The 40425-nt window shown below is 62.7% G+C and carries 42 protein-coding genes, 1 tRNA gene and 1 pseudogene; 25 read left to right on the plus strand and 19 right to left on the minus strand.

Translation table 11 applies throughout. From position 1 onward, the window contains the following. A partial coding sequence (locus tag WCE35_RS01115; protein ID WP_424591501.1) for a carbohydrate porin occupies nt 1–668 on the plus strand: 668 nt, incomplete at its 5' end. Between the two features lie 68 nt (nt 669–736). Here WCE35_RS01115 and WCE35_RS01120 read toward each other — a convergent pair. Continuing rightward, nucleotides 737–2521, minus strand: a complete 1785-nt coding sequence (locus tag WCE35_RS01120; protein ID WP_424591502.1) for an acyl-CoA dehydrogenase — start codon at nt 2519–2521, stop codon at nt 737–739. Nucleotides 2522–2775: 254 nt separating this feature from the next. Between WCE35_RS01120 and WCE35_RS01125 the strand changes: the two genes are divergently transcribed. Both WCE35_RS01125 and WCE35_RS01130 read left to right on the plus strand, forming a co-directional pair. Next, a tRNA-Gln gene (locus WCE35_RS01125) sits at nt 2776–2850 on the plus strand. Between the two features lie 218 nt (nt 2851–3068). Beyond that, entirely contained in the window at nt 3069–4523 is a 1455-nt protein-coding gene (locus WCE35_RS01130) for an acetamidase/formamidase family protein (protein ID WP_424591503.1), read from the plus strand. Between the two features lie 456 nt (nt 4524–4979). Here WCE35_RS01130 and WCE35_RS01135 read toward each other — a convergent pair whose 3' ends face one another. After that, nucleotides 4980–5258: a hypothetical protein gene (locus WCE35_RS01135; protein ID WP_424591504.1), complete on the minus strand. Its 279-nt coding sequence runs from the start codon at nt 5256–5258 to the stop codon at nt 4980–4982. 65 nt (nt 5259–5323) lie between these two features. Between WCE35_RS01135 and WCE35_RS01140 the strand changes: the two genes are divergently transcribed. The 7 genes from WCE35_RS01140 to WCE35_RS01170 all read left to right on the plus strand — a co-directional run bounded on the left by WCE35_RS01140 (nt 5324) and on the right by WCE35_RS01170 (nt 11639). Beyond that, on the plus strand, nt 5324–6538 hold the full coding sequence (locus WCE35_RS01140) for a thiamine pyrophosphate-dependent dehydrogenase E1 component subunit alpha (RefSeq protein ID WP_424591505.1): 1215 nt from the start codon (nt 5324–5326) through the stop codon (nt 6536–6538). Between the two features lie 67 nt (nt 6539–6605). Beyond that, complete coding sequence (locus WCE35_RS01145) at nt 6606–7577, plus strand: alpha-ketoacid dehydrogenase subunit beta (RefSeq protein WP_424591506.1); 972 nt, start codon at nt 6606–6608, stop codon at nt 7575–7577. A 73-nt stretch (nt 7578–7650) separates the two neighbouring features. Continuing rightward, the gene (locus WCE35_RS01150; protein WP_424591507.1) at nt 7651–7953 is read left to right on the plus strand and encodes a YgiT-type zinc finger protein; all 303 of its coding nucleotides are present in this window, start codon (nt 7651–7653) and stop codon (nt 7951–7953) included. Further along, nucleotides 7953–8513 carry a hypothetical protein gene (locus tag WCE35_RS01155; protein ID WP_424591508.1) on the plus strand — a complete coding sequence of 187 codons (561 nt, stop codon included), beginning with the start codon at nt 7953–7955 and terminating at the stop codon, nt 8511–8513. Before WCE35_RS01150 ends, WCE35_RS01155 begins: the two co-directional genes overlap by 1 nt. 59 nt (nt 8514–8572) lie before the next feature. Then, a complete protein-coding gene (locus tag WCE35_RS01160; protein ID WP_424591509.1) occupies nt 8573–9175 on the plus strand; it encodes a hypothetical protein in 603 nt (200 codons plus the stop codon). Between the two features lie 43 nt (nt 9176–9218). Beyond that, entirely contained in the window at nt 9219–10679 is a 1461-nt protein-coding gene (locus tag WCE35_RS01165) for an MBOAT family O-acyltransferase (RefSeq protein ID WP_424591510.1), read from the plus strand. Between the two features lie 15 nt (nt 10680–10694). Beyond that, nucleotides 10695–11639 (plus strand): hypothetical protein, encoded by a 945-nt coding sequence (locus WCE35_RS01170; RefSeq protein ID WP_424591511.1) that lies wholly within the window; start codon nt 10695–10697, stop codon nt 11637–11639. A 124-nt stretch (nt 11640–11763) separates the two neighbouring features. Here WCE35_RS01170 and WCE35_RS01175 read toward each other — a convergent pair whose 3' ends face one another. After that, nucleotides 11764–12414 carry a BON domain-containing protein gene (locus tag WCE35_RS01175; RefSeq protein ID WP_424591512.1) on the minus strand — a complete coding sequence of 217 codons (651 nt, stop codon included), beginning with the start codon at nt 12412–12414 and terminating at the stop codon, nt 11764–11766. A 228-nt stretch (nt 12415–12642) separates the two neighbouring features. Between WCE35_RS01175 and ftsH the strand changes: the two genes are divergently transcribed. The 3 genes from ftsH (at nt 12643) to WCE35_RS01190 (ending at nt 17186) form a co-directional block, all read left to right on the plus strand. Beyond that, nucleotides 12643–14508: an ATP-dependent zinc metalloprotease FtsH gene (gene ftsH, locus WCE35_RS01180; protein WP_424591513.1), complete on the plus strand. Its 1866-nt coding sequence runs from the start codon at nt 12643–12645 to the stop codon at nt 14506–14508. Between the two features lie 107 nt (nt 14509–14615). After that, a complete protein-coding gene (locus tag WCE35_RS01185; RefSeq protein ID WP_424591514.1) occupies nt 14616–16661 on the plus strand; it encodes a protein-L-isoaspartate(D-aspartate) O-methyltransferase in 2046 nt (681 codons plus the stop codon). Between the two features lie 66 nt (nt 16662–16727). Beyond that, entirely contained in the window at nt 16728–17186 is a 459-nt protein-coding gene (locus WCE35_RS01190; RefSeq protein WP_424591515.1) for a host attachment protein, read from the plus strand. 38 nt (nt 17187–17224) lie between these two features. On the opposite strand, the gene WCE35_RS01195 is transcribed toward WCE35_RS01190, so the two are convergent. Genes WCE35_RS01195 through WCE35_RS01205 form a run of 3 tightly spaced genes read right to left on the minus strand, consistent with a single transcriptional unit; the run spans nt 17225 to nt 20153 of the window. Then, on the minus strand, nt 17225–17935 hold the full coding sequence (locus tag WCE35_RS01195) for an ABC transporter ATP-binding protein (protein ID WP_424591516.1): 711 nt from the start codon (nt 17933–17935) through the stop codon (nt 17225–17227). Beyond that, nucleotides 17932–19167, minus strand: coding sequence for an ABC transporter permease (locus WCE35_RS01200; RefSeq protein ID WP_424591517.1), 1236 nt, complete (start codon nt 19165–19167; stop codon nt 17932–17934). Before WCE35_RS01200 ends, WCE35_RS01195 begins: the two co-directional genes overlap by 4 nt. Continuing rightward, nucleotides 19164–20153, minus strand: coding sequence for an efflux RND transporter periplasmic adaptor subunit (locus tag WCE35_RS01205; protein WP_424591518.1), 990 nt, complete (start codon nt 20151–20153; stop codon nt 19164–19166). Before WCE35_RS01205 ends, WCE35_RS01200 begins: the two co-directional genes overlap by 4 nt. A gap of 413 nt (nt 20154–20566) precedes the next feature. On the opposite strand from WCE35_RS01205, the gene WCE35_RS01210 reads away from it, so the two are divergent. Further along, nucleotides 20567–21784 (plus strand): MFS transporter, encoded by a 1218-nt coding sequence (locus WCE35_RS01210; protein WP_424591519.1) that lies wholly within the window; start codon nt 20567–20569, stop codon nt 21782–21784. A 73-nt stretch (nt 21785–21857) separates the two neighbouring features. Beyond that, on the plus strand, nt 21858–22796 hold the full coding sequence (locus tag WCE35_RS01215; RefSeq protein ID WP_424591520.1) for a metallophosphoesterase: 939 nt from the start codon (nt 21858–21860) through the stop codon (nt 22794–22796). 7 nt (nt 22797–22803) lie between these two features. Here WCE35_RS01215 and WCE35_RS01220 read toward each other — a convergent pair whose 3' ends face one another. From WCE35_RS01220 to WCE35_RS01235, 4 genes are all read right to left on the minus strand, one after another. Then, the gene (locus WCE35_RS01220) at nt 22804–23292 is read right to left on the minus strand and encodes a CDP-archaeol synthase (protein WP_424591521.1); all 489 of its coding nucleotides are present in this window, start codon (nt 23290–23292) and stop codon (nt 22804–22806) included. An 88-nt stretch (nt 23293–23380) separates the two neighbouring features. Continuing rightward, nucleotides 23381–23593 (minus strand): NAD(P)-binding protein, encoded by a 213-nt coding sequence (locus WCE35_RS01225; RefSeq protein WP_424591522.1) that lies wholly within the window; start codon nt 23591–23593, stop codon nt 23381–23383. A 15-nt stretch (nt 23594–23608) separates the two neighbouring features. Then, nucleotides 23609–23782, minus strand: a complete 174-nt coding sequence (locus WCE35_RS01230) for a LiaI-LiaF-like domain-containing protein (RefSeq protein WP_424591523.1) — start codon at nt 23780–23782, stop codon at nt 23609–23611. A 122-nt stretch (nt 23783–23904) separates the two neighbouring features. Continuing rightward, entirely contained in the window at nt 23905–24174 is a 270-nt protein-coding gene (locus WCE35_RS01235; RefSeq protein ID WP_424591524.1) for a hypothetical protein, read from the minus strand. 79 nt (nt 24175–24253) lie between these two features. On the opposite strand from WCE35_RS01235, the gene WCE35_RS01240 reads away from it, so the two are divergent. Both WCE35_RS01240 and WCE35_RS01245 read left to right on the plus strand, forming a co-directional pair. Continuing rightward, nucleotides 24254–24460 carry a YgaP family membrane protein gene (locus WCE35_RS01240; protein WP_424591525.1) on the plus strand — a complete coding sequence of 69 codons (207 nt, stop codon included), beginning with the start codon at nt 24254–24256 and terminating at the stop codon, nt 24458–24460. A 65-nt stretch (nt 24461–24525) separates the two neighbouring features. Continuing rightward, entirely contained in the window at nt 24526–25044 is a 519-nt protein-coding gene (locus WCE35_RS01245; RefSeq protein WP_424591526.1) for a Spy/CpxP family protein refolding chaperone, read from the plus strand. 50 nt (nt 25045–25094) lie between these two features. Here WCE35_RS01245 and WCE35_RS01250 read toward each other — a convergent pair whose 3' ends face one another. The 3 genes from WCE35_RS01250 to WCE35_RS01260 are packed head-to-tail and all read right to left on the minus strand — an operon-like array spanning nt 25095 to nt 29250. Next, nucleotides 25095–25757, minus strand: coding sequence for a hypothetical protein (locus WCE35_RS01250; RefSeq protein ID WP_424591527.1), 663 nt, complete (start codon nt 25755–25757; stop codon nt 25095–25097). Nucleotides 25758–25759: 2 nt separating this feature from the next. Continuing rightward, nucleotides 25760–27931: a hydantoinase/oxoprolinase family protein gene (locus WCE35_RS01255; protein ID WP_424591528.1), complete on the minus strand. Its 2172-nt coding sequence runs from the start codon at nt 27929–27931 to the stop codon at nt 25760–25762. A 14-nt stretch (nt 27932–27945) separates the two neighbouring features. Next, complete coding sequence (locus tag WCE35_RS01260; RefSeq protein WP_424591529.1) at nt 27946–29250, minus strand: hypothetical protein; 1305 nt, start codon at nt 29248–29250, stop codon at nt 27946–27948. Nucleotides 29251–29641: 391 nt separating this feature from the next. Between WCE35_RS01260 and WCE35_RS01265 the strand changes: the two genes are divergently transcribed. Continuing rightward, entirely contained in the window at nt 29642–30475 is an 834-nt protein-coding gene (locus WCE35_RS01265) for a phytanoyl-CoA dioxygenase family protein (protein WP_424591530.1), read from the plus strand. 74 nt (nt 30476–30549) lie between these two features. Here WCE35_RS01265 and WCE35_RS01270 read toward each other — a convergent pair whose 3' ends face one another. From WCE35_RS01270 to WCE35_RS01280, 3 genes are read right to left on the minus strand one after another with little or no spacing between them, the layout of a single operon-like run. Then, on the minus strand, nt 30550–30759 hold the full coding sequence (locus tag WCE35_RS01270; protein WP_424591531.1) for a hypothetical protein: 210 nt from the start codon (nt 30757–30759) through the stop codon (nt 30550–30552). A 19-nt stretch (nt 30760–30778) separates the two neighbouring features. Continuing rightward, nucleotides 30779–31177 carry a hypothetical protein gene (locus WCE35_RS01275; protein ID WP_424591532.1) on the minus strand — a complete coding sequence of 133 codons (399 nt, stop codon included), beginning with the start codon at nt 31175–31177 and terminating at the stop codon, nt 30779–30781. A gap of 44 nt (nt 31178–31221) precedes the next feature. Further along, nucleotides 31222–32025 carry a sterol desaturase family protein gene (locus tag WCE35_RS01280; protein ID WP_424591533.1) on the minus strand — a complete coding sequence of 268 codons (804 nt, stop codon included), beginning with the start codon at nt 32023–32025 and terminating at the stop codon, nt 31222–31224. 201 nt (nt 32026–32226) lie between these two features. Here WCE35_RS01280 and WCE35_RS01285 point away from each other — a divergent pair, with 201 nt between their 5' ends. From WCE35_RS01285 to WCE35_RS01315, 7 genes are read left to right on the plus strand one after another with little or no spacing between them, the layout of a single operon-like run. After that, nucleotides 32227–33504: an ABC transporter substrate-binding protein gene (locus WCE35_RS01285; RefSeq protein WP_424591534.1), complete on the plus strand. Its 1278-nt coding sequence runs from the start codon at nt 32227–32229 to the stop codon at nt 33502–33504. 15 nt (nt 33505–33519) lie between these two features. Next, a complete protein-coding gene (locus WCE35_RS01290) occupies nt 33520–34389 on the plus strand; it encodes a branched-chain amino acid ABC transporter permease (RefSeq protein WP_424591535.1) in 870 nt (289 codons plus the stop codon). Between the two features lie 47 nt (nt 34390–34436). Further along, nucleotides 34437–35399, plus strand: coding sequence for a branched-chain amino acid ABC transporter permease (locus tag WCE35_RS01295; RefSeq protein WP_424591542.1), 963 nt, complete (start codon nt 34437–34439; stop codon nt 35397–35399). Between the two features lies 1 nt (nt 35400). Continuing rightward, entirely contained in the window at nt 35401–36201 is an 801-nt protein-coding gene (locus tag WCE35_RS01300; protein ID WP_424591536.1) for an ABC transporter ATP-binding protein, read from the plus strand. Beyond that, nucleotides 36201–36920: an ABC transporter ATP-binding protein gene (locus tag WCE35_RS01305; RefSeq protein WP_424591537.1), complete on the plus strand. Its 720-nt coding sequence runs from the start codon at nt 36201–36203 to the stop codon at nt 36918–36920. The genes WCE35_RS01300 and WCE35_RS01305 overlap by 1 nt, the downstream gene beginning before the upstream one ends. A gap of 39 nt (nt 36921–36959) precedes the next feature. Then, a complete protein-coding gene (locus tag WCE35_RS01310) occupies nt 36960–37268 on the plus strand; it encodes a DUF6166 domain-containing protein (RefSeq protein WP_424591538.1) in 309 nt (102 codons plus the stop codon). Then, complete coding sequence (locus WCE35_RS01315) at nt 37268–38380, plus strand: Zn-dependent alcohol dehydrogenase (RefSeq protein WP_424591539.1); 1113 nt, start codon at nt 37268–37270, stop codon at nt 38378–38380. Before WCE35_RS01310 ends, WCE35_RS01315 begins: the two co-directional genes overlap by 1 nt. Nucleotides 38381–38385: 5 nt before the next feature. Here the strand turns inward: WCE35_RS01315 and WCE35_RS01320 are convergent, their stop codons facing one another. The 3 genes and pseudogenes from WCE35_RS01320 to WCE35_RS01330 all read right to left on the minus strand — a co-directional run. Continuing rightward, the gene (locus tag WCE35_RS01320; protein WP_424591540.1) at nt 38386–39069 is read right to left on the minus strand and encodes a GntR family transcriptional regulator; all 684 of its coding nucleotides are present in this window, start codon (nt 39067–39069) and stop codon (nt 38386–38388) included. A gap of 631 nt (nt 39070–39700) precedes the next feature. Beyond that, complete coding sequence (gene gfa, locus WCE35_RS01325) at nt 39701–40264, minus strand: S-(hydroxymethyl)glutathione synthase (protein ID WP_424591541.1); 564 nt, start codon at nt 40262–40264, stop codon at nt 39701–39703. Nucleotides 40265–40297: 33 nt separating this feature from the next. Then, nucleotides 40298–40425, minus strand: a pseudogene (locus WCE35_RS01330) (S-(hydroxymethyl)glutathione dehydrogenase); the annotation flags it as partial.

Below are 40425 nucleotides of genomic sequence, written 5' to 3' on the forward strand. Positions count from 1 at the left end.
TCGGATACTTTCTGGTGCCCGACCGATCGAACAGCAATCATTTCGACCGCCACGCTCCCGAGCGGGGCGAGTATGCCGCCGAACTGGAGCTGCGCTACTCGCTGTTCTCGCAAGCCGGCAAGCTTCGGTTTTTTGGATGGGTCAATCGCGCCAACATGGGCAGCTATTCGGAAGCGCTTGCGCTGCCAATCACGTCTCCCGACTATCCCGACATCACGCTGACTCGCCGGGTCCGCACCAGCTACGGCATTGTTGTCGGCGCCGAGCAGGCGATCACCGAGGATTTTGGCGTCTTTTCGCGGGCGAGTTGGACTCCGGGCTTGTTCGAAGTCATCGGATGGACCGATGTCAGCAACAGCTTTTCGTTCGGCGGGGTATTGAAAGGAACCTCCTGGGGGCGCCCGAATGACAGGATCGGTATTGCCGGAGTGACCGAAGGCTTGTCGCGTGATGCCCGTTCGTATTTCGAAGCGGGCGGTCTCGGGATATTGATCGGCGACGGCCGTCTCAACTATCGGCGCGAAAATGTTCTTGAGGCCTATTACGCCTACAGCTTCGACAAGTGGACGACGCTGACCTTCGACTACCAGCTCTTCAACAATCCGGCATATAATCATGACCGCGGACCGGTTTCGGTATTCTCGATCAGGGCTCACGCGGAATTTTGAGAGCTATATCGGTCGTTGCCGTTATTGGTGCCGTGAAAGAAGGACGCTATCGCAGCCGCGTCGGCGAGCTACCCCAGCAACACCGCGTCGGCGCCGTTCACCGCTTCGGCGCCGTCGGTCACGGTCTTTTCCAGCGAGCCGGCCTGCACCGTGATGTTTTCGGCAAAAAACCTTGCCAGTGCGACATAGCGCTGCGGATCGCCGCCGGCCTCGCCCTGGCTGCGAGCGGCGAGGGCCTCGGCGGCAAGCATGCAGCCGCCGAGCGTTGAACCGAACAGCCGCAAATAAGGCGTCGCGCCGGCCAGCGCGTCGTTCGGCGCTGTGGCTGTGCGCTCGAGCAGCCAGCGGCTGGCGCGGTCGAGCGACCCAAGCGCATCGCGCAGTTTTGTGCCGGTGGTGCCGAAGGCGGGATCGTTCGAGGTTTCCACCTGCTTGACGATCCCGGAGAGTTCGTCGAGCAACGCGAAAACCGATGCGCCGCCATTGGCGGCGAGCTTGCGCGTCACCAGGTCGATCGACTGGATGCCGTTGGTGCCTTCATAGATCGTGGTGATGCGCGCGTCGCGATAGTGCTGGGCGGCGCCGGTCTCCTCGATGAATCCCATGCCGCCGTGGATCTGCACGCCGAGATAGGCCACCTCATTGCCGATATCGGTGGCGAAGGCCTTTGCGATCGGGGTCAGCAGCGCGCCGCGGGCGGCGGCTTCCGCCCGCACCCTGGGGTCTTTCGCGCGCATGGCGACATCGAGCGCGACGGCCGTGGCGTAGCAGATGGTGCGGGCGGCCGCCGTCAGCGCCCGCATCTGCATCAGCATGCGCTTGACGTCGGGATGCACGATGATGGGATCGAGCCCGTCGCCCTGCTTGCCGACGGCGCGGCCCTGACGGCGCTCCTGCGCAAAGGCCAGCGCCTGCTGATAGGCGCGGTCGGCGATCCCGACGCCTTCGAGGCCGACGCCGAGCCGGGCCTGGTTCATCATCGTGAACATGCATTGCATGCCCCGGTTTTCCTCGCCGATCAAATAACCGATAGCGCCGCCGCGGTCGCCCATTGTCATGGTGCAGGTCGGCGAAGCGTGCATGCCGAGCTTGTGCTCGACGCCGCTCGGATAGATGTCGTTGCGCTGCCCGAGCGAGCCGTCGGCGTTGACGAGGAATTTCGGAATCAGAAACAGCGAAATGCCCCGGGTGCCCGCGGGCGCATCGGGTAATCGGGCCAGCACGAAATGCACGATGTTGTCGGTCATGTCGTGGTCGCCATAGGTGATGAAGATTTTCGTGCCGGTGATGCGATAGCTGCCGTCAGCGGCGCGCTCGGCGCGGGTGCGCAGCGCGCCGACGTCGGAGCCGGCCTGCGGCTCGGTGAGCTGCATGGTGCCGGTCCAGTCGCCGGACACCAGCTTTTCCAGGTAAATCTTCTTCAGCTCATCGCTGCCATGGGCATCGAGCGCCTCGATCGCGCTCAAGGTCAACAACGGGCAGAGGCCGAAGGCGACATTCGCGGCGCTCCAGATCTCGGTGCAGGCGGCGTTGATCGCAAGCGGCAGGCCCTGGCCGCCGAACGCTTCCGGACCCGAAACCGCGTTCCATCCGGCCGCGGTCCAGCGCCGATAGGCATCGGGCCAGCCCGGCGCGGTGGTCACTTTGTCGGCCTCGAGCTTGATGCCGTGCTCGTCGCCGACCCGGTTGAGCGGCGCCAGCACGTCGCCGGCGAATTTGCCGGCTTCCTCCAGCACCGCGGCGGTGATGTCGCCGTCGAAATCGCCATAATGGCCGGCCTTGAGGGCCGCCTGCAGCCCCGCACCATGATTGAGGGCGAGCAGGATGTCGTTGATCGGCGCGCGGTAGGTCATGGGGATCGTCTCGCTTTTCCGGCAATAGCGGCTGCCGTCTTCCCACGAAACCGGGGTTCTCTCAACTCTCCGATGGGCGGTCGCGGGCCGCACCGGGAACGGCGGCCATCGGGGGTGGCGCTGCTGTCCGGCCCGCGCGTCGGTTTGCGGCAGAATAGGCCTTCTGGCCGGTTGAAATAGCGCAACGCCCTCTATAGACCGGCGGGGCCGAAGGAAACGGCGCAGGGCCCAGTCCTCCCGCATTCCCGGCCTGTTGGGGCGTCGCCAAGTGGTAAGGCAGTGGATTTTGATTCCACCATACGGAGGTTCGAATCCTCCCGCCCCAGCCAGGCAATCTCGTGTCCGTTCCGGACACATGGATTACCCCTCTCTCAGGAGGGGCACTTGCAACTGCAGATTTTTATACCAAGAATCCTGCATTCCGGGTTGAGGTTTTCGGCACATTCAAGACGCTTGCCGCGCGCCGTTGATCATTGCTGAACGGCTCGAACAGATGATAGCGTCACCGAGGCAGGGGCATGTTGATCAAACCGCGAGGAGCGATGCGATGTGCGCAGGTGACGACAGGACGTGTCCGGAATTTGAACTGCACCACCGAAAATTCAAGGAAACGCTCGATCGAGAGCGACGGTCGTTCCTGAAGTCGAGCTTCGCCGCGGCCGGCGGCGCAGCGGCGCTCGGCGCCGGCGGTATTTCACTGGTGACGCCGGAGATGGCGGCCGCCGCCGAGAGGCATCAGCCGGCCAGGCGCGCCTATCATCATTTGCCCGCAAACGCCGGCACGGTGCATTGGGGTTATTTCAGCAAGAAACTGAAGCCGCAGGTCGAGATCGATTCAGGTGACTTCATCACCATCGAGGCGTTGACCCACCATGCCAATGACGACGCCGAGCGCATGGTCAAGGGCGACCCCGGTGCCGAGAGCGTATTCCTGTGGAGCAAGGAGAAGAAGGGTGTCGACCGCCGTGGCGCAGGGCCGATGGATGCTTCGCTGTTCGGTCGCGGTGCCGGCGAAGGCCTGGGCGTCCATATCCTGACCGGACCGGTCTACGTCCGCGGCGCCGAGGAGGGTGATGTGATCGAGCTGCGGATCATCGATGTCGCGCCTCGGCCCTGCGCCAATCCAAAATATCCCGGCAAGGCGTTCGGCAGCAACGCGGCGGCATGGTGGGGTTTTCACTACAAGGATCTGCTTACCGAACCGAAACCGCGCGAGGTGATTACCATCTACGAGGTTGACGCCACCGGCGAGCGCAACTGGGCGAAAGCAGTTTACAATTTCCAGTGGACGCCGCAGACGGATCCTTCCGGCGTGGTGCACAAGACCATCGATTACCCCGGCGTGCCGGTCGACCACGCCACCGTCAAGGAAAACCATGGCATCCTGAAGAATGTTCGTATCCCGATCAGGCCGCATTTTGGCGTGATCGGGCTCGCACCCAAAGAGGCTGACATGGTCGATTCGATTCCGCCGACCTACACCGGCGGCAACATCGATAATTGGCGGATCGGCAAAGGCGCGACCATGTATTATCCAGTCGCGGTTGAGGGTGGCCTGCTGTCCGTAGGCGACTCGCATGCCTCGCAAGGCGATTCCGAATTGTGCGGTACAGCGATCGAATGCTCGCTCAATGGCACCTTCCAGGTCATTCTTCACAAGAAGCGCGATCTGGCCGGCACCGCGCTCGAAGCTCTTGATTATCCGATGCTGGAGACTCAAAACGAGTGGCTGGTGCACGGCTTCAGCTTTGCCAATTACCTCAGCGAGCTCGGCGCCAAGGCGCAATCCGATATCTACTCGAAATCGTCGGTCGATCTCGCCTTGCGCGATGCGTTCCGCAAGATGCGCAGGTTCCTGATGACGACCAAGAAGCTGACGGAGGATGAGGCCATCTCCCTGATCACGGTCGGCGTCGACTTCGGCATCACCCAGGTGGTCGACGGCAACTGGGGCGTCCACGCCGTCATCAAGAAGGACATCTTCGCGGGTGGCGAGGCCTGATCCGTTTCTGCCGGTGCCGCTTTGAACGGTCCCGGCTCCATCGTCAACGCGGATGCCGAGCAGCACGGCGCCGGGCTCGACCGGCTGTCGGATGCCGAATTTTCCGCGTTCGAGCGCGTCAACAACGCCTGTCGCTCGAAACTCGGCTTCCGCTACCGCCCTTGGAAATCCGGTTTGAAAGTCATTGGAACAACCGGTCGACCTGACTGCGCAGCGCATCGAACGGTTGCCAGTCCGCGGCCTTAGCCGACGGGCTCGCAGTCGTTTCGGTTTTGACGGGTAATCGCGTTGCAGCCGTCCACCATGAGAAATGCTCCTTCGACTTTGATACCCGCGTATCGGGACTGGCCTCCCTGGTTCTGTTCGCGAGCGCCTGCTGGTCACCATGACAGCCGAGGCATATGGAGTTCGCAGGCGTGAGCCGCGGCGGCCGCTCCTGATGGCATTGCATGCTTTTCAACCCGATCGCGGTGCGTCTTGATCGCATGCGAGTAATCGTCCGCGTGCACGGCCGCCGTCGTCGCGATGGTCGCGATCGGGATTGGCGTTGCCATCCACGCCGTTTTCATTTTTTGAATCGGTGAGCAGGCAGCGATCAGCCCGTGGAGCAGGATCAATTTCGACGCCAGGTCCGTTGATTTGCGATGGAATGTGGTCGACGAACTCCTCGTTCGCAAACGCAGCATGATGTTTTAATGAGGCGCGCGGTTGATCTGCCTCAATGACACGACCCAAAGGTGGGTGCAGCTTTTAATTGGGAGCGCAGCTAACTGCGAGCTTATCGGATCGGGAGAAATGCCATGGCTGATCGCAACGACGCGCATGCGCGTGACGCGCAACGGAAGTCTCCATCTGCTACCCGACGTAATTTCCTCCAGGGGCTCGCCGGCGCCGGCGCCGCGATCTCACTCAGCAGCAGAATCGCCAACGCACAGGGCGCGATCGGTTTCTGGGCCAAGGATCTCACCGACGCGCAACTGACCGGCATGTTCGGTACCATCCTGCGGATCCGCTGGTACGAGCGAACGCTGGTCGACAAGATGCTGACCGATTCCAACTACCGCGGCTACAACCATTTCTATGTCGGCCAGGAGGCGGTCGCGACCGGCGTGTGCGCCGCCTTGAAGAACTCAGGCGGCGTGATGGAGGCCGATCTCGTCTACAGCACGCACCGGCCGTCAGGCCATGCCATCGCCAAGGGCGCCGACATCAGGAAGATGGCGGCGGAGTATGAATTCCGGGCCACCGGCCTCAACAAGGGCTACGCCGGCGAGATGCACATCTCCGACAAGTCGATCGGGTTCATCGGCGCCGACGGCATGATCGGTCCGGGACCGGTGATCGCAACCGGCTCCGCCTTTGCGATCCGTGCCCGCGGCAGCAAGCAGGTCGTCGTCAATTTCGGCGGCGACGGCACTTACGCCACGCCGCACTTCCACAGCGCGATGAACAACGCGGCGCTGCTCAAGCTGCCGTTCATCTACGTCATCGAAAACAACCTTTATCATCAGTATGCGCATTACTCCTGGTCGTGCCCGATGAAGGATATCGCGGAGGCCGCGGTGCCGTACGGCATCCCCGGCGTCGTCGTCGACGGGCAGGACGTTATGCAGGTCTACAATGCCGCCAGGACCGCGGTGGAGCGGGCGAGGGCGGGCGAGGGGCCGACGCTGATCGAGGCCAAGACCTACCGCTACTACAATCACTGGGGTGCGCCCGGCGCCAAGCCCGGCGAACTCGGCGCGTTCGGTTACGACCCGCTCGCGATCTCCTCGTTCCGGCCGGAGCGCGAATTGCGGGCGTGGATGGCACGGGATCCCGTCGACATCTGCCGCACCACCCTGATCGGCTGGAAGGTGCTGGACGCCGCCAAGGCGGCCGCGATGGAGACCAGCATCAAGCAGGAGGTCCTCGACGCCGTGGCGTGGGCCGACAAGCAGCCCTTCTGCAAGCCGGAGGACGGTCTGAAGAACGTCTTTGTCGAAGGCAGTGTGCCCGCCCGCCAGTTCGGCTAGGCGAACGCTTGTCAATTCGTCCAGACGTCGCGACTTCGCACAGCGGATTAGAATTTGGAGAGACACCATGGCACGCAAAAGCTTCATGTACGCGGTCCTCGAGGCGGTTCAGTACGAAATGCGTCAGGACAAGAATATGATCTGGATCTTCGAGTTGACGCCGCCGGTTGCGTCCAATCCGGGCCGGCCGGTGATCAATCTCGAAACCGAATTCGGCCGCCTGCGCGTGGCCAACACCGGCATCGACGAGAACTGGATGGCAGGGTGTGTGCTGGGCGCAGGCCTCGCCGGCTCGAAGGCGCTGACCTACATCCCCTATCAGGGCGCCTGCATGCCGTTCCAGATGATCCAGAACCATGCGGGCAAGCTGCGATCGATGACCGGCGGCGATGCTTCGATGCCGGTCGTGTTCATCATGGAGATGACCGGGCAGACCGCCGGTTTCGCCGGCCAGCATTCCGATTACGAGATCGACACCTATTACGCCCACATTGCGGGCGTGAAGACGGTCATTCCGTCCACGCCGGCGGACGCCAAGGGCATGATGGTCTCGGCGATCCGCGACCCCGATCCCGTCGTGTTTCTCTATGCGGCGGGCTTGCGCGAACTGGTCGAGGAAGTTCCGGACGAGCAGTATCTGACACCGCTCGACAAGGCCGCGGTGCGCACGACCGGCGGTGACATCACCATCGTCAGTTCCGGCGCCGGGATGCCCGACGTGCTCGATGCCGTCGAGAAGCTGCAGAAGGCGGGAATGAAGGTCGACGCCATCGATCTGCGCTGCCTCAAGCCGATCGATACCGAGACCCTGGTCAAGTCGGTGCAGAAGACCAAGCGGCTTTTGACCTTCGATCAGTCCTATTACACCTTGTGCCCGGGCGCCGAAGTCATCGCCCGGGTGGCGGAGAACGTCGACGGCGCGAAGTACAAGCGCATTGCGTTTCCGGATGCGCCGCCGCCGGCGGCTCCTGAAATGTTCAACTGGATGCGGCCGAACGCCGACCACATCGTCGCCGCGGCGAAGAAGTTCGTCAGCTGAGTTGTCATGCGGCCGCAGCGATCGGGGAAGTCGGCGGGCTCAACCGTCGGCTTCGCATCAACAGGGGTCCGTCATGTCCGTTGAGTATTCGAGAGGCGATCAGCCCGGCGCGGTCGCCGTATGCCCAAGCTGCGGCAGCTCCGACATCGGCATGGCCGAGGTGCGTTCGGCGTTTTTCCACGGCGATCGGCTGGTCGTGGTCGATGACATCCCGGCATTGGTCTGCTCCTACTGCAATGAGCAGTTCTACGATGACCGGACGGTGGTGGTTCTCGACCTGCTGCGCGGCGAAGGATTTCCGGCGGAGAGCGCGCGGGGCGAAATAAAGGTGCCTGTGTTTTCGTTCCGCGACCGCCTCCTGACCGAGGCGGAGTGATGCGTGCGTCCGCTCGCCTGCTGCTGGTTGCCTTGAGCCTCCTCGCCTTGGGTGCCTTGCCGGCGAAGGCCCAGGAGGACGAGGCGTTCATGCCGAAGGGCGGCAAGACGCTGTTTCTCGGGTTAAAGGACACGCCGCGCGCCGAGGAGCTTCGCGAGATCGGTGGTTTCAAGCGCAGCGAGGCGGAATGGCGCGGCTTTTTGGTTGAACGGCACAAGCAGCTAGGCGAGCGGGAGGTCAGCGAGCTCGCGGCCTATCTCGCGGTGAATCTTCCGCTACCCGAGGGCGCGGTTCAACAAGCCGAAAGCCAGGGTGGTATCGCCTCGGCTTTGCCGCCTGACGGCCGTGAGCTTGCCTGGACGCAGTGCCAGTTCTGCCATTCGCTCTTTACCAGCTATCTGATGCAGCAGCGCGACGCGCAGGGCTGGCGGAGCGTCTTCCTGTCGCCGTTCCATCGCGGGTTGAAGATGACCGCCCAGCAGCGCGAAACCTTCGCGCGCTATTCAGCCATCAACATGCCGATGAAGGTCGACGACGTCCCGGCCGCGCTCCGTTATTGAACGCGGCTCGAGCCGCCGTCGTCGGGGTGACAGGCAAATGACGGAATGAGAGGCAGGCTATGGGTTGCATTCGGGTATCGCTTGGTGGCGCCCTGATCGTGTGCGGCGCCTTGCTGGTCAATCCGCTGCTGGCGCAAATCAAGGATGTTTTTGCGTTCATTCCGGTCGGAGGCCGGACCCTGTTCGCGCAGGTGGTCGCAAGCCATCCGCCCGCCGACGAATTGCAGGCGATCCTGACCGGCAAGCGCACGCGGGATGAGTGGCTCAGCTACCTCAAAAGCAAAACCAGGCGCATGCCGGCGCTCGAAAAATTCAGCGAGCAAGAGCAGCTCACGCTGGCGGATTACCTGTCGTTCAACATGCCGCTTTCCTCGGGGCAGGGGCCGGCGGATCTGGCCAGGGCTGACCCGGAAAAAGTGTTGCCGCCGGACGGGCGCGACTTCGCCCTGGAGAAATGCCAGGGCTGCCACATCATCACGGTCGTCATCACCCAGATCCGGCCGGTGCCCGCCTGGCTCGGCACCATGAACAAGCCGAGCCACGCCCGGATCAAGCTGTCGCGCGAACAGCGCGAGGCGCTCGCCAGTTATCTCGTGCTCAACGGCGGGATTCCGATCGACGATGTGCCGGAGGAGCTGCGGGCCGGCGGCGCGTCCTATTGACGTCCTATTGAGATGAGAACGAGACGGCATAAGGCCAGGGCAAATGCTGTTCACGTCGCTTGAATTCTTCGCCTTCCTGCCCCTGGTCCTGCTGCTGTTGCAGGCGACGCCTGCCACGCAGCGATGGGCGGTGCTGCTGCTCGCGAGCTACCTGTTCTACGGCATCTGGCAGCCCTTCAATCTGGTCTATCTCGGCGCCGTGACACTGGTGATGTACGGCTGCGGCCGAGGGCTGCAACGGACAGAACGCCCGGCCATCCGGAAAGCGCTGCTGGCCACCGGGCTGGTCACGCTGCTCGGCTCGCTGGTCGCATTCAAGTTCTATGATTTCATCGCGGCCGAGCTGGCGCGCTCGCTTGCGTCGACATTTCCGATTGGCTTGCCGAGGCTCGGCGTCAGCACGCCGGTCGGATATTCGTTCTACGCGTTCTCGGCCGCGAGCTACCTGATCGACGTTTACACCCGGCGGCTTGGCGGAATCCATCATGCCGGTCATGTCGCGCTTTATGCCGGGTATTTTCCAAAGATCTTCGCCGGTCCGATCGAGCGCGCAACGGCATTTCTGCCGCAACTGGTCGCGGGCCTGCGTCTGGAGCCGGGACTTGCCATTCTGGGTCTCCAGCTGATCGGCTGGGGCCTGTTCAAGAAGGTCGTCATCGCGGACAATCTGGCGCCGCTGGTGGACCGCAATTTCGGCATCGTGGCATTCGCCTCGCCGATCGAACTGCTGGTCAGCGTGTATTTCTTCGCGTTCCAGATCTACTGCGATTTCTCCGGCTATACCGACATCGCGGTCGGCGTCTCCATGCTGTTCGGCATCAAGCTGATGGAGAATTTTCGCCGGCCTTATCTGTCGCGCAGCACCGCCGAATTCTGGGGCGAGCGGTGGCACATCTCGCTCGGGCGCTGGTTCCGCGACTACCTCTATATTCCCCTGGGCGGCAGCCGTTCGGGGCATCTTCGCCGGTATCTCAACATCATGCTGGTGTTCGTCGTCAGCGGGCTGTGGCATGCCGGCCTCGGCTATGGCGTGGGCTGGACGTTCCTGATCTGGGGCGCGCTCAACGGCGCCTACCAGTGGATCGGCCTGGCGACGCGGCGGTTGTGGGACCGGCTTGGCGCGGTGATGCCGGCGGTGCGCCAAAGTGCTGCGCTGTCGCTGGCGCGCATCCTGCTGACCTTTCATCTGATCGCGATTTCCTGGATCTTCTTCCGCGCCAGGTCGGTCAACGACGCTCTGACCGTCATCAGCAAGATCGGGACCAACCTGCTCGAACTCCCGTCCCTGATTGTCCAGTATCCTTTCACATCGGAGCACGGTTTCGGCCTCGGCCTGATCGCCGTTCTGCTGGCGGTGGAAACCCTCGACGAACGCCGGCCGATCGCGCAGCGCCTCGCCGCCGCGCCGTTGGTTCTGCGCTGGGGTTCTTACTATCTGGTGATTTTCGGTTTGCTGATTCTTGGTCGATGGCAGGCCAGGGAATTCATCTACATGCAGTTTTGACGTGGGTGAACGATCATGACGCGTCAGGGCCGGGCGGCAATTGCCTTCGTCGGAATTGGTCTGTTGATCTATGCCGGCGTCTATTTCGCCGCCGAGCGGCTGCTGTACCGCAATGGTCACAGCAATCCGTTGTTCAAGATCGCGACATCAGAGGTGAGGGCATTCGATTGGGTGATCGTCGGCGCGTCGCACGCCATGCCGCTCGATTTCGCCGATTTCAACGCCGTCATGCAGGGCGAGGCGGGCCTGAAGATCATCAATCTGGCATCGCCCGGCACCGGGCCGCTCTACCAACGCTTTGTGCTGGAGTCCTTTCTGCGCGATCACACCACGAAGAACCTGCTCTACGTCGCTGATTCCTTTGCGTTCTACGCGCGCAGCTGGAATGAGGATCGCTTCGGCGATGCCAAACTGCTCAGGGCCGCACCGTTCGATCCGGCAAACGCCTGGTTGCTCGCGCAGTATAGCCGCAACGAAGGCGTCGATCCGCGCGCACTCGTCGACTACCTCGCGGGGTTCTCGAAGATCAACAACAGAGATCGCTTTCAGAAGGATATCTGGGAAGGCGAGCTGCAATTCGATCGTGTCTACCGGCCTTCGGCGACGGCGGCCAGGAACCGGATCGCCTATCTGTTCCCGGATTCCAGCCGGGAAGCCGCGCTTGCGCACTATTTGACGGAATTCACGCGGCTCTTCGAACTTGCCGGGCAACGAAACATTCGCGTCGTCGTGATCAAGATGCCGACGCCCGGCCAGTTCCGGGCGCTCGTTCCGAACGAGGCGGCGTTTGATGCAGCGATAACCGCGGCGACCGCGAATCACGGGATCGGCTTCCGCGATCTATCGGCCGAACTGGACGAACCCCGCTTCTATTTCGACACCGACCACCTCAACAGGGTCGGCGTTGCGGAACTGTTCGCACGTCATCTTAAGGCGATCCTGATGGCGCCGGCGAACTGAGGATGCTGGCAGGTGCCGCTCAAACGGGACAATGTCCTCAAAAGCCGGGCGGTCACCACCGGCAATCAGGCCAAAGCCAACGGCTTGCAGCACCCGCGGGAGGGGATGCTGCAAGCCGAAACATTCAGGAAATCGTCAGGCGATCTTCGACTGAGGCGACGCCGGCCGCCGACCAGGCGGCATTTTCAACCGCCCGACGCTCGTCCCAATTGTCGACCTTGCCTTCGAGCACGACCTTGTTGCCATTCTGCACGGTGACACGGATCGCCTTCGCCTCGACCTCGGCGTGACGTTTCAGCGCCGACTCGATCTTGCTCTTCACGTTCGAGGAATCGACCCGCGGCTTGATGACGATCTTGTTGGTGACACCGCGCACGCCCGAAAGCTTGCGGACGTCATCCTCGGCAGCGGTCTTTTGATAATACCAATCCGCGTTGCCGCTCAGCGTGACCCAGCCGTCCTGGACCAGGACATCGATCGTGTTGCCGGGAACCAGGACGTCCCAGTTCAGAATGTCGTTGGCGCGCTTGGCGATCTGGTCGTCCGCCGTCTTGTTCTGGTAGGGATAGCGAACCTCGATGCTCTCGGCGATGGCATGTACGCCTTTGACCCGCCGCGCCGCGGCGATCGCCGCCAGCTTTTCCGCGTAACTATTGACGTGACCGGAGAGGCTGACGACGTTCTTGTCGACGGCTACGCCGATGTGCACGCCATCGAAGCTCGGGTCGAATTCGAGCTCGTCGATGACATCCTGCCGGAGTTGAGAGTCGGTCATTTGATCCTCCTTGGGTGAACTTTGCTTGGAAAATTGTCTACCCGGCAAAAGGACCCGGCATTGATCCGAATCAAACAGCGAAATCCGTTCCGGGCCCATAAATGGCGCTGTTTCGTCGCGTCGAGGGTTGATCGGAATTAATCGATCGAGGTTTTCAGGAACTCCCGATCGTTGCCCGCATTGGTCCGGTCACCTTGCCCAGCAGTTCCGATCTGGCCGGAGATTGAAATGGAATCGGACTCGTCGTCGCGCAGGCAGACCGTCGCAATCGGATATGTTATCGCCGCGGTCATCGGCACGGTGTTGCTGCAATGGATGGTGGCGACCTACAATACCGTCGACACCATTCCCTATAGCGAGTTCGAGCAGCTCGTCGCCCATGGCAGCGTCACCGAGGTCGCCGTCGGTCAGGATGTGATCGAGGGCAAATTGAAGGACAAGCTCGCGAGCGGAAAGTCGGCCTTTGTCACCGCCCGCGTCGATCCGGCGCTGGCTGAAAAGCTGGCGGCAAAGGGCGTCGTGGTGACCGGCGTGCCCTCGGGCGGGCTGTTCCAGACCATCCTCTCCTGGATCGTGCCCGCGTTGATGTTTTATTTGATCTGGATATTTCTGCTGCGCCGGCTGGCGGATCGCCAGGGTTTTGGCGGATTGATGTCGATCGGCAAGTCGCGGGCCAAGGTCTATGTTGAAAAGGACACCAAGGTCAGGTTCGCCGACGTGGCCGGCGTCGAGGAAGCCAAATTCGAACTGCAGGAAGTGGTGTCGTTTCTCAAGGACCCCAAGAGCTACGGCCGGCTCGGGGCTCACGTTCCCAAGGGAATTCTGCTGGTCGGACCGCCAGGCACCGGCAAAACCCTGCTCGCCCGCGCCGTCGCCGGTGAAGCCGGGGTCGCGTTTTTTTCGATATCGGGTTCCGAGTTCGTGGAAATGTTTGTCGGCGTCGGCGCCGCCCGCGTCCGGGATCTGTTTGAGCAGGCGCGCAAGGCGGCGCCCTGCATCGTTTTCATCGATGAGCTGGATGCGCTGGGTCGAAGCCGTTACCCCGGCGCGTTCGGCGGCTATGACGAAAAGGAGCAGACCTTGAACCAGCTGCTCGCCGAGCTGGACGGCTTCGATCCCAGCGTCGGCGTCATTCTGCTGGCTGCCACCAACCGGCCCGAAATTCTCGATCCCGCGCTGCTGCGGGCAGGGCGGTTCGATCGACAGGTGCTGGTCGATCGTCCCGACAAGAGCGGTCGTGTCGCCATCCTCGAGGTGCATGTCAGGAAAATCCGGCTTGGCGGGGATGTCGATCTGGACAAGATCGCGGGCCTCACCACCGGCTTCACCGGCGCCGATCTTGCCAACCTGATCAACGAGGCTGCCATCGCCGCGACCCGGCGCAATGCCGACGAGGTTTCGTTCGACGATTTCACGGTCGCGATCGAGCGGATCGTTGCCGGAATCGAAAAGAAGAGCAGGGTGCTCGGCAAGGCAGAGCGCCGGAGGGTGGCCTATCACGAAATGGGCCATGCCCTTGTCGCCGCGAGCTTGCCGGGCGTCGATCCCGTGCAAAAAGTGTCGATCGTTCCCCGCGGCGTCGGCGCGCTCGGTTTCACCATGCAGCGGCCCACCGAAGACCGGTTTCTGCTCGCGGCAAGCGAACTCAAGAACCGGATCGCGGTATTGATGGGAGGCCGAGCCTCCGAGCGGCTGATCTTCGATGGTGACGTTTCGACCGGCGCCGCCGACGACCTGCAGCGGGCCACGGAGATCGCGGTCGAGATGGTCGCCAAACACGGAATGGACACCAAAGTCGGGCAGCGCACGTATGCGCCGCGGCCTCAGGCCTTCCTGCCGGCGATGCAGGATGCGATCGTTGGTGCCTCGGAGGCGACCAGCCGCGAGATTGACCTGGCGGTGCGCGATCTGATCGAGGCGGGCGACGCCTGTGCACGCGAAATCCTGGAAAAGCGCCGGGGTGATCTCGATGCGGGCGCAGAACTCCTGATCGCAAGGGAGACGCTGACGGCGGATGAATTCGCGCCGTTGCGCCCGGTCGCCGCGCGCGAGAGAAAGCAGCCGGCGGCTGCGGCCCAGCCGTCTCGCCCTTGATGTCGATCAAATCCATCGGCCTGCAATGATCTTAGCTTGCTCATCCACTGGATGATCGGTCGTCAGCGGGGCTGGTGCAATGATCAAGGGATGTGGGAGCCGACGTCATGGGATCTTCGGCATTGAAGGAAATCCGTTCCAGTGAGCTGAAATCATTTTCCGCGCTTCGCGAGGAGATGGTTAGGCGAAATATCGTGGCGCGTGGCGTGCGCGACGACCTCGTTCTTGACGCGATGCGCAAGGTGCCGCGCGAGCTGTTCCTGCCGGAAAACCTTCGTGAATTCGCCTACGAGGACTCGCCGCTCCCGATTGCGGGCGAGCAGACGATTTCCCAGCCCTATATCGTCGCCTTCATGGCCGAAGCGTTGATGCTCAAGGGCGGCGAGAAAGTTCTCGAGATCGGGGCGGGCTCCGGCTATGCCGCCGCGGTGCTGTCGGAGATTGCCGCCAATGTCTACACCGTCGAGCGCCTTGGTCAGCTCGCGGACAAGGCCGCGGCGACGCTGGCCGATCTCGGCTATGACAATGTTCACGTCCTGCACGGCGACGGCACCCGGGGCTGGCCGGAACATGCGCCCTACGATGCCATCGTCGTCGCGGCCGGCGGGCCGCAGGTTCCAGAGTCCCTCAAGGAGCAACTGAGGATCGGCGGCCGGCTGGTGATCCCGGTTGGAACGGATCAGCGCAGCCAGGAACTGATCCGCGTCACCCGAGTCTCCGCCAACGAATATCGCAGCGAGGACATCGCCGACGTTCGCTTCGTTCCGTTGATCGGAGAGGAGGGCTGGGCACCCGCCAAACAAGGCGGGGATCGCAAGCCCGTAAGCCGGGCGCCGCGGCCGGCCTCGCCGGCCGAGGAGGCGCTGGTCCGAAACCTTGCCGATGCCGCGGAATCCTTTTCATCGATAGAGGCCGCCGATCTCAGTCCGCTGATGGAGCGGATCGGATCGGCGCGCATCGTGCTGCTTGGCGAAGCCACCCACGGCACCAGCGAGTTCTACCGGATGCGCGAACGCATCACCCGCGACCTGATCGTCAAGAAGGGCTTTCGCTTTGTCGCGATCGAGGCCGATTGGCCGGATGCGGCGCGCGTCGATCACTATGTACGACATTTCCAGTATCCGCCCTCGGAGTGGACCGCCTTTGCGCGGTTCCCGACCTGGATGTGGCGAAATACCGAGGTGCGCGATTTCGTGAGCTGGCTGCGCAAGCACAACGGCGCTACCGAACGCGACAAGCGCGTCGCGTTCCACGGTCTTGATCTCTATAGCCTCTATGACTCGATCCGATCGGTCCTGAACTATCTCGATGAGGTCGATCCGGAATCGGCAAACGTGGCTCGCGAACGATATGGCTGCCTGACGCCGTGGCAGCGCGATCCCGCGACCTACGGCCATGCGGCGTTGAGCGGATCCTATCCGACCTGCGAAGCCGACGTGGTACGGACGCTGACCGATCTGCTGGCGAAGCGCCGGGCCTATGCCGAGCGCGATGGCGAGCGGTTTCTTGATGCCGAGCAGAATGCCCGGCTCGTGGCCAATGCGGAGCGCTATTACCGGATCATGTATTACGGCTCGCGTGCGTCGTGGAATCTGCGCGACAGCCACATGTTCGAAACCTTGAAGAATTTGCTGGCGTTTCATGGCGCGGACAGCAGGGCTGTGGTGTGGGCGCATAACTCGCATGTGGGCGACGCGGCCGCGACCGACATGGCCGCGCGCGGCGAGCACAATATCGGTCAACTCTGCCGCAAGCAGTTCGGCGACCAGGCGTATCTGGTCGGCTTCGGCACCCATGGCGGAACGGTCGCCGCGGCGTCCGAATGGGATGGCCCGATGGAAATCAAGCAGATCCGGCCGGCGCTTCCCAACAGTTACGAGCAGTTGTGCCACGCGACAGGGTATGCGCGTTTCATGCTGGGCCTGCGCGGCCGCGGCGATTTATGCGGTCCGGCAGCGCTTGGCAAGCAACGTCTCGAGCGGGCGATCGGCGTGATCTACCGGCCCGAAACCGAGATGGCGAGTCATTACTTCCAGGCCAGTCTGCCGCGCCAGTTCGACGAGTATATCTGGTTCGACAATACCAAGGCAGTCACTCCGCTCGATACCGCCGAAGTCAAGGGACTTCCGGACACCTATCCGTTCGGGGTGTGATGCAGGCAAAGCGGCGAGGCGGCAAATGTGCTCGACAAAGCGAACATGGATTTCCCGGAGGCTGATATGAACAATCTGAAGATTCCGCACGCAGCATTGGTGTTTGTCGGCGATGGTCGAAAGGCGTTGTTCCTGCGCAACGACGGCGATGAAAAATTCCCTAACCTCAAGACCGAAAAGGTTTTCGAGGACGAGAATCCGCCTACCCACGAGCAGGGCAGCGAGCGGCCGGGGCGCGTCAGCAAGGCTTCCCAAACCGGTGGCCGAAGCGCGGTCGAGTCGACCGATTGGCACGACATCGAGGAGCATCGCTTCGCGCGAAAGGTCGCGGCCGCCCTGGAACATGTCGTCCGCACCGGAAAGGCCAAGGCCCTCATCGTCGTTGCCCCGCCGAGGACCCTCGCCGAATTGCGAACCGCATTCCACGCCGACGTAAAGGCATGCATTGTTGCCGAGATCAACAAGGATCTGACCAAGCATCCGATCGGGGAGATCGAGAAACATCTCACGGCCGGTCCGCACTGAAGGGTCGCCCACAAGGGGCCACGAACCCGCGTGTCGACTCACACATGCGCGCCGGACGTGACGAGCTTGGTATCGTTCGCCAACCGGCCGTCGACAATGTTGATTCGGCGGTGCATCTGGGCGGCGAGATTGAGATCGTGGGTGACGGCGACGACGGTCTTTTCCCCAAGCGCCACCAGATCCTTGAGGATTCCAAACACCTGTGCCGTGGAGATGGAATCCAGGCTGCCGGTCGGCTCGTCGGCCAGGATCACCGGGGGATCGTTGGCCAGCGCCCGGGCGACGGCCACGCGCTGCCGCTGGCCGCCGGACAATTGATCCGGCATCTTGTGGCGATGGTCGCCAAGCCCGAGCGATGCCAGCAATTCCTCCGCGCGCGCGGTGATGGCGGGTGGCGACAGCTTGCCAAGCGCGCGCATCGGCAGCGCGACATTTTCGGTGATGCTGAATTCCGGAAGCAGAAAATGAAACTGGAACACGAAGCCGAGGCGGGCGAGCCGCACCTCCGCGCGTTCGTCCTCCGCCATCCCGGTCGTGGACCGGCCGTCGATCAACACCTCGCCGCTGCTCGGAAGGTCGAGCAGTCCCAGCAGGTACAATAGCGACGATTTCCCCGAGCCGGAAGGGCCGGTAATGGCGACGAATTCCCGCGGCATGATGGTGAGATCAATATCCTGGACCAGCGTCACCGGCACCACCCCGCCAAGGATCTTGGTCGCATGCCGCGCCTCGATCAGCGGCGCGCTCATGTCGCGCCCCTGATGATGTCGACCGGGTGCAGCCGCGCCGCGGCACGGGCCGGAAAATAGCCGGCCACGAGACTCGAGGCGAGCGCGACGGCGGTGGCCAGCAGATAATGCTTCACCGAGTAGAGCACCGGCAGATGATTGTAGTCGGAGAACGGCGTCTTGAATTCCAGCGATGCCAGCCCCCGGGTCAGCAGATAGCCCAATATCCAGCCAAGCGCGGCGCCGACCAGGCCAACCAGCAGCGCTTCGACGATGAAGATCGCGCGAATGGTTCGATCCTTGAAACCCAGCGATTTCAGGATGGCGATATCGCGGGTCTTTTCATGGGTGATGGTGGAAATGATGTTGTAGGTCCCGAAGCTCGCGACCAGCAGGATGGCGCCGACGATGGTATACATCAATACGTTGCGCAGCGTGATCGCCGACAGCAGGTCCTCCTGGGCCTCCTGCCAGGAGATCGATCGATAGCCGGTCTGCTCGCCGATCCGCTCGCTGATCAGGCGGGCTTCCATCGGGTCGCGGGTGCGTACGCGAATCTCGTTGACGATGCCGGTCTGTTTTTCCAGGATCTGCGCGGTCCTGAGCAGGACATAGCCGGTGGTCTCGTCGGTGGCGCGAAAGCCGGAGTGGAAGGTGCCGACGACGGTGGCGTTCATGCTGGCGCCTTCGGCGGAAGCCAGCGTGACGTTGGAGTTGACTCGCGCGCCGATCTTTTTGGCCAGGCGATCTCCGAGCAGGATCGCGTTCGATGCACGATAGAGCGAGGTCAGCGTTCCTTGCCGCATGTGGGTCGCCAGATTGGAAACGTCGGCCTCGGTGCGGGGGTCGATGCCGACGATCGAAATGGTCAGGTTGCGGCCGGCGAAACGCAGCACGGCCTTCGACTGCACCGATGGCGTCAGTGCGCCGTGCACCCAGCTTTGCAGCGACGCGATGGTGGCCATCGGGTTCTTGATGCCGGGCCGGCGCACCTCCGGGGTCAAGCCGTGGAACTCGGCGGCCCGATAGATGATGTCGGCAGGTTGCCGGGTCGGCTCACGCAATTCGTCGGTGACGGAAATATGCGGCAATGCATCGACCAGAGTCTTGATGAAGTCGTCCTGCGATCCCTCCATCATGGCCGCCATCATGATGGAGAAGCCGACGCCGGTCATGACGCCCGCGATCGCGACCAGCGTTTGACGGGCGCGGCGGCGGACATGCGTCCAGGCGATCGTCAGGATCAGGCTCATGGTGCCGCCGGCTCCATCTGCAACGAACGGACCCGCGAGCCGTTCTTGATGTTGGCCGTCGCGGGAGAGGCGACCAGTTCCCCCTCGCTTGCGCCTTCGACGATCTCCACGAAGCCCGTCCCGCGGATGCCGATCTCGACCTTGCGCAGGCGGGCGCGGTCATTTTCGATCAGCAGCAGGCTGTTGTTGATGACGGCATTGGCGGGGACAAGAATGACGTCCGGCTTTTCCCGGCTGACGATATTCGCCTCGACGCTCATCCCGACCCGCAACGGCGTGTCATCGGGCAGGCCGACCCTGACGCGGAAAGTTTTGGAAACCGGGTCGCCGGCCGGCGTGATCTGTTTTACGGATCCAGCCAATACCTGATTGGCGAACGCGTCGGTCCGCAGCAACGCCTTCTGGCCGACCCGAACCCGAGGGATGTCTTCCTCGTTGACCTCGGCGACAACCCAGAGCGGCTTTTCCAGGCCGATGCGGTAGAGGATCGTGCCGGGATCGACCATGTCGCCGACCTCGCCGTCTTCCTTGAGGACGGTGCCGTCCATCGGCGCCACCAGCCTGTAGTACTCCAGCCGCTGGGTCTGAGCCGCGATCTGCGCCCGGATCCGCGCGAGGTCGGTCTCAGCGCGCTGATAGGCCTGTGAGGTCGCAACCCCGCGCGCCAGCAACTGCGCCTGGCGGTCGAACTCCCTGTGCTGAAATTCTTCTTGCGCGCGCAGATCATTGAGGGCGGCCTGGGCTTCCTTGTCGTCGAGGCGGGCAAGCATATCGCCGGCGCGGACCGGCTTTCCTTCGCACCGGCAACGTTCGATGATGCGGCCGCGGACCAGCGGTGTCGAGCGCGACCAGGTCTCCGGTTCGACCGATCCGGTTGCATAGACGATTTCCGCGGCCGCGCCGCGCGTGACACGAACGACGGTAATGGCCGGTCCGCGCGACAGCCACCATGCGATTGCCGCCAGCGCTGCGGCAAACAAAACCACGATCAGCAGCTTCCACGGGTATCGACGCCGATCGTTCGCTGCGCGCCTGGCCGCGGCTTCCGCGGCTTCAACTGGTGTAACCCGCATATCCATGATGAATTACAGCCGAGGTGGTCGCGGCGGAGTGTCAGGCATTGATGCGTTCACCCGTTGCGGCTTCCATGCCCGAACCTGTGATCGCTGATCCAGGTGGTAACGGAAGTGGGCTGGCATGGTTCCGTCCTCACGTCCTCAAGAGAATGATCGACCGGGCCAAGACCATTTTTCTATGGCAGCTGCGGCATTGCCGGTTGATTCAGGTCAATCGACGCAGCCCGGTCTCACATCTGATGAACGTCTTGGGTTTCCCGCCATTGCCTCAACATGTTGACTTAACGCAACATCGGTGTCTCACGGCTGGATAGATTTTGATAATGAGTTCCGAAGCCGAAGAAGCATCGTCGATGACGTGGCGCGACGTGCCGAAAAGCGTCTGGGCGCTCGGGTTTGTCTCCTTGTTGATGGACGTATCGTCCGAACTCATTCATAGCCTGCTGCCCCTGTTTCTCGTCACCGTGGTCGGCGCTGGTACGGCGGTCGTCGGCCTGATCGAGGGCGTCGCCGAGGCCACCGCGGCGATCGCCAAGGTGTTTTCCGGCGCGCTTTCCGACCGCATCGGCAAGCGCAAGCTTCTGGTCGGCCTCGGTTATGGACTGTCTGCCGTCACCAAACCGGTGTTTCCGCTCGCCGGCACGGCGTGGGAAGTCCTGGCCGCGCGGTTTGTCGATCGCCTGGGCAAGGGCATCCGCGACGCGCCGCGCGACGCGCTGATCGCCGACGTCACGTCTTCCGCGATCCGCGGTGCCGGCTACGGCATCCGGCAGGCGCTCGACACGGCGGGAGCGTTTGCCGGGCCATTGCTGGCGATGGCGCTGATGGCGCTTTATGCCAACGACTTCCGCGCCGTGTTCTGGTGGGCGGCGGTTCCGGCCGCGCTTGCCGTGTTGCTGGTCGTTACCGGCGTCAAGGAGCCGGATGGCGTCAGGGGAACCGCGACGCGCGGCTTGCCGATCCACAAGGAGGAACTCGGGCGGCTGTCCCCGGCATTCTGGATGGCGGTCGCGGTTGGCGTGGTGTTTACCCTGGCGCGCTTCAGCCAGGCCTTTCTGGTGTTGAAGGCACAGGCCGAAGGACTTGCATTGGCCTTGATCCCGTTGGTGTTCGTCTGGATGAACCTGATCTATGCGGTGACGGCGACGCCGGCCGGGATTCTCTCGGACCGGATCGGAAGGGAGAAGTTGCTGTCGTGCGGACTGGGCGCGCTGTTCGTCGCCGATCTCACGCTGGCCCTGGCTCCCGGTCTTGCCGGCGTATTCGTCGGCGTCGGCCTCTGGGGCCTCCATCTCGGCTTTTCGCAGGGGCTGCTGTCGGCGCTGGTGGCCGATACCGCCCCTGAAGATCTGCGCGGCACGGCCTTCGGCCTGTTCAATCTTTTGACCGGCAGCGCGCTGTTGATCGCGAGCGTCCTTGCCGGCTGGCTGTGGCAGGCCTTCGGATCGACGTCGACGTTTCTCGCCGGCGCGGTCTTTTCGGGCTTTGCGGTCGTCATGATATTGGTCGCCATGAAGGCAGCGACGAGACCAGCCGGCTGATATCGTCCCGCCAATGCCACGCCGAGCCGAAAGCCGATCGCGCGCGATCGGCAAATCCCGGGAATGTTTTCCGATGCATGAGGACCTCTTGGCGAAACTGGAGCAACGTCTCGGACGCGTGCATGCCAGGCAGCGGCTGGGGATCGAGGCCGACCACGAGGCGCAGGCGTTCGGCCAGGGCCTGACTTTCTTTCACATCGAGAACTGGTATTCGGTCCATTCAGTGATCCGAAACACGCTCAAGCTCGCCGGTCTCTATCGGCGGGGAAGAAGGAATGCGCAACGCGTTACAGTCAGGCACAATGACGTCTGGTTCAGGGAATTGCCGCCCTTGTTCGATGGCTTCACCCTTCTCCACATCAGCGATATGCATGTTGACATGAATGAGGCGGCCATGGGCCGCCTGGTCGAGCTGGTTGCTGGCCTGCGGTATGACGTGTGTGTTCTGACCGGCGATTTTCGCGGCAAGACGTTCGGACCTTTCGAGGCCACGCTGGATGGGGTTTCGCGGGTCCGCGCGCATCTGCAAGGGCCGGTTTACGGGGTGCTCGGCAACCACGATACCATCCAGATGGTTCCCGGGCTCGAGGCCATGGGAATCCGGATGCTGCTTAACGAAAGCGCGGCGATCACGCGCGAAGGCCAGCGGATTTACATCGCTGGAATCGATGACGCGCATTTCTTCAGGGTGGACAACATCGAAAAGGCCGCGTCGCAGATCCCCGATGGCGAGTTTTCCATATTGTTGTCGCACACGCCCGAAATCTATCGCCAGGCAGCCCATGCCGATTTCAATCTTCTGCTGGGCGGACACACCCATGGCGGCCAGATCTGTTTGCCGGGCTCGATCCCGATCACGCTCGATTCCGTGTTGCCGCGGCGCATGGGGTCCGGCGCCTGGCAATATCACAACATGATCGGCTATACGTCCGTAGGGGCGGGATCGAGCATCGTCGCCGTGCGCTTCAACTGTCCTCCCGAAATAACCCTGCATCACCTTCGGCGCGACTGACGGTCGGTCAATATGGCTCATCCCGCAGATGGGCGCGGTAGAGAATCCGGGATAACACGATCTCGCCGACAAAAAATATCCCGACGCCAAGGGCGATGTCGATGGCCGTCAGCGAGAGTGCGGTACGGCATGCCAGCAGCGGCAGCAGGGATTCCGGCAATTGATCGAGGCCAAGCGCCTGGCTGCTTGACGGGAAATTCAGGCGGCGTTTTGCGAAACTGGAGCAGAGATCACCCGCCATGGCGGTCGCCGCGGCGATCGCGCCGACGCCAAAATCCAGGCCGATCAGCGGCGCGCCCGCGGTCGTGACCAGAATGGAGAGCACAATCCCGCGGATCGTCTTCGATGGTCCGAACAGCGGTCGGCCATCGAAGAATGTGATGCCGGCATCCAGCGGAAGGGCAAAGGACCGTCCAAGAATCTTCTTGGCGATGACCGGCGTGCCGTTGGCCAGCGTCAGCAAAATCAATGCTTGCAGGATTGGAAACATCTGCATCTGAAAGATCAACCAACGCGCTGATTATCAAACATCGGATCCTCGTTGAGACAGTCAGTCGCCGCGACCGCCGCGCTTGCGCAGGTCCTCAATCCAGCGCGCGGGCGGCCCAACCTCCGCCCATGATCGCGCCGGTGAAACCGTCGCCGGTGAAGGCCGAGGCAAGGTACAAGGCGGCCCCGCCGAAACTCTGGTTGCGCTCAAGCACCGGAACCCCGTGGCCAGCGCGGGCAAACAGCGTCGCCGCGGTCAGGCCGCCCAGCCCGGATCCGATAACGATGGCGTCGAAGCTTCGGGACATCGATCGAGCCCGTCGTTACCGCGCGCGGCGAGGCCGCGTGATCGCCACTACGCCAACCGCGATCAGCAACAAAGGCCACCATTGCGCCAGCAGCCGTTTCAGTTCTTCGGCGGGCGCGATATCGAGATTGATCAGAAGAAAAACAGCACCCAGCAGGATCAGGATCGCCGCACCGATATGCAAACGCATATTCGCCTCCACAAATGCGTCCCTCACTATCGATGTGCTGCCGGCAGGACGCTTTGACTTACCTCAAGCGAAGAGGGGAGAAATCCGGCTGAAATACTTATCAAGAATGGGAAATGTCCCTGTCATATTTCGCTCGGGTAACGGATCAGATGGCTCAAGCCGCTGAATAGGGAATTTATCGCACCGAGCGAATGCTCGCCTTCACCGATGGCGTGATTGACGGAAGTGCATCGGGGAATCACGGTTGCTGCTTCGGCCAAGCGGAAATTCAAGGGCTGCACATTGGAAGGCCGATTGGCGGCTTCCGCCAATGCGACCAAGCCCGAAGCGCCGGCTGGGAATTTGATTTCATCTTTTTCGGGATTGCCTGCTGCTGATTTGACCCACGTCAACGACCTTGTCATGCATGACTGGGTACTTTGTTAGCGTTGGAGGCGTTTCCTAATCCGCGATTGTTGAAAGGGCAGCATCATGAGCAACGTTGGATCGCTCGATCGGATCGTACGGATCGTGGCGGGGCTTGTTCTCATCGCCTTCGCCATTCCCATTGGCTTCCCCCAGACTGACTGGAACTGGGTCGGCTGGATTGGCGTCGTGCCTCTGCTGACTGGCGCCTTCGGATATTGTCCCGGTTACGCGCTGTTTGGCATGTCCACCTGTCCTGCCGAACAGAGCTGACGGGACCGCTGTTCAATCGAGCGCGGGCGCGCGGGGCCTCGATCTCTCAGACCGGAGAAAGTGCCATGGCTGCCAGGTTCAAGACGGTGCTGATCGTTTCCTTGGCTTTGGGAGCCGCCGCACTGCTGGCGACGGCCGCCGCACAGCCTTACGGTCCAGGGTCGGGAGTCATGGGTCCGGGCATGATGACAGGTCCAGGCATGATGGGGCCCTGGATGATGGGCCGCCGCGGTTTCGGCGGCGCATGCAATCCGGCCGCAAGCGGCTTTGCGGAGTGGCGCGCCGACCGGCTCGCGGAACTGGTCAAACCAACCGACGCACAGCGCACCAAGTTTGATGAATTCAAGGCGGCCTCGATCAAGTCGGCTGAGCTCATGCGCAATGCATGCCTGGTCGATGTTCCCCCGACCATCATAGGTCGAACCGAAGCCATGGAAAAACGCATGGACACGATGCTGCAAGCGATCCGGATCATGCGGCCAGCGCTGGAGGATTTCTACGCGTCGCTGAGCGACGAGCAAAAAGCCCGGCTCAATTCAAACTACGGTCGGGACCGGTTCTGGCGCTGGCGCGATCACTGGTAGAGCAGGGCGAGGCGCGTTTGCAGAAGACCGCGGCCGGAGCAAGCTTCGATCTACATGGCGTCGCGGGAACGGCTCGCGGCAGCGCTTGAGGCGACGGTGTCGCGCGCAACGAGGTCGAGTACTCTCGGGTAACAGGGCAGGCCGAGCAGCGACTGTGCAAATGCCCCGGCCGCGATCTCGGAAAGCGCCGCAATGCCGGTGCGCCAATGCCAGCCGCCTACTCGAAACAATGTCGGCCGATAGCGCCGTGCAATTGGCGGAGTCGATCTCGTTGCTTCCATGTGATGGAACAATTCATGGGCAATAAAGGCGTCTTGCAGGGTTGCCGGTCCAAGCAGCCGCGCAGCCAAAGGATCGACAAGCATGCGATCCAGCGGGGCGAGGCCGCGGGAGTAAAGCAAAATGCGCGACGGCCGCGGCTGGTATTCGGCAAACCGCCAGAGCGAGCCGACCAATGGATCGTCGTCCGTCGAATGGATCGGCAACCCGAGCGCGTGGGCGATCTCCCGTGGTGTGAGGCCGGGAAATTGCGCTCGCAAATTCCCGGCTGCTGCTGCTCCATCCCCCAGCGCATCGGCAACGGCAGCCAACCGTTCGCTGCGATCCAGGCGCCAGCCGTGCGGGTCGGCCTCAAGCATCACGAGCCCGAGCGTTTCGGGCGAGGCGGCCATGATCTGCTCGAGCCAGGGCATCTCGGTCGACCCGTGCGGCATGATTACAGCCCACGCGATGGAGGAATCCCGATCAGCGCGATGGAGGTATCACTGGTGAGCCCGTCCAGCTCGCTTCGGGTCACGGCGGCGGCCTGATCGATCGAGTTGACGCCCGACAGGTCGATCAATTGACCGCCGACGATCACGAAAATATCCGGGGTGATGGTGCTGTCGCCGTTATAGATCGTCGTGTCTTCCCACAGTCGCCGCAGGCCATCGAGCGCAGTCGCCGCCGAGACCGGGCGGACGACACCATGGCTGCGCTGCACGCGGATCACGCCATCGAGATCGATCGCTCGAACCGGGCTGCGGCGCTTCCTGAAAAATCCCCAGGATCGCTCTTCCACCTCACCCTGGAAAACCCGCATTCTCGGCGTGGCGGCGGCAAGCGTCACGCGCTCCGGATTTACGCCCATCGCCTTCGCCGCTATTTCCCGGGCCTCGCTCTCGCCGACCTCGTCCCGGCGCTGGCGGGCGCGCATTTCCGAAGCGCCAATCGCGATGGCGCGAACCCGATGGGTATGCTGATCGACCTCGATCGTCACTTCGACATGGTCGGGCGCGGCGCCAAGCTTGACCGCGGCTTCGAATGCCTCGCGACGGATTCGCTTCAGGTCCTCGGGCTGCGGGTTGGGTATCACGCGCTCCACCACATCGCGCACCAGCGCGAGCGCAACGCCGATCGAGGAGATCACTTCCGCGTCCCTGGAGATTTCGTGGTGGAGACCGGTGCGGCTGGAAGCGTGCGGGATCAAGGCCGCGGCGCCGCCGCCCTCGCCGACCAGCACGGCCTGATCGCGGTCGAGCCGGTATTCCGCGATCAGATCCTCGACCACGGGGATGACCTTGTCGGTCGCGATATCGAGAATCGCGCGCGCCGTATCCTCGATGGACTTGCCGATGAATTCGGCGAGCGCAGCGATAGCGCGCCGCGCCGCCTCCGGGTTGCCGTAGGCGTGCAGTCCGGGCCTGGCGTAACCCAGAACGTTGGCCGCGCAGGTGTTGGTGATGGCATAGCGGATGCCGTTGGCGGCGCGCACGGCAACATAGTCGGCGGGATCGTCAGCTTTGGGCTGGAAGAATTCGATCCTGGGTTCGGCGATATCTTCCGGCCGCGCAAAGGCGGCGTAGGGAAGGCCGGCGATGTGGGCGCTGCGCGGGCCGACGTCGACGAGCTTGTGATCGCGGGCGCGAACCATGCTGCCGCCGGCGATGCCGATGACACGGACATCGAGCGAGCTGACATAGGTTTCGTGGCCGCCGACGCGCGCGTATTTGACCGTCGGCCGCCCGTTGCGGATGACGCCGATGTTGGTGCTGGTGCCGCCGACCTCGAAGTAGATGCCGTCGGAAACCCGCAGGTACATCAGCGCGCCTGCGACGCTTGCGGCCGGACCCGACAGCATCGTCATGACCGGGCGGCGGCGCATCTCGGCAATATTCATGACGCCGCCGTCGCCGCGCATGATCATCAGCGGCGCCTGAATGCCGGCCTCGCGAACGCTCGCCTCGGTCATGAGAGCGGTGTCGATCATTTTCGGCAGGATACTGGCGTTGATGACGGCGGTGCGGGTCCGGGTGGTTAGACCGTAGAGCTTGGTGATGTCGTTGCCGCAGGTCGCGGCAAGTCCCGCCTCGACTACGAGACGGCGAACCGTCTCCTCGGCTTCGTTGTCGTCGACCCCGAAGGCGGAACTGGCGACGATAACCTTGGCGCCTTCCGCCCTGAGTTCGTCGATGGCTTTCCTGATGCCGCCGTCGGTCAGCGTCTCCTTCATGAGGAACCGGTTTGCCGGCCTCATGTGGCGGCCGGGGGCGAGTTCGATCGGCTTCATGGCGCTTTGGCTTTTTGCCAGCAGCGATTCCAGGCGGGTTGACATGCCGATCACGCCGACGCTCGCGACATCGCCCTCGAGCAGTGCATTGGTAGCCTGGGTGGTCGAGTGGGCGAGGAAAATGACCTCCTTGGGATCCACGCCCGACTGCTCGAGGACGTTGCGGAATACGTCGACCACGCCCCTTGCCACGCCGCGCGGGTCGGAATGCGTGGTCAATACCGAGAAGCGTCCCACGACCTCGTGGGTCGCATTGTCGATCAGCACGGCCTTGGTGAAAGTTCCTCCGACGTCGATACCAATTCGATAGGCGCGGCTCGACGCAAGAGGCTCCGTCATCGTCTCTCTATCCTCTACTGCAGCGAGCCCAACATCAGGTAGCAGATCAACGAGTTGACCGCGATCATCAGGCAACCAAAGGGCAGGGCGGTGCGCAGGAACAGCCCGTGGCTGACTTTGGTATGCCCGATGGTCCAAAGCGTCCAGGAGTTGGTCGGATCCATGCTCCCTTGCAGCACGGTCGGCGCGAGCCAGATCGAATAGAGATACGGGATCGGTATGTCCTTGTTGGCGAGGATGATGGCAAGCAATGCCGCGCCGGTGCCGATCACGACCAGCGGCCCGCGATAGATGCTTGCCACGCCGCCGAGCACGCCGAAAAATATCGCGGCCTGTAACGGCGTGTGCGGCAGGACCGGCGCGAACAGCGGTTTCAGGGCGCCCGCCACCTCGGGAGTCTGGCCCGCGACGATGATCATGCCGCAGATCGTCCACAATGCGGCGATGGTCGCGATGTCGGGGAACGCATCGGAGAACGTCTTGTTGAACAGATTGAGATGGCCCTGCAGGGTGCGATCCTTCCACGTCAGCCCCAGCGCGAGCAGGATCGAGACGATGAAGGTCGGAATGATCTCCCATTTGAGAACCATGATCATGATCACCGGAAAGATCGGCACGATATAGGTGTAGTAGGGCGTCCGTTTGCGAACCGGGGCCGCGCCGCCGTCGGCGAGGTCGATGGAGGCCAGCCGGCGTGCGCCATTGCTGCGCAGGTAGAAGGCTGCCAGCAGCCAGGCCGCCAGGATGTAGACGCACATCCCGACAATCCAGTAGGTCAGGTGCGCGCCCTCGTATTTGATGCCTGGAAACAGCTTTTGAAACGTTCCGAATTGAACGAGGTTGACGAAGGTGCCAGCGCCTATCCCCATCGTGAATACCGGTGCGGCGACATTCGGCGGAATGCCCTGGCTCATCATGATCGGCAGCGCGATGACGCCGATCGCGATGGCGGCACCGACGCCATACATGGACGTGAACAGAAGAGCGGTCACCAGCGTGACGGTCATCGCGGTCGCCAGCGGCCGGTCCCCGGCAAGCTCGACCGCGGAACGGATCACGCTTTCCGCGATGCCGGTCTGAATCAGCACCTGTGCGAACCAGGCGCCGAACACAATGATGATGACGGCGCTGGCATATTGAACCCCGCCGCCCTGGATGATTTTCTTCTGGATGTCCTCGACGCCGATACCGGCGATGGCCGCCCAAAGGACGGCAAGCACCAGCAGCATGATGATCGGACTCTGACCGCGAATGATCATCACGACCACTGCGAGAAACGCGATCATCAGTCCGAGACCCGTCGCGAGCTCTGTTGTCATTGAATTCCCCCTCGTCCCAGCGCAGGCATGTTCAAATGCAGCCTTTGGCCGGATCAATCTGGCACAAGAGTTTGCCGCTGGCGAGACCGGCGGGACAGTGTGACAGTCATGCGTTCGGCCTTGCTTCGCGATAGGGCTGCTGCAGCGCAGCAGGAGAATCAGTTTTGGCTTTGGCGTGTCCCTCACCCAGGGTTTGCGTCGGCCGGCAAGCGTGGCCGCTTCCCGGATGCGGTGAAGCGGTGTCGCAGTGTGGCGCGGTACGATGCGAGTGCCCTCCCGGAATCGCGGTCCTGCCGCGCGAGCCCCGCTTCTTGACAGGGCCAAACGGGAGGCTCACTTTCGATCGAGCGCTTGCTGCCGCGTGAAGGAAAGAATACCCGGGGGAAGACCGATGACGAAATTGCTGAGCGAAGGCGAGGTTGAGAACTATCGCCAGCGCGGCTATCACTTCCCGATCGATGCCTTGAGCGAGAGTGAAGTCGCCGGCTTTCGCCGCAAGCTGGAAGACTATGAAGCCGAGACCGGTGGCCCGATCAAGGGTGAGATGCGCCATCGCAGCCACGTGCTTTTCACCTGGATCAACCAGATGATCCGTCACCCCAGGATCCTGGATGCGATCGAGGATCTGCTCGGGCCGAATATCCTGTGCTGGAATACCAGCTTCTTCATCAAGGAGCCGCATGACCCGGGCTTCGTTTCCTGGCACCAGGATGCCACCTATTGGGGCCTCGACAAGTCCGACGTCGCCACCGCCTGGATCGCGATGTCGCCGGCCAACAGGGTTTCCGGCTGCATGAAGTTCATCGCCGGAACCCACCAGCAGCAGGTCCGGCACGAGGACACCTTCGACCAGAACAATTTGCTGACGCGAGGCCAGGAGGTCGCGGTCAAGGTCGACGAGTCAAAAGCGGTCTTTGTCGAGTTGAAGCCGGGTCAGGCTTCGCTGCATCACGTGCTGCTGTTCCACGGGTCGGAGCCGAACCGCTCCGATGACCGCCGCATCGGCCTCGCCATCCGCTACATCCCGACCCATCTCAAGCAGGCCGTCGGTCAAAGGGATTGGGCGACGCTGGTGCGCGGCAAGGACGCTTATGGCCACTTTCAGCCCGAATATGTGCCGAAGCGCGACCTTGAGCCGGAGGCGCTGGCCTTCCACAAGGCGGTTTCGGAAGAGCAGGTGCGGGTGCTCTATCGCGGCACAGGCAAGACCGCCTATCGTGCCTGACCCGATACGGGCCGACTACAACCGTTGTCCGTGTCATGGCCGGCAACGGGGTCACGCGGTCCGGCGCGATGGTCCTAACGCGGTGAGGCGTCGCGCCGAACACCGCCGGCGGATTCGTCGCGCTTGACTTCGGGAAACAGCCACATCGCGAAAATCATGAAGAATCCGAGGAAAGCAACGACGTACTGGATGCGGTCGTGGCCAAGGACGTGCTGATAGTAGGCCGCAACCGCCGCTACCAGAACGACCAGCAGTGAAAGTCCGAGCTTGATCCTTACCGGCATCTCCGCATCCTCTCGATCGTCACGACATGGCGGCCCAGAACGGTCCGGCAACCTTGGCCAGCGCGGCGAGCGCCACCACCTGAACGCCAACCAACAGCGCAAGTCCGGTGTTTCCGTCGCGAAGCGACGATGGCCAGACTTCGAAGAGCCCGGGCGCAAACAGCACGACGAGGCCGGTCACGACAATCAAACTGCTCCATCTCAGTTCGGCGTAACCGTAAGCTCCCGTGCCCGCCAGAAGCGCCGACAGCAACAGGGCGTTGCCGACGATCAGCACGGTCGCCGCGCCGGTTCGCGCCTGGTCCGGGCGCGAGCGGAGCGGAAACATGCCGGCCACGACCAGGAAGGCGAGCGTGCAGATCGTCGCGAACACGGCAAACCAGAGCAGGGAAATCCAGTGCGGTTCGATTGCCTCCATCGGTCCTCCTCGGCTCGCATGCCTGACGAACGAGCGGCGCGCGATTATTCGGCGGGCGCGGCAAAGCCGGTCGAGGACCGTGCCATTTCGGGCCTCGGCGTGCGCGAGGTCCTGCGCATGTTGGCCTTGACGAAGCGGGTGTCGTAGCCGTTCAGCAGGTGGCCGATCAGCCCGCGATCCAGATCCGAGGTGCCGAGCAGCCAATCCATGATCGGAAACGTCAGGTTCATGTTGCGCTCCATCATGATCGACTGATTGTGATGGGCGGTGTGATGACGCCGGATGGTGTTGACGAAGGGGACATTGCGCACGAACCGGTTCTCATCGACGTGACAGCAAAAGTGCATGAATTCGTAGATCAGATACATCGACGTCGTGGTCGAGATCAGCAGCCAGCCGACATTCGGCGAGACCAGCCAGCCAAACACCAGAGCCGGCGGGATCGACATCATGGTGAAGGTGACGAGCGCATAAGGCGGGAAGAAAGTCACGCGCCAGTCGTGATGGTCGGCGAAGCGCATCTCCTGCTCGGTGAAGAACTGGTGATGCATCAGCGTATGGCGATTATAGATCGCACGAAATGCCTTCAGCTGCGACGGGCGGTGCATCACGAAACGATGAATCCACCATTCGAAGAAATTTGCGCAAAGGAAAGTCACGGGCACGATCGTGAGCTCCCACCAGCGCAGGTCGCCGACATTGGCAAAATACACCGACAGCGCCGTGAACCCGATCAGATAGATGACGAAGGCATGCAGCCAGCCATTGTACCATCCTGCGATGCGGTGGCGGTAGGTCGCCCGGTAGTTCCGCTGCCGCTCCGTCATCGGACTTGCCGATAATTCCATCGCGCCGTCTCCGTCTGTCGCAAGGTTGATCTGTCGCCAGATTATCATCTAATATATTACCAGCCTATCAGGCCGGCAAGCGACTTTCATGCGGCCTCCCAGGGGGCGTTGCCCGAAGAAACCGCTTGATGCGAAGTCGCTGATATATTTATCATATGCCAATAGCGCGCGACAGACGCGCAACATTGACGGGAGGCACCGATGAAGCTCACGCGTCGCGATTTTTCCAAGCTTGCAGCTACCGGCATTCTGGCCGCGACGGCGCCCCCCCGAATATTTTCACCGGCTTTGGCGCAGGACAAGCCGCTGCGGATCGGAATCATCGCGCCGCGCTCCGGCGCGGCCGGCACGGCGGGCGAATGCGGAATTCGCTCGGTGCAATGGGCTGCCGAGCGTATGAACAAGGACGGCGGCATCGCCGGTCGCAAGTTCGAGCTGGTGTTCGAGGAGGAAACCAACCCGAAGGATACGATCGAGCGTTTCCGGCGCCTGATCCTGCAGGAGAAGGTCGAAGCCGTCCACGGCCTGATCTCGACCGGGGTCAGTCTTGGCGTCGCCCCGGTCGCCGAGGAGGAGCAGGCGCTCACCGTGATGTGGGATGGCACCACCCAGGACGGCGTCAAGGAAACGATGCCAAGTCCGAAATACGTCTTCCGCTCGACCGATAACGAATGCGAAGCGGTGATGGGGTCGCTGCTCGCGATCAAGTATTTCAAGGGCAAGTTCAAGCGGGTGGCCGGCATCAATCCCGACTATTCCTACGGCCGCAACAATTGGGAAGCCTTCAGGCAGATCCTGGCGCGGTTTGGGGTCGAAGCCGAGTTCGTCGCCGAACAATGGCCGAAGGTCGGGACCATGGATCTGACGTCGCATATCGCGGCCCTCAACGCCGCCAAGCCGGACCTGATTTTCTCCTCGATGCTGTTTGCCGATCTGCCCGTGTTCATGAAGCAGGGCCATGCGGCGGGTCTGTTCGACGGCGTCAGGCTGGTATTGCCGGCGGCCGGCTGGCAAATCAATCAGTTAAAGAAGGAGTTCATGCCGGAAGGCATCATCTTCGGCCATAACACGCTTTACTTCGATCACCCGCAGGCATCGCCGCTGCAGAAAGCGTTCGTTGCCGATTACATGGACCGCTACAAGGAAGCGCCGCATTGGGAGGCGGACCGGGCGTATTTTGCGCTTGCCACCTACAAGGCTGGCGTCGAGGCGGCGCAGAAGGCGGCGGGCAAATGGCCGACCCCCGAGCAGGTGGCGGCAGCGATGCCCGGCCTCGAAGTCGAGAGCCTCGGCGGCAAGGGGCGCTTCCGCAAGGACAAGATTGCGGAGCAGGTTTTCTATCAGGGCCCCTCCACCAACACCAACAAATACGATTTCCCGACGCTGGCCGCGATTGATACCTACCGGGCGGAACAGTTGCAGAAGCCGCCCGGCGCGGATTTCTGGGAGTGGATCAAGACCGCCAAGATGCCGGTCTGAGGTATGACGGAACTGATGGATGTCGTCCTCGGCGGGACGTTCCACGCCGCGGTGCTGTTTCTTGTGGCGGCCGGACTTCAGCTCGTGTTCGGCGTGCAGAAGATCGTCAATCTGGCCTGCGGTTCGTTCTATGCATTGGGCGCGTATTTCGGGATTACCGCGGTCGGCATTGCGATCAAGCTCGGCATGCCGCCGCTTTTGTTCTTTCCGGTACTGATCGTCGCCGGCCTTGCCATCGGTCTGGTGGGCTTGCCGATCGAGCGCGTGCTGCGCACGATCTATCGCCGCGACGAGAGCTATCAGCTCCTGATCACTTTCGGCTTCCTGCTGATGTTCCAGGATGTATTTCGCTTCCTGTGGGGCGCGACGCCAAGGACCATGGATAACGTCTATCTGGTCTATGGCACCGCCCATTTTCTCGGGGTCCGGGTGCCGACCTATAACCTGCTGGTGATCGCGGCCAGTCTCGCCATCGCCGCGGGGCTCGGCCTGTTTCTGGAGCGAACACGGACCGGCCGTATCGTGCGCGCCACTGCCGAAAACCGCGACATGACCGAGGGTCTCGGCGTCAACGCTTCGAGGATATTCGCGCTGGTCTTTACCGTAGGCTGCATGCTGGGCACGGTCGGCGGCGCGCTGGTGGTGCCGTCAGGCGCGGCATCGCTCGATATGGCAGTTGAGCTCGTGGTGGAATCATTCGCCGTGGTCGTGATCGGCGGCCTTGGCAGCATGCGCGGCGCGATGGCGGGCGCGCTGGTCGTAGGGCTGATGCGCGCGGCGGCAATTTCGCTGGTGCCGGAGCTGGAGATGTTGTCGGTCTATCTTGTCGTCGTCGTCGTGCTGATTCTCAGGCCGGCCGGCCTGTTCGGGAAGGCAGCCGCGTGAGCCATCCGTCAATCGACATTGCCTCCGGGACGGCGGCGCGGCGAATGATGCCGCGGCCAGGCGGATTGTGGGTTCTGCTCGGGCTGATCGTCATCATGGCGCTGATGCCCCTGGTCGCCTCGCCCTATGCGCTGCTGCTGATGCTGCCATTCGTCGGCTACGGCATCGCGCTTCTGGGGTTCAATCTTCTGTTCGGCACCACCGGCCTGCTTTCGTTTGGCCACGCGCTGTTTCTCGGCGTCGGGGCCTATAGCGCCGCGGCGCTGACTTCGAAATACGGCGTGCTGAGCTTTGAAGCCCTGCTGCTGACCGCGGCGCTGCTATCCGGGCTGGTTTCCCTCGCCGTCGGTGCGCTATGCGTCCGCTACACCAGAATTTTCTTCGGCATGCTGACGCTGGCCTTCGGCATGCTGTTTCACTCCTTCCTGTTCAAATTCTACGGCATCACCGGCGGCGATCAGGGCATGCGCGTGCTGCGGCCGCTGTTGCTCGGCATGGAGTGGCGTGGCGGCAAGACCGCATTCCTGACCGGCCCGTTCTACTATTATGTGCTTGTCCTGTTTGCGCTGTCGGCCCTGGCGATGTGGCGGATCACCCGGTCGCCGTTTGGTCTGCACCTGCGCGCGATACGCGAGAACGCCGGCAAGGCGGCCTATGTCGGCGTGGAGATTTTCCGGATGCGGCTGACCGCGTTCGTCATTTCCGCGGTTTACGGCGGTATCGGCGGAACGATCCTGGCGGTCACCACGGGACTGGCCGATCCGGAATTGGCTTACTGGACCCATTCGGGCAACCTCGTCTTCATGGCGGTTCTTGGTGGCAGCGGCACGTTTGCCGGCCCGGCGATCGGCGCGCTGGTCTTCGTCGTGCTGCAGGATTTCGTGATGTCAGTCACGCAATATTGGCGCTTTGTGATGGGCGGCGTGCTCGTGCTTCTCGTGGTCTTCATGCCGCAGGGCCTGTCGGGCACGATCGAGGCTCTCGCCAACCGTCGCCATGGAGCGCGATGAGATGCAGCCCGACCACGCCGCCGATACAGCCCCGCTGTTCGAGACCATCAATGTCTCGAAGTCGTTCGGCGTGTTCAGGGCCATCAGCAATGTGTCGTTCCGCGTCAGTGACGGCGAATTTGTCTCGATCGTCGGGCCCAATGGCGCCGGCAAGACCACGCTTGTCAATGTGGTCACCGGCCTGTTGCGGCCGACGGCTGGAGCAGTGCGCTTCCTGGGCCGCGATATCGCCGGTATCGGCCCGGTTGAGCTTGCAAGGCTTGGAATGTCGCGCACATTTCAGCTCGTCAACATCTTTCCGGCACTGACCGTGAGGGAAACGCTTGCTGTCGCGGTGGCGTCCCGCTTGCGCCGGGTCGGCAATCCGTTTCGATCGCTCGGGCGCGATGACGCGCTGCAGGCCGACGTCGAGCGGGTCGCCGAAGTCCTGGGCCTGCGCGCCCGGCTTGAAACGGTAGCTTTGGCGCTGTCGCAGGGCGAGAAGAAATTGCTGGATATCGCCAGCGCGTTCGCCCTCAATCCCGTCGTTATCCTTCTCGACGAGCCGACCAGCGGCGTTTCGACCGGCGACAAGCATGCGATTATGGGAGTTCTGGTGGCGGCGGCGAAAGCCGCGGGGGTGCGCGCCATCGTCCAGGTCGAGCACGACATGGACCTGGTCGAGCGCTATTCGCATCGCATCGTCGCGCTGCAGGAAGGTACGGTGCTGGCCGACATGCCGCCCGACGCATTCTTCAAGGATCCTGCCATGATCGCCGCGGTGGCCGGAACGCGTCCGCAAACCCAGAGAAAGCCGCATTGATGCTCAAGCTGGCGGACCTGAAAGTCGACATCGAGGGCAGCCGCATTCTCAACGGCATCAGCCTGTCGGTTGCGGCCGGCGAACTTGTCTGCCTGATCGGGCGCAACGGCGCCGGCAAGACCACGACGCTTCGCAGCATCATGGGATACCGCCGCCCGCTGTCGGGCGCGATCACATTCGAGGGCGCTGATCTGGCCAGACTTCCGACATGGCAGATCGCACAACGGGGCATTGGATTCTCGCCGGAGGAATCGGAAGTCTATGCCGACCTCACGGTGGCAGAAAATGTCGAACTCTCGACCTGGACCCGGCCTTCCGGCCGGCCGGCCAGGGTGCGGATCGAAGAAGCCTACACGGTATTTCCAAAACTTCGCCAGTATCTTGGGCGTGGAGGGGCGCAGTTGTCAGGTGGCGAGCGCAAAATGGTATCGATCGCCCGGGCGCTGACGCTCGACCCCAGGCTGTTGCTGCTCGACGAGCCTTTCGAGGGTCTGTCGCCGGCGATCATTCCGGCGATCGCGGAGGGCGTTGCCTCGATCCGCGCGATGGGCAAGGGCGTTCTGATCGCCGAATCGAACGTGCACCACATTCCGGATTACGTCGATCGCCTCTATGTTATCGAGCGCGGTGAAGTGATGTTCTCCGGCCCGCTGGCGCAGGCCTATCGGGACCGCGACGTCATGCGCGTGATCGCAGGTCAGATCGAGGTCGTCCCGTGATCACGGTCAGCGATTTGGGAAACGAAGCGGGAGGGTAACATGAAGCGCTATGCGGGAGACCGCACCATCGACGGCGTCAAGGTAACCGTCGATGGCGCGCCGCTTGATCCTTGCACCGATGTCATCGAGTTCAGCAAGAACGGCTTCGAGTGGAGCTATGAAGGTCCGGAGCCGCGCCAACTCGCGCTGGCGTTGCTGGTCGACCATCTCGGCGACAGGGCCGGGGCAAAGGCCTCGGTCGAGCCGTTCATGCGCGAAGTTGTGGCGAATTTCGGCAACGAATGGGAGATGACTTCGGCTGACATTGAAGCGGCTCTTGCCGCGCTTTCCGGCAAGGCGGTCGCCTGATGGCCCTGCAGTATCGCGCTGCGGTGCTGCATGCGGCGCAAACACCGCTGTCGATCGAAACGGTGACGGTGGCGGATTTGAAGCCCGGCGACGTGCTGGTCCGGATTCGGGCCGCCGGACTTTGCCACACCGATCTCGAAGTGATCGAGGGATCGCTGCGCTATCCGCTGCCGATGGTGCTTGGGCACGAGGCCGCCGGCACCGTCGAGCGGGTCGGCTCGGCCGCGCGCGGGGTAAAGCCGGGCGACCATGTCGTCCTGTCATGGAATCCGCATTGCGGACATTGCTTTTATTGCGACCGCGACGCGCCGATCCTTTGCGAGCAGTATCTCGGCGAGGGGCCGAGGGGGGTGTCATTCGATGGCGGCACGCGCGCCCGGCTGGCCGATGGCCGTTCGCTTCAACAGCTGATGTTCCTGGGATCGTTCGGCGAGTATTGCGTCGTCGCCGACCAGCAGGCGATCCCGGTTCCGAACGAGATTCCATTCGACCGCGCCTGCCTGATCGGTTGCGGCGTCATGACCGGCGTGGGCGCCGCGCTCAATCTCGGTGCGATCGCGCACGGCGATACCGTGATGGTGATCGGTTGCGGCGCGGTGGGTCTCGCCGCGGTGCAAGGCGCGCGGCTCGCGGGCGCGGGATCAATCATCGCAGTCGATATCGATCCGGCCAAACTTGTGCTCGCCGCGCGAATCGGCGCCACGCAGGGCGTGGATGCGTCGAAGGATGATGTGATTGCGGCAGCGAAGCGCGAAACCGGCGGCCGCGGAGCCGATGTCGTGATCGAGGCGGCCGGCCACGCATCGGCTCTTCGGGTTACCGCCGAGGCGGTTCGGCCCGGCGGCCAGGTTATCTGGCTCGGCAAGATCGACGTGAACAAGGACGTGTCGTTTCGCTGGGGATCGCTGATGCAGGAGAAACGAATCCGCCGCGTCAGCTATGGCAACGCGCGCCCGCGTCGGGATTTTCCGCGGTTGGCCCGGGCCTATCTCGAAGGGTCGCTGATGCTCGACGAACTGATCTCCCGCCGCATCACGCTCGAGGGGATCAATGATGGTTTCGCCGCGCTGAAGCGGGGAGGGGTCATTCGCAGCGTCATTACATTCGATTGATGCCGTCACGCATCGAGCGTCTTGCGCGCGAAATCCTCGATATAGTCGATCAAGCGGTCCGACTCGGTCGCCGCCGCCTTGGCCTTTCTCTGTGAAATCGCCCGTGCCACCGCGGCGTGCAGCTTGGCGGCGAGCGGCAGATCCGCGACCTGCTGATAGTGCTGATACCAGAACCGGCGCGACAGCGCATTCATCAGCCCGATCGAGCGGCGGGCGAATTCGTTTCGTGCCGCAGTCGCGACCAGAATATTGAAGCGTTGGTCAAGCCGCATGAAGGCGATGTCGTCAGCCCTGGCGGCGGCCGCCAGCATGGCTTCCGCCACCTCGGCGAATTCGCGGCGTTCCTCCGGCGTGGCGCGCTCCGCCGCGAGGCTCGCCATCAGCCGCTCCAGCACGCGCCGAACTTCGAGAAGCCGCAGTTGCAGTCTCAGATTGATCTCGGAGACCATGATGCCGCGTCGCGGCATGATGACGACCAGTCCGTCCCGCGCCAGCCGTTGCAGGGCTTCCCGGATCGGGGTCCGGCCGATTTTCAGACGAACGACAAGAGCCTGCTCCGACAATACCGTTCCCGGCGACAATCGCAGCGTAACGATCATCTCTTCAAGTTCGCGATAGGCGCGATCCGTCAGCGTCCCTTCCTTTGTCTTGACCGTGCGGGACCGGCGTCTTGTTGGCGTTCGCGTCAACTCATTCCCCACATAGGCCGGTTCAATCGCTGACTCGGCCCAATACATTCATCCCAAGCGTATATCGGCCATATATCATGAGGCAATACCGCAGGGATACCGCAGGGGGACCGGATCGTTTCGACAAAACCGGGGTTACGGGAATGCGCGGCGCCCCGACATCCGAAAGGCGGCCCGATCAAAATCCGGATTAGTCTTGCCGGCCTGGCGCCGAAGCCACCGCGCGCCTGACGATAGGGCTGGCGTCACCTTGCCGGGATATGGCGTCCAGTAGGGATCCAGTGGACCGCGGGAACAGCCGGCATCAGGACCGCGTCACCAGCTGGCCGGCCGATTCCATGCGTGCGCAAGCGGCCGGCCCTCTGCGGTCCGAAATCGCGGAAAGTCCCTTTGTGACTTCCTGCCAGCAGGGAATTTGCCTGGCGCGCGCGATGCAGGCCTTGAGGTGGGATGCAGGCCTCGAGGTGGATTGGCGGCTGGCGGGCGCGCCTTCGCCAACCATGGAATGCCGGCCGCCTTATCACGCTGAAACTACCGCTATGACCGCGGTTTGACGACGCGCAAGCGCACCGCGAGTCGCGGCGCTCCGCCGGTGGCGATTGCCACCACCGGCGGACGCACGATTGGCGGATCAAGCCGCTTTGGATTTCGCCGCATGGGTGGCGAGTGCATCCATCAGCGCCGGCGACAGGCAGTCATAGGGCTCCAGCCCGAGTTCCTTGAGACGAGACCGGATTCCTCCCATCGCCTCGGGTTTCGCGCCGGACTCGATCACCGACGACACGAACGCCGCAAACCCCGGAGCCGCCGAGCCAGCTTCCTGGAAAAGTTCGGGGTGGATGAAGTCGAGGCCGTAGAACGCATGCCCCTTGTTCTCGATGCGGCCATACATATGCGTGCCACAAACCTTGCAGGCGTGTCGCTGGATCGTCGCCGAAGCATCGATGATGTGAAGCTTGTCGCCGTTTTCGAGCACCTTCAGATTATCGCGCGGAACCACGGCGACGACGGAAAACGTCGCGCCGGCCGGCTTCCAGCACTTGGTGCAGCCGCAGGCATGGTTGTGAGCGACATCGCCCTTGACGCTGACCTTGACCGGCTTGTCCTTGCATTTGCAGACCAGGGTTCCGCCGGCAAAGCTGCCTGAACCCTTCTTGACCCCGCTGTCTACCGATGGGTGGATATTAACAGTCATAGGCCTATCCTCCTTGTGTTTGACGTTTTTGGTTCAGAAAACGACGACCGAGCGGATCGACTTGCCTTCGTGCATCAGATCGAATCCCTTGTTGATCTCCTCCAGCTTGAGGACGTGGGTGATCATCGGATCGATCTCGATCTTTCCGTTCATGTACCAGT

It is taken from the genome of Bradyrhizobium sp., from assembly GCF_049691595.1.
Classification (GTDB): domain Bacteria; phylum Pseudomonadota; class Alphaproteobacteria; order Rhizobiales; family Xanthobacteraceae; genus Bradyrhizobium.

What these genes read in the sequence shown, in the direction of transcription:
- WCE35_RS01155 (WP_424591508.1), top strand. Translation starts at nt 7,953, where the DNA reads ATGCGTGCGTCCGCTCGCCTGCTGCTGGTTGCCTTGAGCCTCCTCGCC.
- gfa (WP_424591541.1), bottom strand. Translation starts at nt 40,264, where the DNA reads ATGACTGTTAATATCCACCCATCGGTAGACAGCGGGGTCAAGAAGGGT.
- WCE35_RS01165 (WP_424591510.1), top strand. Translation starts at nt 9,219, where the DNA reads ATGCTGTTCACGTCGCTTGAATTCTTCGCCTTCCTGCCCCTGGTCCTG.
- WCE35_RS01140 (WP_424591505.1), top strand. Translation starts at nt 5,324, where the DNA reads ATGGCTGATCGCAACGACGCGCATGCGCGTGACGCGCAACGGAAGTCT.
- WCE35_RS01255 (WP_424591528.1), bottom strand. Translation starts at nt 27,931, where the DNA reads ATGACGGAGCCTCTTGCGTCGAGCCGCGCCTATCGAATTGGTATCGAC.
- WCE35_RS01250 (WP_424591527.1), bottom strand. Translation starts at nt 25,757, where the DNA reads ATGCCGCACGGGTCGACCGAGATGCCCTGGCTCGAGCAGATCATGGCC.
- WCE35_RS01295 (WP_424591542.1), top strand. Translation starts at nt 34,437, where the DNA reads ATGCCGCGGCCAGGCGGATTGTGGGTTCTGCTCGGGCTGATCGTCATC.
- WCE35_RS01195 (WP_424591516.1), bottom strand. Translation starts at nt 17,935, where the DNA reads ATGAGCGCGCCGCTGATCGAGGCGCGGCATGCGACCAAGATCCTTGGC.
- WCE35_RS01265 (WP_424591530.1), top strand. Translation starts at nt 29,642, where the DNA reads ATGACGAAATTGCTGAGCGAAGGCGAGGTTGAGAACTATCGCCAGCGC.
- WCE35_RS01310 (WP_424591538.1), top strand. Translation starts at nt 36,960, where the DNA reads ATGAAGCGCTATGCGGGAGACCGCACCATCGACGGCGTCAAGGTAACC.
- WCE35_RS01120 (WP_424591502.1), bottom strand. Translation starts at nt 2,521, where the DNA reads ATGACCTACCGCGCGCCGATCAACGACATCCTGCTCGCCCTCAATCAT.
- WCE35_RS01150 (WP_424591507.1), top strand. Translation starts at nt 7,651, where the DNA reads ATGTCCGTTGAGTATTCGAGAGGCGATCAGCCCGGCGCGGTCGCCGTA.
- WCE35_RS01215 (WP_424591520.1), top strand. Translation starts at nt 21,858, where the DNA reads ATGCATGAGGACCTCTTGGCGAAACTGGAGCAACGTCTCGGACGCGTG.
- WCE35_RS01210 (WP_424591519.1), top strand. Translation starts at nt 20,567, where the DNA reads ATGAGTTCCGAAGCCGAAGAAGCATCGTCGATGACGTGGCGCGACGTG.
- WCE35_RS01175 (WP_424591512.1), bottom strand. Translation starts at nt 12,414, where the DNA reads ATGACCGACTCTCAACTCCGGCAGGATGTCATCGACGAGCTCGAATTC.
- WCE35_RS01315 (WP_424591539.1), top strand. Translation starts at nt 37,268, where the DNA reads ATGGCCCTGCAGTATCGCGCTGCGGTGCTGCATGCGGCGCAAACACCG.
- ftsH (WP_424591513.1), top strand. Translation starts at nt 12,643, where the DNA reads ATGGAATCGGACTCGTCGTCGCGCAGGCAGACCGTCGCAATCGGATAT.
- WCE35_RS01220 (WP_424591521.1), bottom strand. Translation starts at nt 23,292, where the DNA reads ATGCAGATGTTTCCAATCCTGCAAGCATTGATTTTGCTGACGCTGGCC.
- WCE35_RS01305 (WP_424591537.1), top strand. Translation starts at nt 36,201, where the DNA reads ATGCTCAAGCTGGCGGACCTGAAAGTCGACATCGAGGGCAGCCGCATT.
- WCE35_RS01245 (WP_424591526.1), top strand. Translation starts at nt 24,526, where the DNA reads ATGGCTGCCAGGTTCAAGACGGTGCTGATCGTTTCCTTGGCTTTGGGA.
- WCE35_RS01130 (WP_424591503.1), top strand. Translation starts at nt 3,069, where the DNA reads ATGTGCGCAGGTGACGACAGGACGTGTCCGGAATTTGAACTGCACCAC.
- WCE35_RS01190 (WP_424591515.1), top strand. Translation starts at nt 16,728, where the DNA reads ATGAACAATCTGAAGATTCCGCACGCAGCATTGGTGTTTGTCGGCGAT.
- WCE35_RS01225 (WP_424591522.1), bottom strand. Translation starts at nt 23,593, where the DNA reads ATGTCCCGAAGCTTCGACGCCATCGTTATCGGATCCGGGCTGGGCGGC.
- WCE35_RS01230 (WP_424591523.1), bottom strand. Translation starts at nt 23,782, where the DNA reads ATGCGTTTGCATATCGGTGCGGCGATCCTGATCCTGCTGGGTGCTGTT.
- WCE35_RS01270 (WP_424591531.1), bottom strand. Translation starts at nt 30,759, where the DNA reads ATGCCGGTAAGGATCAAGCTCGGACTTTCACTGCTGGTCGTTCTGGTA.
- WCE35_RS01160 (WP_424591509.1), top strand. Translation starts at nt 8,573, where the DNA reads ATGGGTTGCATTCGGGTATCGCTTGGTGGCGCCCTGATCGTGTGCGGC.
- WCE35_RS01285 (WP_424591534.1), top strand. Translation starts at nt 32,227, where the DNA reads ATGAAGCTCACGCGTCGCGATTTTTCCAAGCTTGCAGCTACCGGCATT.
- WCE35_RS01200 (WP_424591517.1), bottom strand. Translation starts at nt 19,167, where the DNA reads ATGAGCCTGATCCTGACGATCGCCTGGACGCATGTCCGCCGCCGCGCC.
- WCE35_RS01185 (WP_424591514.1), top strand. Translation starts at nt 14,616, where the DNA reads ATGGGATCTTCGGCATTGAAGGAAATCCGTTCCAGTGAGCTGAAATCA.
- WCE35_RS01170 (WP_424591511.1), top strand. Translation starts at nt 10,695, where the DNA reads ATGACGCGTCAGGGCCGGGCGGCAATTGCCTTCGTCGGAATTGGTCTG.
- WCE35_RS01275 (WP_424591532.1), bottom strand. Translation starts at nt 31,177, where the DNA reads ATGGAGGCAATCGAACCGCACTGGATTTCCCTGCTCTGGTTTGCCGTG.
- WCE35_RS01300 (WP_424591536.1), top strand. Translation starts at nt 35,401, where the DNA reads ATGCAGCCCGACCACGCCGCCGATACAGCCCCGCTGTTCGAGACCATC.
- WCE35_RS01280 (WP_424591533.1), bottom strand. Translation starts at nt 32,025, where the DNA reads ATGGAATTATCGGCAAGTCCGATGACGGAGCGGCAGCGGAACTACCGG.
- WCE35_RS01290 (WP_424591535.1), top strand. Translation starts at nt 33,520, where the DNA reads ATGGATGTCGTCCTCGGCGGGACGTTCCACGCCGCGGTGCTGTTTCTT.
- WCE35_RS01240 (WP_424591525.1), top strand. Translation starts at nt 24,254, where the DNA reads ATGAGCAACGTTGGATCGCTCGATCGGATCGTACGGATCGTGGCGGGG.
- WCE35_RS01145 (WP_424591506.1), top strand. Translation starts at nt 6,606, where the DNA reads ATGGCACGCAAAAGCTTCATGTACGCGGTCCTCGAGGCGGTTCAGTAC.
- WCE35_RS01260 (WP_424591529.1), bottom strand. Translation starts at nt 29,250, where the DNA reads ATGACAACAGAGCTCGCGACGGGTCTCGGACTGATGATCGCGTTTCTC.